The sequence below is a fragment of the Bacteroides eggerthii genome, assembly GCF_025146565.1.
In the GTDB taxonomy this organism is placed as follows: Bacteria; Bacteroidota; Bacteroidia; order Bacteroidales; family Bacteroidaceae; genus Bacteroides; species Bacteroides eggerthii.
In genome coordinates this window covers 1,210,001-1,267,671 of sequence record NZ_CP102258.1, presented here as the reverse complement: position 1 = coordinate 1,267,671, position 57,671 = coordinate 1,210,001, and the positions used below count along the sequence as shown (strand labels likewise).

28 protein-coding genes, 1 tRNA gene and 1 pseudogene (1 of these 30 cut by a window edge) are annotated in these 57,671 nt (G+C 44.8%); 8 read left to right on the top strand and 22 right to left on the bottom strand.

Translation table 11 applies throughout. The annotated features are described in order from the left end of the window. The 10 genes and pseudogenes from NQ546_RS05035 to NQ546_RS04995 form a co-directional block, all read right to left on the bottom strand. Nucleotides 1-2,836: the 5' portion of a SusC/RagA family TonB-linked outer membrane protein gene (locus tag NQ546_RS05035; protein ID WP_004288929.1), read on the bottom strand. 650 nt of this gene lie to the left of the window's left edge; the window shows 2,836 of its 3,486 coding nt (coding positions 1-2,836); the start codon lies at nt 2,834-2,836; its stop codon lies beyond the left edge, outside the window. Nucleotides 2,837-2,867: 31 nt separating this feature from the next. Next, a complete protein-coding gene (locus NQ546_RS05030) occupies nt 2,868-3,767 on the bottom strand; it encodes a sugar phosphate isomerase/epimerase family protein (RefSeq protein WP_004288928.1) in 900 nt (299 codons plus the stop codon). 175 nt (nt 3,768-3,942) lie between these two features. Next, the gene (locus NQ546_RS05025) at nt 3,943-6,621 is read right to left on the bottom strand and encodes an alpha-d-galacturonidase (protein WP_445344285.1); all 2,679 of its coding nucleotides are present in this window, start codon (nt 6,619-6,621) and stop codon (nt 3,943-3,945) included. A gap of 75 nt (nt 6,622-6,696) precedes the next feature. Then, the gene (locus tag NQ546_RS05020) at nt 6,697-10,980 is read right to left on the bottom strand and encodes a beta-d-glucuronidase/beta-L-arabinofuranosidase (protein WP_004288926.1); all 4,284 of its coding nucleotides are present in this window, start codon (nt 10,978-10,980) and stop codon (nt 6,697-6,699) included. A 91-nt stretch (nt 10,981-11,071) separates the two neighbouring features. After that, nucleotides 11,072-13,330, bottom strand: a complete 2,259-nt coding sequence (locus NQ546_RS05015) for a DUF5703 domain-containing protein (RefSeq protein WP_229074255.1) — start codon at nt 13,328-13,330, stop codon at nt 11,072-11,074. A 36-nt stretch (nt 13,331-13,366) separates the two neighbouring features. After that, on the bottom strand, nt 13,367-14,785 hold the full coding sequence (locus NQ546_RS05010) for a sialate O-acetylesterase (RefSeq protein ID WP_004288923.1): 1,419 nt from the start codon (nt 14,783-14,785) through the stop codon (nt 13,367-13,369). 59 nt (nt 14,786-14,844) lie between these two features. Beyond that, nucleotides 14,845-15,438 (bottom strand): glycosylhydrolase-like jelly roll fold domain-containing protein, encoded by a 594-nt coding sequence (locus NQ546_RS17395; protein WP_394366444.1) that lies wholly within the window; start codon nt 15,436-15,438, stop codon nt 14,845-14,847. Nucleotides 15,439-15,560: 122 nt separating this feature from the next. Beyond that, a pseudogene (locus NQ546_RS05005) lies at nt 15,561-18,036 on the bottom strand (glycosyl hydrolase); the annotation flags it as partial. A 145-nt stretch (nt 18,037-18,181) separates the two neighbouring features. Then, nucleotides 18,182-21,019, bottom strand: a complete 2,838-nt coding sequence (locus NQ546_RS05000; RefSeq protein WP_039953184.1) for a glycoside hydrolase family 2 protein — start codon at nt 21,017-21,019, stop codon at nt 18,182-18,184. A gap of 146 nt (nt 21,020-21,165) precedes the next feature. Further along, nucleotides 21,166-24,390, bottom strand: a complete 3,225-nt coding sequence (locus NQ546_RS04995) for a glycoside hydrolase family 2 TIM barrel-domain containing protein (protein ID WP_004288920.1) — start codon at nt 24,388-24,390, stop codon at nt 21,166-21,168. Nucleotides 24,391-24,563: 173 nt separating this feature from the next. Between NQ546_RS04995 and NQ546_RS04990 the strand changes: the two genes are divergently transcribed. Both NQ546_RS04990 and NQ546_RS04985 read left to right on the top strand, forming a co-directional pair. Continuing rightward, nucleotides 24,564-24,824, top strand: coding sequence for a hypothetical protein (locus tag NQ546_RS04990; protein WP_004293444.1), 261 nt, complete (start codon nt 24,564-24,566; stop codon nt 24,822-24,824). 6 nt (nt 24,825-24,830) lie between these two features. Continuing rightward, entirely contained in the window at nt 24,831-26,183 is a 1,353-nt protein-coding gene (locus NQ546_RS04985; RefSeq protein WP_004288917.1) for a glycoside hydrolase family 88/105 protein, read from the top strand. 1,034 nt (nt 26,184-27,217) lie between these two features. Here the strand turns inward: NQ546_RS04985 and NQ546_RS04980 are convergent. From NQ546_RS04980 to NQ546_RS04960, 5 genes are all read right to left on the bottom strand, one after another. Beyond that, the gene (locus NQ546_RS04980) at nt 27,218-27,781 is read right to left on the bottom strand and encodes an RNA polymerase sigma factor (RefSeq protein WP_004288914.1); all 564 of its coding nucleotides are present in this window, start codon (nt 27,779-27,781) and stop codon (nt 27,218-27,220) included. Between the two features lie 210 nt (nt 27,782-27,991). After that, nucleotides 27,992-31,132, bottom strand: coding sequence for a DUF6298 domain-containing protein (locus NQ546_RS04975; protein ID WP_004288913.1), 3,141 nt, complete (start codon nt 31,130-31,132; stop codon nt 27,992-27,994). A 6-nt stretch (nt 31,133-31,138) separates the two neighbouring features. Next, nucleotides 31,139-32,833, bottom strand: a complete 1,695-nt coding sequence (locus NQ546_RS04970; protein ID WP_021939532.1) for a polysaccharide lyase 1 — start codon at nt 32,831-32,833, stop codon at nt 31,139-31,141. A 62-nt stretch (nt 32,834-32,895) separates the two neighbouring features. Continuing rightward, nucleotides 32,896-37,272 (bottom strand): hybrid sensor histidine kinase/response regulator transcription factor, encoded by a 4,377-nt coding sequence (locus tag NQ546_RS04965; RefSeq protein ID WP_004288911.1) that lies wholly within the window; start codon nt 37,270-37,272, stop codon nt 32,896-32,898. 313 nt (nt 37,273-37,585) lie between these two features. After that, nucleotides 37,586-40,216 carry a glycoside hydrolase family 2 protein gene (locus NQ546_RS04960; protein WP_004288910.1) on the bottom strand — a complete coding sequence of 877 codons (2,631 nt, stop codon included), beginning with the start codon at nt 40,214-40,216 and terminating at the stop codon, nt 37,586-37,588. Between the two features lie 206 nt (nt 40,217-40,422). Between NQ546_RS04960 and NQ546_RS04955 the strand changes: the two genes are divergently transcribed. The 6 genes from NQ546_RS04955 to NQ546_RS04930 all read left to right on the top strand — a co-directional run bounded on the left by NQ546_RS04955 (nt 40,423) and on the right by NQ546_RS04930 (nt 51,488). After that, nucleotides 40,423-42,012 carry a glycoside hydrolase family 28 protein gene (locus NQ546_RS04955; protein ID WP_229074235.1) on the top strand — a complete coding sequence of 530 codons (1,590 nt, stop codon included), beginning with the start codon at nt 40,423-40,425 and terminating at the stop codon, nt 42,010-42,012. 22 nt (nt 42,013-42,034) lie between these two features. Then, nucleotides 42,035-44,137, top strand: a complete 2,103-nt coding sequence (locus tag NQ546_RS04950; RefSeq protein ID WP_004288908.1) for an alpha-L-rhamnosidase-related protein — start codon at nt 42,035-42,037, stop codon at nt 44,135-44,137. 132 nt (nt 44,138-44,269) lie between these two features. Further along, a complete protein-coding gene (locus tag NQ546_RS04945) occupies nt 44,270-45,196 on the top strand; it encodes a glycoside hydrolase family 43 protein (RefSeq protein WP_004288907.1) in 927 nt (308 codons plus the stop codon). A gap of 75 nt (nt 45,197-45,271) precedes the next feature. Beyond that, nucleotides 45,272-48,556, top strand: a complete 3,285-nt coding sequence (locus tag NQ546_RS04940; RefSeq protein WP_050764422.1) for an MGH1-like glycoside hydrolase domain-containing protein — start codon at nt 45,272-45,274, stop codon at nt 48,554-48,556. A gap of 41 nt (nt 48,557-48,597) precedes the next feature. Further along, on the top strand, nt 48,598-51,291 hold the full coding sequence (locus tag NQ546_RS04935; protein WP_039953066.1) for an alpha-L-rhamnosidase: 2,694 nt from the start codon (nt 48,598-48,600) through the stop codon (nt 51,289-51,291). A gap of 124 nt (nt 51,292-51,415) precedes the next feature. After that, nucleotides 51,416-51,488 (top strand) — tRNA-Met (locus NQ546_RS04930). A gap of 109 nt (nt 51,489-51,597) precedes the next feature. Here NQ546_RS04930 and NQ546_RS04925 read toward each other — a convergent pair. The 7 genes from NQ546_RS04925 to NQ546_RS04895 form a co-directional block, all read right to left on the bottom strand. After that, nucleotides 51,598-53,043 carry a tetratricopeptide repeat protein gene (locus tag NQ546_RS04925; RefSeq protein ID WP_004288904.1) on the bottom strand — a complete coding sequence of 482 codons (1,446 nt, stop codon included), beginning with the start codon at nt 53,041-53,043 and terminating at the stop codon, nt 51,598-51,600. 5 nt (nt 53,044-53,048) lie between these two features. Beyond that, a complete protein-coding gene (locus NQ546_RS04920) occupies nt 53,049-53,999 on the bottom strand; it encodes a PstS family phosphate ABC transporter substrate-binding protein (protein ID WP_004288903.1) in 951 nt (316 codons plus the stop codon). A 12-nt stretch (nt 54,000-54,011) separates the two neighbouring features. Continuing rightward, nucleotides 54,012-54,827 (bottom strand): energy transducer TonB, encoded by an 816-nt coding sequence (locus NQ546_RS04915; protein WP_004288902.1) that lies wholly within the window; start codon nt 54,825-54,827, stop codon nt 54,012-54,014. A gap of 22 nt (nt 54,828-54,849) precedes the next feature. Then, nucleotides 54,850-55,500 carry an ExbD/TolR family protein gene (locus NQ546_RS04910; protein ID WP_004288901.1) on the bottom strand — a complete coding sequence of 217 codons (651 nt, stop codon included), beginning with the start codon at nt 55,498-55,500 and terminating at the stop codon, nt 54,850-54,852. 14 nt (nt 55,501-55,514) lie between these two features. Beyond that, nucleotides 55,515-56,120, bottom strand: a complete 606-nt coding sequence (locus NQ546_RS04905) for an ExbD/TolR family protein (protein ID WP_004288900.1) — start codon at nt 56,118-56,120, stop codon at nt 55,515-55,517. 55 nt (nt 56,121-56,175) lie between these two features. Then, complete coding sequence (locus NQ546_RS04900; RefSeq protein WP_004288899.1) at nt 56,176-56,988, bottom strand: MotA/TolQ/ExbB proton channel family protein; 813 nt, start codon at nt 56,986-56,988, stop codon at nt 56,176-56,178. A gap of 202 nt (nt 56,989-57,190) precedes the next feature. Then, nucleotides 57,191-57,637: a hypothetical protein gene (locus NQ546_RS04895; protein WP_229074237.1), complete on the bottom strand. Its 447-nt coding sequence runs from the start codon at nt 57,635-57,637 to the stop codon at nt 57,191-57,193. Between the last annotated feature and the right edge of the window lie 34 nt (nt 57,638-57,671).

The window sequence follows — 57,671 nt, the reverse complement described above, 5'->3', positions numbered from 1 at the left end:
CTGCCAACTTAGTCAGATAGTCCCAATACTTATCAATATCCGCCTGGTTGCGGAGAATACCATCGCCCGAACTTGTGTGTTTCCACGTCTTAAAGCCATAGGTACCACCCATGCCATGATAACCAGTCCAGTTCTTTTGGTTGGCTATTTCAGCGGGATAATCGAATGTAGGCTCGTCGCCAAGCACAGTACTGTTCCATGATATACCGTAATCCATTCCTATCTGATACTTAATCGGACCCCATTTAGGCAGAATCGCCTGGTTTATCTGATCTTTCCAGTTTACTGAAAATTCAAGTCCCCATGCATTCTTCTTACCATAGTTGATAGAAGGGAGTTTGGCTCCAATCACAATTGGTTCCTCGTCAGAAGATATCATCATGATAAGGTCTTTTGTCTTGTCATAATAGAAATCGGCTGATACAGACAGACGGTTATTGAGCATATTCATGTCTATACCGAAGTTCTGCTTGATAGTGGTGTCCCACTTAATGTCACGGTTGGCAGTACCATTGATAATGGCACCAGATGCGAACGATCCTCCCAGCGAACCGAAGCCCATACCGCCCGTAGGTTCTATTTTGTAGATTTGGAGCCACTGCCATGCAGCGACATTGTCCTTACCTGTCTTACCAATGCTGTAACGCAATTTGAAGAAGTCGAAAATTTCATCAAGTTTAAGGTTCTTGAAGAATTTTTCTTCTGAAGCAACCCAACCGAACGAACCAGTAGGAAAGAAACCCCAATAATTTTCGGGAGCAAACTTTGTAGAAGCATCCGAACGGAATACGAACTGAGCCAAATAACGATTATCGTACTTATAGCTTGCTCTTCCGATGTATGACAAAGCGCCGCTCTCATAACGACGATAATACGTACCCTGAGCATCAGAGCTCAATGTACCTGCCGTAGCACTTGTGCCTCCGTAAGACATACTCATACCTCTATACAGCTGCGACAAATCGTCACCTTCACTCTCAGCACGTTCCACAACCGCCGTAGCAGCAACATCGTGCTTGCCGAAAACGCGGGCATAATTGATAGCAAAACTCATCTGTTCGCTCTTAGTGGATTTCTTGCCATATTTCACACGTGGCTTCTTGTCCAAGTTATCGCCTTCGGGATCGCCATAATTAATATATCCCCATTCTGTATGATCACCCAAAAGGTGCATGCCCTCTTTATTGGTGTTGCCTGCACGAGCCAAGGCATAATATGCGCCAGCTTCTTCAGAATGTGTATTAGCATACGTAATAGAGTAGGTTCCCTTCAAGCTTAATCCTCTCACGAAAGGTACATCATAATTCAGCGAGAAATTAGCATTGTAGCCGTTCGATGTATTATATTTTCTTGACGTAGACTCCTCTTCAGCAAAATAGTTCCACAAAGGATAACCTGTAACCTGACTGTCCGGTTTGGTATCCAGCAACTTCGGACCGCCCCAAGGCGAAACAAAATGCCTTTTTGTCTCTCCCGTAAGAGGGTCTACGATCTGAGTATCCCAGGGAATAAACTTAGGCATGTGATTGAGTTGGACATAATCTCTAGAAGGGCTTTGGTTACCCCAAGGTCCGGAACCGATATTGACTTGGATATTATTACCCACCTTGTCCGTATTGTAGCCCGACACTGAAGCCGAAAGTTTCAGGCCTGAAGCTACCTTTACATCACCGCCTGCGCGGAATGACCACTTATTGTAGCTCTGAACCTTTCCTAAATTCGATCCTTGATCCTGAAAGTTAACCCCTGCAAAGTAAGTCACCTTGTCCGAACCACCGTTCACAGTCAGAGAGTGACGGTGAGAAACAGCCGGATCCCAAGCTTTGTCTAGCCAGTTATAATTAAGCCCTTTCATGGCTTGCAATTCTTCATCAGAATACTTATAATACGCATTACTATTATCTCCTTTCACCCGGTCTGTCTGATCGAAAAGACGATTGGTAAATACGCCCAATTCATAAGAATTCATCGTTTTAGCATGGCTTACGGCATCAGAGAAGTCGATCTTACCCGAATACGAAATTTTCGGAGTACCCACAGAACCACGTTTAGTCTTGACAAGAATAACCCCCGAAGATGCACGCGAACCATAAACAGCCGCCGAAGCATCCTTCAGCACTGTCATGCTCTCGATTTCAGATGAACTGAGCATATTAAAGGCATCCATAGAAGGCTCGCCCTCTGCATTGACCTGCACTACATCATCGATTACGATAAGAGGTTGGTTAAAATTGGAAGTCTTGTCAAAACTCATCGGCTGACGTATAGTAAATGAACCGGTAGAGCCCGGACGGCCATCTCCCTGGTTTACATCCAAACCTACTATCTGTCCGGCAAGAGCGTCTATCAACGAAGAACCCGGAGAGTCAGGAATCTCATCCATCTTCACATTTGATGCCGCACCAGTAAGGTCCTTCACGCGCTGCGTACCATAACCTACCACGACGACTTCCTCCAGCAACTGAGCATCCTCACGAAGAACAACCTTCAGTGCTCCTCTTGACGGAGCTGTTACCACTTGAGTAACATAACCGATAAAAGAGACTTCAATCTTAGCACCTTTAGGAGCATTAATCGAGAAATTACCGTCAAGATCCGTAATAGCACCGACAGTAGTACCAACAACTTTGACATTCGCACCAATTACCGGAATGCCTTGTTCATCCAACACTGTGCCTTTCACTGTCTCATTCTGCTGGACAATGTCTACCTCCGCTGCATGAACAGCAGCTACGGCAGTACCGGCAGGAATAGAGAATAAGAAAGAAACACAAATAGCCTTCGCTGTATTAAGGCATCTGTTGTGTCTACATAGAAAAGATTTCTTTTGTTTCATCTGATCAGTATTATGTTAATTTTTCATTTGATTATTTAGCATCTTGGAATACTTCTTTTAAGTACCTTATATTCATCCCGAAGTTTTTCTTCACATTACGCACATCCCCAGCATCGCGCGAACGCTCTACCACCAGCCAACCACTCCATCCCATCTTATCAAGCTGTTCCTTTACACGATGCATATCGATATTCTTACTGTGGGGAAGTGTCACGCCGTCAGTTTCCGAGATATGTATCTGACAGATACGCTTCCTGCCCAATGTCTTTAATTCTTTATATAAATCGCGTTTATTGTCCAATGCTTCCTGTACACTGAAGTATATTTGAATACCTTCCGAATTGATCTGTTCAAGAAGCTTGATATCCTCCTTGGCAGACAGACCTGTACGAATACCTATCACTAGTCCTTCGCTATGGGCCATTTCGCCAGCCACATGCAAACGACTCACCAACCGGCGGCGTTGTTCATCATCTGTTTTCCAATCATTGCCGCATCCCCCCAATGGCAGATAAGCAATCTTGGCACCCATCACCTGCATCGTTTTAATACAGTCATCGATTAATACCCGGTAATTACGGTGCTTCAGGAAACTCTGTCCATAAAAGCCCGACATTGCTATCGAGGGTACCTCAATCTGATACTCGGCAGCCGTTTTCTTGAATAATTCCTGAAAATACACTTGATGCAGCTTGTTATCGAAGGTGTCCCGTTTACCCAGACCGCCCATATCCATCTCTACACCGTCAGCACCAATCTCATGCGAAAGTTTAAATTCGCCCAGCTTTTGTCTTTTCAGCATCATCCAGTCGCAAGCCGCAACTTTGTAACGGTGCGAAAGCGTATTCGCCTGTTGTGCCAACACTGGTGAAAGTACCCAGCTTAAAATCAGCACAATCACACAGTATTTTAAATTACCCCTTTTTTTCATAATATTAATCAATTATCATAAACAAAGACGAAGAACTTTTTTGTTTGTACTAAGTACTTGCTTAATTTTTCTCATTAAAACAGAAAAAATCTCTAAAGCAGTCAAAGACATAATGCAAACCTATTGTTTTTAATCCTTAGCCGCATTTCAACATTTTTTCAGGATACTAAAACTTTTATCTATAAAAAAGCCAATCCATAGCCTCATCATCACCGGCTAACCCAGCATTACGGCTCTTTTCAGGAAGCGAAGCGGTCTTCACAAATCCCAGCAACTGTGCAAAGCCCTTGGGAAGAAGTAGTGTATGTCTACCGGGAGCAAACTGATAAGCGTGTACATTGGAAAGCGGCATATCGTTCATCCGAACTGCTGCCGTCAGCTTAGCTTCAGCTTGCTTATAATCATTGGCAGAAGCATCGGTTTCAAGTTTGGGTGCTTTGGCATATTTCGTTTGATCATCGCGGAAATAACCGACCAACAAACTGACAGGCTCTTTCGCTTCAAACTCAATAGCCGTACCTTCAGCACGCTGGCGGGCACTGCTCATCACATAAGCGGTCAGCCCCTCCAATTCAGGAGCCAAAGCCTGCACCTTGACGTCCCGGTCGCTGTAAATAGAAGCTCCTACTTGTAGACGGACGCTCTTTAAAGGAGTGATCAGTGTTACTTGAGCAGGTGTCATGGCAGTAATCTGCTTGTCCTCTTCGATAAACTCACCTGCAGCTTTTGCCTTAAGTGTGGCAATGTTCGCTTTGAAGTTTGTCAGTTCGTTTTCATAATGCACCAGCATTTCCGCCCAAGTCTTGTTCTTCCCGTTATCGCCGCCGATAGGAATACGGCGTTGGGCGGTCTGCATACTATTAGCGTACAAATAAGTATCTTTAGTCAGTTCCACCAACCGGCGGTAATAAACCAAACTCTCTTCCAACAAGGGCACAGCCGCATCAAGCTCTGCCATATCCTTGCCCCATTGATAATTCAGCACATGTTGGGCCGCATGCACTTTTTTATTAAAGAAATAGGCAAACTCACGATAACAGTGCATGTCGTTCTGTAAACGCAAGAATTCCTCTTGATTTTCTTTTACCTTCGGAGCAACACGATCAATAGCGTCGACCGCCTTGTCACCATGTACAGCAACCTGCGCCACAATATCGAGAGGTAACTCGCCTACATGGGGTTGCTTTTTCCACTCTTTCTCCACATATTCAATCAGTTTCTCGCCTTCGGGACCACAGCTTTCATAAAATCCGGGATAAATGGTGTATTTATAAGGATTCACCAACTGGCTCATAAACATGCCCAATAACAAAGTCTGACGATTCCCTTCGGTAATGCCAAAACGACGCAACAGCTTAGGAGCTATCTCGCCACTCTCCTCATACGCCATGCGAATAGCAGCACCATCTCCATCACTTGTTCCATAGAAGCCCGCAAACTGATTGTTCCAATAATTGATTTCATCAGTGCGATCACGACGGCAATTCCAGGCATAACGCCCCCAGGTCTTGTACCATATCCAATCTCGGTAGAGTTGCTTTTCACGTTTCCCATCCGAAAGTTTGTCGGCCGTATAAGGCCAGTCCCAATAAGAAGCCTGCGGATACAGATGCAAAGCATTGGCCCCATGCACATCGTGCATAGCATTGACTGTCTGCTGCACAAAATCGGGAGAGCCCCAGCGCCATGGCTCCAAATTAGCCAGAATATGCACATTGCTGATATGAATACTACCCAAAGAACTAAGATCGGTGTGAATCTTAGCCCATGGACCACGAGGTTGGTAAGTAGTGAGCGACTCACCGTTATACTTATGCATAGTATAGAGGTTCTTATAGAGTGGCAGGGCGGCATCCATCACCATCTTACTGTCAGTGTCATGCGCACGCACCAGCACAGGAGGCTCGTCGGTGCGTCCCAACGCTTTCAATCCATCCTTAACACCGGGAATGATAGTCTTCGTAAACCATTCCACATCATCCTCATACGTATCCATTGCCTCGCCCAAGCATACAAGAAGTCCTACATTAGGATATTTTTCAATGAAGGCAGCAACCGACTTACGGGTGTAGTCACTCACCAAAGGAGTAATGGGACGGTTACGATCTTGGGTCTTCAGCCCATAATGATCCGCAAAAGGCTTACTGAGAAGAATATTATAGAACATCTGAATAACAAAAATACCGCGTTTCTCCGCTTCAGTAGTGAGGAACAGAAACATGTCCTCGTTCTTCTTGAACGTTTCATCATCCACTTCCACTGCAAAAGGATAGTCTTTCAAACGGACCAACGATGCAAAAGGATGTCCGTTCCACAAATAAAGCGAGTTCATCCTGTTCTCCACCAACATGTCCAGATAATCTATCCACTGTGCCTTATCATAAAACCAAGGAAAATTCTCCGGCGTATAAGGATACTCGTATACACCACGTCCGGGCAGATACTCCATCTTCTGTATACCTACACAGCCACCCCGAAGAACCATCTCGGGCGCATCTGTAAAGGTAGCCGGCAAATCGAAACTGCCCTCATTGGCCTCCAGCCTGTCTATGATTTCACGACACCCATAGATAACTCCCGTTCCATCGTTACCCACCACACGAATCAGGTTCCCGTCAGAGGTAATGGTAAAGCCTTCTTTTTTCAAGCCTGTCGTATCAGATGCCTGAAGCAGACTGATGCAGATGCCCTTGTCTTGCCCGATAACCTTCGTGCTTTGCAAGGAATCAGTAACAACAACCGGATCATAGCCAAACCCGGCCAGTGCATCTTTTAATTGCCCTCCGGCATATATCACCCTCGTCGAAGCAGTACGAGGCATCAGAATAGTCACTTCAGTTTTGCTGCAACCCATCTGTAAGAAGATGACGCATACTAAAAGTAAAAGTTTAATTATTCGCATTATATTAATTTAATTAGTTATAGAAACCTATTGTATCTCAACGCCATCAATGGCAAAGCCATCCAGACTGTCGGCACTCAATATCAGCTTATAGTGGCCGGCATTGATAAACGTACCCGTAGTAGTGCTCAACATTCTCCATTTGCCGGGTGTAGGAGCAAACCGGAGCCAATCATCTTTTAAAACCACTCCTTTAGCATCGATGAACTGCAAACGAACCGGCAAAGGTTGTTTATTACTATTCATGAACTTAAAGCGAAGGGCATACACTTGCGCCAACCCTGTATTTATCTCCCAGATTATACAACTCTCCTTCTTGCTCTTTCCGAAGAAAATTCCTGTTTCTTTCTTATACTCACGTTTTTCAAAATTACCTTTCACCAACGCTTCTTCAGCCTGATATTTTACAACGCTACGGGTATTTTTGTCTTCGGGCAGCATTTCTTTCGGCATCTTGACAAGCGTATCGGCACCCATCGCACTCCAAGAGAAAACATCGGAAGCTTTCACCAACGGCAACATCGGACGTTTCTCCACTTCTCCCTTTTTAGCAATGGCAATAGCACATATAATAGCCTGCCCGGATTTAACTTCAGGAAAATCAATGAGCAGCTCGCCATTCACAGCCTCAGCCTCTACCACTCTGCGGAAAGCACCGTCATGCCCGCTTTTTGCCCAAATGTCAAGATCATCAATCAACGTTTTGCCATTTACGGCTACGTCAAAGATACGGAATCCCTCACAATCAGTTTTTTCACCGCCCCCAGTACCATGCCAAGGCTCTGTAAAATAGAGCTCTATACGATAGCGTCCCGGTTCGGATACAGGGAAACGATAGTTAAGATGATGGCGTCCGAAACGAAAACTTTGGAAAAGCGCCCAATCACGTGTACCATGTATAGGATCGAAAGTTGTACGTTGGCTTGCTTGATAGGGAGAGATAGAATCGAACTTTTCAGCCCATGAATGAGAGAACATGCGAGAGTCCTGCATCCATTGCTCTCCATAACTATCGGTATAGGCATCTCCTCCGCAATTTATCCGATATAAGTAGGTATAACCGGAAGCCGGTTTCAACAGATCGGCATTGTTATCGGCAGCGGTAGGCACAATAGCCGATGGACAGTAGAGAGCTTCAAAATGGGGAGCTCGCTCCAGGCCCTTCAGCACCAGCACATCCTCAGCTACAGGCTTACCGTCATAGTAACCGACAGCACGTAGCACATTGTAGCGTATGTCGCGATTCTCCCATGTGAAATGGGTTCCACGACCATGATTCACCTTACGGCCAAGATACACATCATTGGTGGCATCATTATAGAGCAACACACTATCACAATTGCTATAAGCCTCAATCGTTGCACGACGACGCCCGCTTTTTTCAAACCGGTTGTTCCAAGTGTGCGAAACAAGGTAAACCATAGGCTCCTCCTCTGGCAAACGATAATTGGACTTATACATATAATATACATCAAGCGGTTCTTCCCAAGGAGTAACCAACCCCTTGTAATTGAAAGGCCCTACCTTGTCAATACGGCGCAAAGCCTCGTCCGGCTGACGACGCCCCGGATTGTCATGGCTACTGTAAATCCATTGAAACTGCCCGCAAACAGAATCCTTCACACTCTCTGCCTGACGTATCTTAGTTTCCATAAGCAGACACATGCGTTCCTCACTCCAAATGCCTTTAGCGTCAAAAGCTGCAGGCTCGGTGTGCAAATCAATACTGCGCCACGCGCCATATTCACCGTTTAACAACTGGTTGGGACGGGATAACTCATGTCCGTATTTATAAATATCCCCCCCGTAAGTTCCACTCCAGTTCTGAATAACATTCCAATCCGAACCATCACCGCCATTACAGGTAGTTATAGGCCGCATAGTGACTGCCGTAGGATCCATCTCACGAATAATATCACAACACTCCTCGGCAAACTCACGTGGCAAGGTGCTCTCATTCTGTAATCCCCAAAGGGAAAGACTGGGAGAGTTACGGCGCTCCTTCACCCATTGGCGAAGCAGTTTCTTGAAATTCTCGCGAAATTCGGGAGTGTCATACCAGACATGTGCGGAGAATTGTGTCCACCAAACCATACCCTCTCTATCAAAGTACGTTTGATAATCAAGATGATGTGGCTGATGAGCATCGCGAAATGCATTAAATCCGGCAGCTTTCAGCCCCTTCACACGAGCCAGCACCTGTTCTTTACTGAATGCATGGCTCTGCCCAAACTGATGCTCATACTCACATACTCCATTGAGGAAGGTGGGAATACCATTGAGGAAAAAGCGTCCGTCATGACTTCCCACTACAGGACCTTCGGGAGTAAAACGCTTCACCGGCCAGCTAAGGGTACGAATACCAAAAGGCGTGGAAACTTCGTCCGTAGTTCTGCCCGAACGTTTAATCACCGAAGCCAATTTATAAAGATAAGGCTTCTCCGTACTCCAACGGCTCGCATCCTTCACCGGAGATTGCTGGCGAATTATTCTTAACTCACCCGGTTTCAAAGTCAATTTCTGAGTCAAACGGAAAGTCTGTCTCCCATCAGCATCACTCAACTTATTCACAACCTCAATTTCTTGTAAGTGTTTGCTATAATTCTTTATTTCCAAATCAACAAACACGCTATCTGCTTTCTCATTGTTCCAAATGTGTACTCCGAAAGGTTCGATACGCACCTCATCGGTTTCAACCAGCGTCACAGGGCGGAAAATGCCAAGCGGTTGTGACCCTTCGCTGAATCCCCATTCCGAAGAGCAACCGCCGCAGACCCAAGGCATATCGGCAATCAATTCCGGATGTTCGGCTTTTACTTCCAAGCGGTTCTCACCATCAACCAAGACATCTGTCACATCGAGCGTCAATGTGGTACGTCCTACCGGCTGCCGACTAAAAGCCTTACCATTCAGAGCAATGGTAGCATACGTACCTATCCCCTCAAATTGAAGAAAATAACGGCGGCCTTCTTGTTTTCGGACTTCGAACGAACGAGTGTATAGGGCCGTCCCATGCAAATTGCCATGCGTCAGTTGACGGTACCCATAATAGTCATCCCAGTTATGCGGCAAGTTCACCGTAACAGGATGATGAAGTTTCACATACGGCTGATTGGTTTGTGTCGATTCGGTCAGCCAGGTTTTCCACCCTCTGTTCAAATCGGTAAAAATACGACGGCTTTTAATATCGCGAACTGGAAAACGTACGTCCGACTGTCCCATAGGACGGCTTGTAGCTACGGCAATACCACGCTGGTCCGCGTTGTTCACTGCACAATAAAAATGATATACCACACCGTCATGCTTCACAACATAACTTTTATGCGCAAAAAGTTCATCATATTCTTTTGAAGGGATAATCAAATCGGCTCCCTGCCAGTCGGTCCAGTGTACCAAGTCACGACTAACAGCAAAAGTATTGAAAGCCTTATAGGTGCGTTTTGGATCAAAAGCCGAGAAGTAGAACATTACATAGAAGTCACCCATACGCTGAATATGCGCATCACCGGTAATGCCTCCCGCAATTTCATGTGCAAAAACCGGATTGCCTGCATAACGGGTCCATTTCTTCATATTATCGGAAAGGGCAATACCTACACGTTCTGCCTTCTTGCCAGTCTGTGGGTGCACGCCTGCAGCATTGTAGAACATTACGAACTGCTTGCCAAAACGTTTCGACTTATCCCAATACACAGTACTCTTGTATTGCGTGAGTTTTTCCCACCATTGGGCGTCCTTATCATCAATATGCAGAATCGGCTTATCGGACGCCTGCCATTCATGCGCCTCTGTAATAGGTTTATCGGTACTTGCCACGCCCACATACAACGGTTCACGGACCGACTCGTAACCGGTACCCGAACCTCCCAAATAAGTCATCCAATGACGGCCTTTATATTGCTGTAATTGATAGGTACCTCCCCACTCCATATCGGCAAGTGCGGGGAAACCTCCGCGCTGATTACAGTCCCACTTTCCGTCACGATAAGCAAGTACGCGTCCCAAAGTTTTCCAATGCAGCAGATCGGAGCTTTTCGCCAACCAAGTCTCGTAGCCACGACCATCCTGCCCGGTTTTCCCATTGTAAACCACATAGGTCATATACCAGGAATCACCTTCGCGAAACACTGTGGGACAGTCTATTTTATGCCCATTATCCTGGGGGGCAATCACCATACCATACTTATAAGGGGTCTTTACCTCCTCATAAATACGGGCAAGCTCATCTTGCGAGATTTCTGTTTGAACTTGTGCCGAGGCAAAAAATGCTGTTGAGAAGAACAACTGCATCAAAATCAAAAACTTCTTCATTATCACAGGGATTAATTCATCAATAATACGAAACCCGAATATACTACTTCAAGTCATTATATGAGACGATTATTCCCTGCAAATGTACTCGTTATTCCATTACAACCCTTCCTTCAGAAGCATGTAAACGAAAATGAACCTTCCGGTTCTTAGGCCAAGCCGGATAACGTATTATATTACCTTGCGCATCCTCCTGCATCAGCATCTCCTGCAATCCTATCATACCACTTCCTCCCCAATTATGATCGGGCGTCCAGTCGTATCCGGGCCCCCAAAATGCAGGAAAACGATGCGGTCCGTTATATAATTTACGTTGGTTAAGTGCCACCGCCTCATCAGTCAGTCCCAAGCAAGCAGCCCAAATATTATCTTGTTTCCAACCTATATGAGTACGGAACTTCTGTGCATCAACATCATAATAATAAGTATTTTGGGCTATTTCTAAATTTGGACGCCCCAAACCATACACACGCCATGGGAAAACCGGATAAAGCTGCGGAGTCTCCACATTATTCACACGTTCCCACACCAAAGCAGGCGAAATCATTATCTTATTTCCTATGGTATGAAGCGGAATCGAAGGAATACGTTGCTGCATCTCACGAACAAAAGCAAGAGCTTCTGCATTTTCTTTGAAATAAGAACCGGCAGCCTGAAGCACAACATGCAAAGCCGCCACAGTAGAGGAAGCATTGTAAGTCATTTTATAGGTCTCACACGCAGAACCGGGAAAAAGTACCAGCTTTCCGTTGCCGTCAAGTTCCTTGCATCCGCGCTGACGTGCCAAATAGCGATAATGTTCATCGAAGAAACGCAATGAAGAAAGGATCAGAGGCTCATAACTCCGGATATCCATGCCCCGATAACGGTGCGTCTCCAATATCATCAGACAAAACTCAAGTACGGTATCCCATTCATACTCTAACCAGGCGTTGTATTCCAAGCCTTTATCGAAAGCGGGCGGACGCTTAAAGCCATACTCAGCCGGATTGGGCAGCCCAAAGTTTTCAATCTGCTCTGCAAAGCAGGCTCCTTCATGGTTCCAATAAATACGACTGCGTTTCTCCGCTGTTGGGAGGATACGTAAATAGTAATCAAACTGAGGCAACATCATATCAAAGTCACCGTTCTTAAGCATAGGCCAGTAGACAAGCCGCTGATTCTGCGCCGTATGCGTACCGCCTCCCCAACGACGGAAATCAGGTGTAAATGCCATGTCAGGATTCACCCATACAGGGTCAAAAGTAAACAACCCTCCGTTAAACTTGGTAGGCCACTTACTGTATGCATTGCATCCCAGCATATAACGAAAAAGAGTGTAATTGCGCACTGCAACAGCCAACGAATCGGCAGGATCGACCAAACTCAAATCATCGGCATCCAATCCATGAGGATTGGCAAGTTGCCCGGCATCATCCAAATAGATATAACTCCGGTTCCAAAACTCATTCCACCATTTACGCGTCTGCTTCCGGTTTTTTACCAACTCGACTGACTTCTCTGTCTGTACCAGCCCTTCTTCCCATTCTTCAAATGATGACTGCGCAGTGTTCAAAGTCACTTGGAAATGATGATTCCGGCGAGCAACACCCGATGTATAGCACCAGGCGACATAGGGAGTAGATTGATACACCCCATTCCGTTTACCCTTATAAACAAGGTCCCCACCGCTAAGACGGCCTCCAAACGTCAACTGTTCCAACGGGTTGTAAAGGGAATCCATTAAATGAGTAAGTCCCTGTTGACGCATGGTCACTTCAAACATCGTCTCACCCTCATTACGATGAAAGAAGGTCAGTTGATGCATTTCAGCACAGATTGAATCACGACGCGTGACAGTTCCTTTGGGGACTGCCCATTTATAAGAGCATTGTTGTCCTTCAATCTTTTTCTGTACAACCCGATCGGTGACACGCCAATTCTCATAGGCTATTTCAGCACTAACCCTTTTCTCACTTTTCACTTCCACATGTACCACAGGCCGGAATACATCAGCCCAAAGTTGCACTTCCACCCCATTACAGGAAATGGACACATAGCCATCGTTCAACCGGAGTTGCTGCCGGAAGTCCACCGCATCCAAGAAAAGGTCGGGTTGCAGTTTTAACCGGAACCGCCCCTGTTTGAGAAGCGTATTGTTTTCATCGAACGATCCGCTACGCGATAAATAGAAGAGAATATCGCCTTGTTCCACCCATACATTCATCCCCACATCGCCCCCTCCGCAAGGCATTGATTCCGAAACATTCAAACTGGGCGACACCCATGTATAGTTTCCCGGCCGCCACTCTGCACAAACAGAGATAGCCATGAAAAAAAACAAAGAAAGAGATAAAAGGAATCGATTCATCATGAAGCGTGAATTAACATATTTCTATTTATAATATCACCAATTGTCCGAACGGAACGAGGAAACCGGCAGATCCTCACAATAAAGGTCGCCCTTGGCATAATTTTTGAATGCATAACGAACAGCTACCGGAGATTTCACCGCCTCACTCTTTACTTTTATTTTGCTACGTTCTATCCACGCTTTTGCAGGATGAAACACCCGGTCTTCACCGGCCACTTCAAAAAGATCGGAGGCAAACTTCTCTTTACAGTTAATCCACATATCTGCGCGATCAAAGAAAACAGTCACCGTATCATTCTTTACTTCCATTTTTTTATAGCAGGCAGACTGTGCCATGACACCTTCGACTCCATAATCGTTCACTAACGCCAAACGCGCCAGACGTTCGCCCACTACCCTTTTCCGAGCAGGATGAATACCTTTCTCCATCCCTGCATCCATCAATACAGCCATGCCGACATTAGGCACCATAGTTTCGGCTTTCAATTGCTGTTCACGCAAATAAGCAGAATTAATAACCGGCTCACCAGGTGCTGTAATGATGGCATAGTCATAAGGAGCGATCTGGCAATAATAAAAAGGAAAGTCGCCTTGCTTCCACTCTGCACGCCAGCCTTTTATCATGGTAGTAAACATATCGGCATACGTTGAAGCACGATTCCAGTTATCTTCACCTTGATACCAAATCACACCTTTCATGGCTAAACCAATAAGCGGATGAAGCATACCATTGAAAAGTACAGTCGGAGTGCGATTCTTCGACTTTATATCTTCCGGGCTTTGGGGTATTTTAGCTGCGGGGAATGCCTTGAGCCATTCAGGGCGCATCCAAGCCTCACAAGCCGATCCTCCCCAAGCAGCAACAATCAATCCTATAGGAACCTGAAGCTGTTCTTGCAACAAACGGCCAAAATAATATGCAGTAGCGCTAAACTCACGTACGGTCTTAGGCTCTGCGTGATTCCAGCAACCGGTTACATCATCTACAGGAGCAAACTGCGAATTACGCTTCACCGTAAAAAGCCGGATTTGCGAATTACGGCTACGCAATACATCCATATTGGCGTCTTCCACAGGTTGATTCTTAAATCCTTTCATAGGCATCTCCATATTGCTCTGCCCCGAACAAATCCATAATTCACCCATAAGAATATCCTTAATCCAAGTGCGTTCACCGTCATCAAAAGTAATATCATAGGGGCCTCCTGCAGCAGGTGTCTGTACAGTAAGTTTCCACTTTCCTTGCTCATCAGCTCTCGTAGTATAGGTCTGCCCATCCCAGCCGGTAGTCACCTCAACGATTTTACCTTTCGAAGCCTTGCCCCAAAGACTGGCCTGACTCTGTTGTTGCATAACCATACCGTCCGAAAAAAACGCCGGCAAAGACACTTTAGCTTGAAGTGCCACTGCAACAAAAAAAGCACAAGCTATCATGATACATTTCTTATTCATATACTTTTCACTTTATAATTCACAAGACAATCTTTCCATATTGTGAGCTCTTATAACCATCACTTCATTCTTACCAATTCTACCGGGCCAAGTAATCCTGCCGGAAGCAGGTCATCACCGGGCAAACGATACTTGGCATTAGCCCATATGCCGTCAAAAGGAGCGCTACCCTGGTCCATTCCCCGAAGAGCATTTGCCCAAGTATTTACCAGCTCGATTTCAAGACGATTGGCTCCGGCTACCAAAGCGGAAGTGATATCTACCTGATAGGGGGGAGTCCAGGCTATGCCGCATGCTTTCCCATTCACACGGACTGTTGCCACATTGGCTACGCGTCCCAGACTGAGAAGCACGCTCCCATCGAATTCATCCTGAACAACAAAAGAAGAAGTATAACAGGCACGTCCTGAATAGAACTTTACTTTAGCATCACTTTCTTTACTCCAATCAAAAAGTTCATCACGAACCAGTTTCACATCAGTTTTCTCAAAATGAACTGTCCATTCACTGTTCTCAAGCGGAGTGCGACTTTCCTCTTTCCATTCGTGCCGGACTAATCTTTTTGCCATATTCTCTGCTGCCACATTCTCCTCATGCAGAAGCGAATCACCGGCAAAGAGTTCAAGTGCATCCTTGCTTTTGAAGAAAATCACGAAACGTGATCCGTATGCCGGCAATGATAACGACACTTCGGTGCGTCCTTCCCGTTCCGCCCATTGTTCCGGGATATAAGTACGCCCGGTTACCGCATCGTATAATTTGGGGGCCAGTCCTTTCTGACGGAACGAAGCTGTAAAATTCCGGGCTTCATTTTTCTGATTTGCTATAAAGTAGATTTCCATATCATCCGCCGTACGATGCGCATATGCCACCTCAGCCGGTAACTCTACATCGCGTTCCAAGCCCATGACTGCAAAACTTTCGGCTTTATAGGGCAACTCGGGAATTATCACTCCCTGTTCCTTCCACTCTGCTATTTTTTGCTCCACCTCTTTTGACAAAGGAACAGCAGTAGGATCCATAGGACGAGCCGTAGGCAATACCAGCACTTTGTAACGCCCACCGCCAGGCAATACAATATGCCCATCTTCCACCTTTGCCAAACGAAGTAAAGCATCTTTATTGAAAGAATCGTACTGATAACCACGAAGCGGGTTAATCCACTTATCGGGATCTGCCATATTAGCCGAATGAGTGACTCCCACAGGAACTACACGAAGCGGCTGGCCTTCATTAGCCAAACGAACCCGCTCGCTCTCCACACGTTCAGCGCCATAAATACCGGGTAACATACTCACCAGCCTGTCCGGTAAAATGGCACGCCGAGGCATCTCCTCACCGGTAAAAACAGCAATGTCTACAACAGGAGTTCCTTTTTGCAGGAGAGTTTGGCAACGGGTAGCATAATCCACAAACGCACTGCTCTCACGAAACCAAGTCTGATCGCGCTGATAAAAAAGCCCGATACCGTCAAGCGTCATGCCAGGAACACGGTCCAACCAAGGATTATGAGTGAAAACATGGAAGAAAAGTTTATTAATGCCCAAAGCATAATTACGGTCGAGCAATGGTTTAAGCATAGCGGGATCTTCGTCCCAAGTGCCACGGATTTCAGTAAATCCTTCGGCTTGAATCACATTCTTACCGTAAATATGAGCACCACTAACTGCATCAAGTACATCATTAAGTTTATCATGGGTAGGACTGTTTAACCAGAATTCTCCCATAGGAAGATCCACCTTATCATAATGGCATAATCCATCGGCCACCATAGTGGGGCTTACGCACTCGGCCGAAAAGCGGCAATCGTATTCACCGGCACATTGGGCCAACACTGTGTAGAAAACATCAGTCACCAGTTCACCAATAGTAATGCGGACATCACGCAACACCTGTTCGCTTTTTTCAGCACTTTCCATTGGTATTCCCGCCAACAAGGGCAGATAGGGCATCAAATCATACCCGCGACGGCTCTTAAACTCTGCAGCAAACGTTGCGCTCCAGTTTTGCGAACCACACTCCCAACTATCCACATGCATATATTTCAGAACTTCACGAGCCACTTCCGGTGTAGTTTTCTCAAATACTTGGGCAAACCAGTTGTCAAACTGTTTGCGAACAGCTGCAACACTGAACTTATCACATTCCAGTCCTTTACCGCCTCCTGCAGTGGCATTGACATGCCCGGTAGAAGTATGTCCCATGCGAAGAATACGCCACTCTCCTTCGGGCAATTTAGCGGTAAGAGCACCCTCCGTAAGTGTCAGTCGGCGCACCTCATTTAGTTGTACACAGGCCTCATCCGGAATTTCTTGCGAAGTGGAAGCATCAGCCACACGCCATACAAAGCCGGCTTTACCTTCCCACTGATGAATACGAGGAGCCGTATGCAAACGAATCTCCTTTATCTTCAAATTAGGTTTCCATTTAGCCGCATCCAAATCCTCACACCCCGGTTCACTGCCCTCCGGCGTCCATTCAAAACGAAAATACTTAGCCGTAGTGGGCGGCAAGCCATGAGTAGAGTGGCAGTCGGTATTCTGCCAACCATGCCGGGCAGGCTTTAACTGTTTCAGAAAGCGATAGTTCCTACCGTCATCACTCACAAGCACTTTAAGCCTATGCGCTTGATAATTATTACCACTCAAAACAATCTCTACATTACTTACTGTAACCGGTTGTTCATAAGTATAGTCTATCCGGCAAGGATAAGAAGAACGAATAACTCCTTTCTCATCCATATTGACCGCTTTCTTCTTATCTTTCACTTCGGTACCGGGAAGAGTAGCCAAACTTATAACTGGTCTCATCACAACATCTGCCGGTTGCTTACCCAAAGGAATGGCATAAGTAGCTATATCCTCACTATACCCCTCATAACCTTCAAGTTGAGGAAGAGGCAAACGTTCAATATTGCCGCCACGAATGATGGTATCACTCCAGACAATCTTCTGCATGGACTCCTGAGGTGCAATCCATGGTCCACCTGCCAATGCAAAGCCGTCACAGATATGCATCCCCAACCGAAGTCCCAACCGCTTTGCCTCTTTCATGCTATAATCTACCATTTCCCAAAACTCAGGGGTAAGCTGTTGGGCTTGTCCTTCATACTCCGGTCCCTGACCTACGCCTTTAATAGGCATGAGATAGGCACCGCCTAATCCAACTTGCTTCATAGCCTCCAAATCAGCTGTTATTCCTTCAGGAGTTACAGCACCATACATCCAATACCAGAAAGTCCAAGGACGAACATCATCTGCAGTATAACGCACCGATTGCTCCTCCGTAGGCATGTTTTGCCGGGTACCGCATCCAACGAATGTAATACTCAGCAAAACAATTAATACTAAAAGATATTTTATCTTCATATCCAATTGATTATTCAAATCAAGTTAATTATTTGGCCGCTTTACTAAATTGCATAATAAATCCACCACCATACCGGCCATCAGCCCAGAATGCCTGTGATGAAGGACCTACCAAATCGGTGGTATTTACCTTGTTGCGTACAGGAGGGATGACGCGCATCAAAGCGATGCCGGTAGCAGGCAGACGATAAAGCAACTCATCACGACCATCGCGCGGTTGATAAACTCCCATGTACTGTTCGGGATTCTTATTGGCAATGCGAACAGTACCTTCCGAAGTAGACAACTCCATCCACTGTACATCGGCAAAGTAGCCTTTGAATTCAGGATAAAGGAAGCTTTCACCGGGGATAGGGTCATTATAGTCATTAGCCCAGATACCTGTTTGCGGACCATGCAAGCGGTTCTGCCACACTCTGTAAGGCCCCTTCCCCAGCCAACTCTTACGCAGCATTTTCTCTTCAGGATAATCAAACATCACGCCCATAAGGTCGACTACTCCACTGAAATTATAGGAGAAATCGAGTTCAACAGTGCCTTCCGCATCAATCACCCAGATGGCCTTCTCGAATGAACCCAGCTTATAATTGGCTGTAATGTAAAGGCAACTTCCTTCACTCTTTATGTCGAAACCGGTGAAACGGCCTGCATCCTCGAAGGTGGTATATTGAGTCTTCTTTTTCTCGGCATCTTTATCATCGTGATTATAGAACTGATCCATAGACCGGTCGGCACGTTTGGCAGCAATAAAACGAGGGCCATTGCTCAAGCTGAATGTACTTCCTCCTAATTTCACCCCTTTAAGCTGTCCGTCGGCATAACTGAAAGTAAACTCCTTGTCAGCAACCGAAACCTTAAGCTGCTCGGCAGTGCTGGTATAGGTAGGCGCCGCACCTTGCTTGGCCAAAACTGGTAACGCTACATTCACCAGATTATAAGTCCAGGTAAACAGTTCACTACCATACGCATCTATGGCGGTAACATGCAGTAAGTTTGCATTATTTAGAACAGAAGCTATCTTCAAAGTTCCGGCAGTATGAGGTTCTATGTCAGGTCCATTCACCGTAGCACTTTTTATCACTTTGGTCTCCAAACCATCTACCGCCACATATTCATACTTAAATTTGCAATCTTTCAAATTACTAAAGTCGTAACGGTTCTCCAATTGCAACACACCATCAAAATTCCCATCGGGAGTATTCATTATCTGTATAGGACACCACACCTGACGAATGGTGTAGTAACTGCCTTCCTTCTCATGATGAGGCCCCACAATCCCATCTGCTCCATAGTTGCCTACATTATCGATAAAACCGTTCATATCCACACGCTTCACTCCCTCATCGGCCAACATCCAAAGGAAACCACCCGCACAACGGGGATGACGGCGCATCATTTCCCAATAATCGTACAACCCCGCACCATGGCCGCCATCGTAGAGTCCATGCAAGAACTCGGTAGGCATAAAGATTTCGGGCAAGCGCATATAGTTCTGACTTTCTCCATAAGAACGATAATGCATGGTTTCGTAACCTCCGAAATTGCCTTGCGGATGAATAACGGGACGCTTCTGTATGTCATGTTTGTGGAACTCACAATCAAGTTCGGTATTCCACCCCTTTTCATTACCGTTACTCCACCAAATAATGGAAGGATGGTTATGGTCGCGCTTAATCATCTCTCCCACCAGCTTCTGACCAACAACAGTCTCATGCTTGCCATGCCATCCACTCAACTCATCCATTACATAAAGTCCGAGGCTGTCGCATGCTTCAAAGAATTCGGGATCGGCAGGATAGTGGCTCAAACGGACTGCATTCATATTCATACTCTTAATAAGAAGCACATCTTCTATATTCTTGGCTTTAGAAAGGGTACGACCTGTTTCCGGACGGAAACTATGACGGTTCACACCTCTCACCGTCACACGCCGGCCATTGACATAAAGGCCATCATTCGGGCGTGTTTCTACAGTACGGAAACCAAATTTTTGCCGTTCCCTATGCAACACTTTACCAGCTTTATTCATAAGAGTGAAATGAGCAGTATAAAGATTAGGAGTTTCAGCTGTCCACAGAGCCGGGTTCTTCAACTTCATATTAACAGACACCTCGTCTCCACCGGCGCGCACAACATCAGTCTGAGAAATAACTTCGCGTCCTTTTGCGTCACAGATCACCGTTTTCACCTGCGCGCCATCCAAAGCATGGTTAAGCATGCATTGGGCGATAAAAGTCCCGTCGGCTTGTGCATCCAACGCCACACGAGCTATGTTGTCAGCCGGTTTCGCCACCATGAACACAGGACGGAAGATACCGCCAAAGTTCCAATAATCGGCACGACGTTCAGCAAGATTGACTCCCGCATTGGCACTTTCTTTGCTTACAGTCACTTCCAATACATTTTTCTTATCAGAACCGAAAAACACACGATCACTCACATTGTAAACAAAGCGATAAAAAGCACCTTGATGCATTTCACCCGCCTTACGCCCATTGATGGTGGCGTAAGTATCTGTCATTGATCCCTCAAACACAAGTTCCACTTGCATTCCATTCCATTCGGCGGGCAAATTGAATTCGTACCTATACATACCCTTCTCATCAGCCACACCGGCCGGAAAGGCTTTTCCATAAAACTTCATACCATACTGATAGGTACCGAAGCCTTGCAATTCCCAACAGGAAGGCACACCTATTTTACTCCACTTACCGGAATTATTACCACCGGTACAGAAGAAATCCCATTCCACCATGTCATCGCATCCTTTACCTGAAAGATATTGCCGCTGCGTTTCAACAGAAGGTTGCGCCCACAAACTCAAAGCAAGAATAAGGGCAGAGAGAAGAGTTGTTGTCCGTTTCATTATATTAAATAGTATTACTTTTCCCAAGTTGCGCATATATAACTTTTTCATATCATTCATGAGACGAAGTATGTATTTGTTTGTACTCACACTTTTAAGCGATCCATACGAACCTGTCTTCATCCTCAATAGGCTAATTTATCAGGTCAAAGCGGACTGATGCGCACACGCAACCTATGTTCCTTTTTTTTCTCAATGACATATTTCTTGAGCACTCCCGGCCCGCAGCTACTATTCCCTAACCCCAGCACAGCCGCATCAATGCTGACAACTACCTGTTTACGGGGAACCAACTCACAATCATGCGTTGCCCCGGCAAGATCTTCGGCCGTATAAGGCAGTGCCGAGAAAGAAAAAGGAGTGTCGATTGCACTGATACGTATACCATGCCCTCTATGGTCGGTCAAGCGGAGATCCGTCACCTCCTCATGGTTCCCTCCATCCTGAGGACGAGGGTAAGGAGTATACTGTTCTTCCAAAGTACTTTCCCAACGGCCAATGTAAGTAGCTTCCTTACGATCCGGATAACTTTCTATCGGTCCTCTGCCATACCAACTGATATTTCCATACTGTTCGCCAAGCATAAAGTTGAGCCCCAAACGAGGCAGTTCCGGAAGTTCTCCTTCAAAACGATAATTTTGCTCTATATCCACAGTACCGTCAGTATAGGTGAGGTAATCCGTCGTCACCACAATGGCACCTTTCTCATAGCAGTATTTCTCTACTTTATATTGATGGGGGATTCCGTCAGCCCTCATCGTGTCACGCAAAGGAACAATGTTTTCCACAACAGGAGCATTCAAACGATGATTCTTCCAATCCTTAGCCAACCAGTTACCGAAACTTTTATCATTATCAGTAGGTGCACGGAAAGCCTGCATACGCAGACCAGACAACATACCAAGTACATCATGGCGCGGACTTTCACCAATAGCAAGCGGTTTCAACGGACGCCGGTCAGTCATGGCCATCATTGCTTCATTCAGAGCAAAACGAAAAGCCGCCACTTCATGTCCGGCTTTTGCCCAAAGCTCGTCTTTGCGCAATACCAGCCGCACATGCAAACGGACATCAGCTTCCGTATCAATCCTAAAATCAGGCAACGCCACATCGGTTGCCTGCCCAGGAGCTACTTCGGGCAGAATTATTTCACCCTGTCTTGCAGAACGTCCGTTTTTCAATAATGTATAAAGACAGCGGTAATTCTCCAAACCTACATGATGATGCCGGTTAGTCACTGTAAGGCGAGAACCTTTAAGCACTTCCTTCTCCACCTTTCCCCGGATAATTCCAAGAGATATCGGTGAATAAACCTGCTTTACTTCCCAATATTTCGGTGTAGTTTCCCGGCCGCTGCGTACAATGCCATTAAAGCAAAATGCTTTCAGATTGGGCTTGTCGCCAAAGTCACCGCCATAAGCTACCATAGTGCGCCCGTCGGGCAGCTGCTTATAGATGCCTTGATCCACCCAATCCCAAATAAAACCGCCTAACATACGAGGGTGACTATATATCTCATTCCAATATTCCTGAAAATTACCAAGCGCATTGCCCATACTATGAGCATACTCACTTGTCATTACGGGACGATTGTCATTGTCACGCTCGGCAATCTCAAGCAACCGTTCCCAACGGGCATTCTCCGCACGTTCCTTATCTTCACCTTCGGGAATACCGGGATTAAGATAGTCCTGTTTCAACCGGGTATAAAAACGGCTGATCACATCAACAGTCACCGGATCGGGAGCGCCATCCACCCCCTGCGCCCCTTCATAATGAACCGGACGGGTGGGATCGAAGTCGTGCAGCCAAGCGGAAATAGCAGCAAAGTTAGGACCGTACCCACTCTCATTACCCATACTCCACATCACAACTGATGCATAATTTTTATCACGTTCGGCCATGCGTACGGCCCGATCCATGAAAGCGGCATGCCAATCGGGCGTACTCGCCAAAGTACCGCGAAGCCCATGTTCTTCAATATCAGCTTCGTCCATCACATAAAGCCCGATACTGTCGCACAGCTCATACCAACGTGTCACATTAGGATAATGGCTGGTGCGTACAGCATTGATATTGGCTTGTTTCATCAGAAGAATATCTTGCAGCATCGTCTGTTCATCCATCACTCTGGCATTGACCGGATGATGTTCATGACGGTTTACTCCCCGAAAGCGGATAGGAGCGCCGTTGACCAACATCTGCCCGTTTTTAATTTCGACAATCCGAAATCCTACCCGCTGTTCTATCTGTTGCACAACCTCTCCCTTCTCATTCATCAGCGTAAGATGAAGTTTATAAAGATTAGGTGTCTCGGACGTCCAGCGGTGAGGGGACTTAACAATAGCCTGCATGCGCCCCATTCTGCGAGGACCGCGCTGGGGATACCACAAATTCATACGTGAAGCCTTATGCTCCAAATCGAGGACCTCCGGCACATCAACTTCAAGGCCGAATACCTGCCTACCTTCCAGATCGGTCATCTCCACAACATTACCTTGCATATCCTTCAGTTCAGCTTTTGCCCGGTAACCTACGCCAAGTTCCCCTTGCCGTACAACAAACGCAGGATCCACCTGTAATATAAAATCATCATAGCAGCCCGGCTTGGCAGGCAACGTGCGTACAGTATAATCCCGAAAAGCCACTTTATGTGTATGAATCAGCGTAATGTCGCGATGAATTCCACCAAAACGCCAAAAATCCTGGTCTTCAAGGTAAGACCCGTCACTATAACGGTACACCTCTAAGGCTATTTGATTTTGTCCTTTCTGGAGATAACGGGTAACATTAAACTCACTTGCCTCCATGCTGCCCTGGCTATACCCCACCTTCTCACCGTTAATCCATACGTAGAAAGCACTCATCACGCCGTCAAAGCGTAACAACACTTCTCCATCCCCTTCCCAATGGGCCGGCAATGTAAACGTCCTGCGATACTGGCCGACAGGATTACGTTCCTTATAGGTAGTATAATCTTCCTTAGGAGTACCCATCACACGAGGTGGGTCAATACGGAAAGGATAGCCTGCCGACACATAAATGGGAGTACCGTATCCACGATTTTCCCAATTGGAAGGCACTAAGAAATCCTCCCACCCCGAATCATCGAATTCCGTCCGGTAAAAGTCAAAGACACGTTCGTCAGGCACCGGAGTCCAGCGAAATTTCCACTCTCCGTTAAGGGAATAACTACTGTCGCCTACCTTCTGCCGATAAGGGACAAAAGCAGCACGAGCAGGTAACCGATTTATGTGCAGCACATGATGATTCTCCCAGTCATGAGAGAAATTATCAGCTTTCACAACCTGAGATACGGCCGGCGCACTCAATAAAAAAAGAGAAATAAAGAATATGTTCATTTTCATCATACCATTATCCAATAAATATACCTATAAAAAAGACGGATACACAGCACTTCTGTACCCGCCATACAAGCAAGAATGTTATAAGTTGTCAACCTCGCCTATCAACATGAGTACAACAATTATTTTCGACCGTCATTATGTGTAAATTTGCATATTTAGTTAAACAAAGAAAGACAATGGTATTAGGAAGCGTAGCAGATTTGCTGACGGATGACATCTTTTTGGAGAAGATTCTCGGTAATTATCCGCAACCATCTATCGACATAGAGCAATGGTTGCGGAACAATTACGGAGATTCCTTGGAAGAAGCTTTTGCTGCCAAAACTATCTTGGAGGGATTGGACCGGGAAGCACCCTTGATGACCAAGCAAGAACAGCTTGAAGTCAAGGAGGACATAGCTTATTCTCTGAAACTATACGATTTACATGGCAGATAATAATATATGAAACATCACTATTTATGGCCGATACTGCTCCTGATAAGCTGCAGTCCGGCTAAAAAAGAAAAGTGCGAACCGATCTACTCGCAAATGATGGTAGAGACACACGGCTTAGGCGATTTTTACTGCAACAGACACCATCAGGCCAAACTCGACACAACCGGCTGGGATTATGTATCAGGCTTAGTCGCACATTCAGTTCTGAAAGCCTGGAGTGCCTATCCGGAAAAGAAAGCCTATTATGATGCCGTCAAAGCGTTTGCGGACAACAGCCTCAATGAAGACGGCACTTTCATTCACAATAAGAAAGGTAAAGGCGCCCTGCGTCCCAGTAACATTGACGATTTGCCCGCAGGAAATATCTTCTTCGGACTTTATGAAGAAGAAATGCGGCAGGGAGATACTTTGGAAGCGAGCAAATACAAGACTGCCGCCACTCTCATACGCAACCGGCTGAAGTATGATCATAGCCGCATCAAAGCACCGCTTCCGGGTGCCGGCTGCTTTTTCCACAAGGCTGTATACCCCAATCAAGTATGGTTGGACGGGCTTTTCATGGGCTCACCCATCTACGCGCAATGGCAAGCCAAGTTTGGGAAAGAGGACACGAAGGACAACAACGAAAGCTGGAGTGACATAGCACTGCAATTTAAAACAATTCACCAATACTCATACAATGCCGAAAAGCAGCTGAACTATCATGCCTGGACTGCAACTCCCGAAGATGAAAATTCTTTCTGGGCCCAACAGGACGGCAAGTTCAAAGGATGCAGCCCCGAATTTTGGGCAAGAAGTATGGGCTGGTACATAGCCGCCCTGGTAGATGTATTGGAGTTTATGCCGCGCGAACATGCAGACTATCCGGCGATGCACCGAATTCTGAATGAAGTAGCAGCCGGACTGAAGCGTTGGCAGGATCCGAAAAGCGGTGTATGGTATCAACTGCTACAATACGACCACTCAATGGCAGCCGACGGAAAAGGTGATACCATAAGCGGCAAAGTATATAATGTAGGCACGCAACCCAATTACCTGGAATCTTCCGCTTCGGCAATCTTTACTTATGCCTTTTTGAAAGGCATACGCTTGGGTCTGCTTGACAAAGATGAATATCTCCCCGTAGCAGAAAAGGCCTACAACGGAATATTGAAGCAGTTTGTGCGTCAAGAGGGCAACAAAACACATATCATCCAAGTATGCGCTTCAGCTGGCTTAGGTCCTAAAAACAGTCCTTCACGCACAGGTACAATAAACTACTATTTGGCAGGCAAGGATGTCACTATCACTGAGAATGAGGGAAAAGCCATCGGTTCATTTATAATGGCATCAGTGGAATGGGAGTTAATGAAGAGATAAAATTATAGAAAGCTATCGTTTCTTATCTGATAAAGACAATGGAAGGCGTTCCCAGCTATACTTGTTTTCTGGAAATGAAACGAAATCCATTAATTTTACATTGAGAGGACGGATAATTTTCAGCCATATACCGAACCTCATTCGGTCGTATACTGGCTCACCTGCAAAAGTATTGTGGGCTCATTCGATGTTTAAACCTACATCTCCAATAAATAACTGTTCACAATTAATTCATATCAGGAACTAAATGGGCTCGTTTCTTTGCGGTGAAAAGATTCATAACCGCAGGAAGAGAGCCCGAACCTATGTCCTAAATATCATTTTCCCGGCTGTATTATATCGAAAAGATACCGGATAAATGTAGCTGCACTTCAACAAAAGCCTTGTTTTCCAATTGCGGGCTGTAGGGTTTCCACCTGCGGGCTGCACAGCCCGCAATAGGCAACCGCCCGGTTCGCAATTGGAAAACGGAGTTTATCAAGGTACATAGCGGTATTACATCTGCTTGAAAAGTATAAAAGCAACCGGATAAAAGTACATTTATCTTGTATGTTTGGGATGAAAAGCAAAGGAATGAGTGCTTTTATCCCCTAATGCGGGCTAATTTCAGCAAGATACGGAGAGACAGGAGATTGCTGACAAAAGCATCAGATTATAAATAAGTTATGTGGCAGGGAACCTCAAAAGAGGAAGCATTTAAGGTGATGACAAACGTTTGTCGTCACCTTGTCATCACCCATGTCGTTGCTCCTGTATCCTTCTCTGGTAAAGGGATAAAGACATATTGTGTTGAGTGATGACAGAATCTCTGTTTTTCTTCATTGTTTTATGGTTGAAGATATAGCTTTAAGCATCGAATGAAACCACATACTTTTACGGGTGAACCCGTATACTGAATGCCATTCAATCGTATACTGAATTACCCCTCTCCTGAAAGTACTCTGGGCAGGAATAGGCTGCACCGGACTGGCGGTGTAAAAAGAAGACAAATGAGGTTGTAAGAATGAGATAACCGGACGAACAATACAACGAGATCAGACAGCCATTGCCAATTCACGCAAACGATTCAAGCTTCGACACACAAGGTTTCTGACAGACTGGTAATTCATGTCCATAATCACGCAAATATCCTCGTATTTCTTTTCTTCCATATAATATAAGGTAATAGCTTGGCGCTGACGCTTAGAAAGCTGACGCAGCAATGACTCAACCTTCACACTCTGAAAAAACTCAGCTTCATGACGCAAGTAATCCTCCTCTACATCGGCGTCTTCAGCCACACGTTGAAGACTGTCCACCTGGACATCGCTGCCGAATACCAAACGACGCAACTCGTCACATATCCGGTTTTTGAGAGAGATAAAAAGATAAGAACGGAAATTAACTACTTCACTCAGTTCTTCACGCTTAACATAAATCTTAACAAATACGTCATGTATACAATCCTTAAGTAACTCGCGATCCGTTGTCAAACGCAAGCCAAAATTAAAGAGTTGATTGACATACATATCATAAAGTTGCGCGAAAGATTTGTGATCCCCCTGTTGCGTGCGGGCTACCAACAATCGGGTTTGTTCTATAAAATCTGAGTTCGTCATAGCTGTTATTTATAGGTTGATATTCTGGTCTGGTAATTCCCCATTCCAATGATGCAAATATAAACAGCCCTATAACAGAAGAACGGTAATAATTCGTCTATAATAAGAAAATACAGATAACGCAAAGAAATTACATACAAAAAACAATTATTACCATAACAAAGAAAGGGAGCCTGCCTCAGACTCCCCTTCCACTATATAAAACATTGGCTACAACCGGTGCAACCAATAAACGCACTCCTCTTGAGAAGCAGCAGGAACTTCACATTGTCCACTGATTCTCAACCTATTATCAATAACAAGTTCTTCACCACTCTCTACATTCACTTGTTTCAGCATGTATTTACCTGCCGCCACAGGAATGGTAAATTTTGATTTTGAATGGGAATATATGATAATATCCGTATCAGATTTTACCATTTCGTAAACATCGCCCGCCTTTCGTTCCATTGGAACAGTCCGGGCAAACGCTTGCAACAACTCTTCACTCACACCTTTTATTTGCGGACAAGAACCACCGGCCATAGCTACTGCCCATGCCATTGCCGGATAGTTTTGCGCATAATAAGTCACAGCCTTTTCAGGATAGCGAAGCCGATACTCGCTTACGGCGCGATAAGCCTCGGCATAAGTCACCTTTCCCACTCTCATTTTACGGGCATGCTGGCGAGGCGCCAAATTCACTCCACCTTTAGGAGCATATAGCTCTTTTGTATTGTAATGCCAATAACGTATGTCAATAATATCAACAATCTTACTACGCACCGGATCATCCAATATAGCATCTTGCACATCTTTTGTAGCACTCAGTGCCACGAGAGCGTCCTTACCGGTTTCAGCCTCCCATTCCGCAATTACGTCAATCCAAAACTGCACAAAATGAAGCGGACCCGTATATTCGCTACTGACAAGCTGAACTACATTAGGTAAGTCTGCCAACTCATTCAAACACGTACGAATATACTGGCGATGAAGCTGGCGGCGCACAGGATGAGTCACATCATAAAACATGTCTGCTACAAAGATCCGCTTATCACCGGCAAAATTGACAGGTTCTGCAAAACCTGTATTATTGATATTATTGGCACTACGCCAAGGGCTATCTACCCAATGCGCGCCTGCTTCCAATATGTTGTGCTGAAAGTAATTCTCGTGGTAGAGCAACACTCCTTGTTCAGCACCTTTCTCGGCAAACTGTCGCAAACGGCTCCAATACCAACGGTTAGGACGGGTCAGATCATACTTAGTCAATCCATCCCAAGCTTTTCCTTGCCCGCTACGCGCAAAAGGCTGTTCATAGAAAGGAGCCCATGAATCAGCGTTCCGACGCCGGATACGTTCATGATCATCCCGACGGCGGTCGAGCCAAAGACCATAATTGTGATCGAGTACAACCAGATTGTTGCGTTTCATATAATTGACAGTAGAGTCTATACGGTCCGTATAAGCAAAGCCTTCACGCCCGGGGACAAAACGGGTCACATGAGGCTTATAGCTATGAATACGGTTCTCCTTGAGCCACCCATTCCACCATTGCACATCAAGTTTGCCACCTGCAAGAAGAGCGCCGTTCACCGATAAGACTCCCTTATTCAATGCAAACTGAGGAACATCCTGTGTTTTCTCCGGACGATTCTGCTGCGGATGCAGATTCTTAATCTGTTTTATATGAGCAGGCTTCAAAGCATCTATCGTCATTAGTCCTGCAGACGACACAGAAGCTGTATAAGGAGCCTTCTCTATCCAAGAACGCAAAGTAAGCAAAGGAGCATAGGCCTCGCGAGCCAACTGCATAGCCTTTTCGACAGTGGGACTGCTACTGGCATTTACGGCACGCGGCAGAATACGCGCCTGACATTCGAGTTGGTTTGGTTCCATTTCACCCATATCGCCCATTTGCATACGTTCCTGCAACTGCGCATAGAACAGACTGCGAGGGGACACATGATTATTGGATTCGCCCCACTCACCATTACCTTTGAAAGCAGACCAACAACCATAAGCATAATTACGGGCATCGACAGCAGGCGAATAGCACTCAATTTCGGCGGCTGTGCATTGCCAAAACATACTGTTCGAAGCATTCCAGCCCAGTCCATACATGTCTTGTCCATGATTACTGAAAGAGAGCATGTGTCCGTCTATATCTACCACATCAAAAAGCAGTCCGCAAGCCCAAGAGCCCACCGAACCGCTGAACCCTAATGCCTCAGACGCCTCACACTGTACAAATGCATTCGGTCCGGCTGCCAAAGCACCTGCAGAAAAATCATGAATACCTTTCGATGAAAAGCATCGCTGAAAGAGAGTCTGTTGACCGCGCGTATGGAATGTCCAGCGGCGATGTCCCGCTATCTCACTGACAGGTTCCGTAGATACACAATCTTCTACTGTTACCTTTGAGGTCGTTTTCTGCAACACCACCGCACTACCGGCCAAATGACGGAAACTTAAACGGCGCACCCAACAATTAGTAGCATTATCCATATAAACGCCTTCCCAACAATGATCTTCATCCATAGGATAACAAGTGTCGTAGTCAGAATCTATCGTAAGATTCTCCACACCAATGCGTTCAATGCGCCCTTTCCACTCATACCGCAATAAGAGAGGCGCCCCCAGTTGCTTGTCAATTGCCATTGTCAACGGCGCATCGAGCGTGACTTCCATTCCATTTACATCAGCTACGGTACGCATCCAACGAAGATCAATGTCACCGGGTTTCCAGCCAAGATAACCAAGTCCGCCACCGAAATGATCACAATCCAGTAAATCAATCCACGCTTTGGTTGAAGGACGATAAACCATAATCTCTTCACCCTGTTCCACTTTACCGTTCACTGCAATTTTGGTACTATTGCACGCCAGATAGTCATTGGTTATCTGGAGCGTATCGGTAATCAGAAGATCGTTATTCCCCTCTACATAAATAGCGGCGCCACGATCTGTCCCCATTTTTTTGAGTATAGTCCTGTCGCGATGAATCCCGCGAAGGACTACCCCGGAAGTAGTTAGACGCAATGGCTGATGTAAACAGAAAGTACCTTCATCCAAAAGTACCGCTCCTCTGAATCCCTGCGCATCAGGTTTCAGAATAGAAACATAGTCGATTGCCTGCTGAATACGGGCGGAACAGTCACCTTCCTGCCAAGATACAAAAACCCGGTTTTCCACATCGGGAATAGGCTTATTGCTGTTCTCATAACCACACGAAGAATAGTCGGGAATACGATTTCCCTGTTTATCTGCATGGTAGGTTATTTTTCCCTCTTTTACAGAAAGAGGAAACTGCTGCGCCCTCACTGAGAGCGAAGCAGTTAACAATAAGGTTAGAAAAAAAAGTCTGTTCATAACATCTTAAAAAAGTTTCTTTTTACCTTCAAGCGTATCATGATTGTTCTTCAAATCAGTCCAATCAATTTTCTTTGTGGGATCAATGCCGTTAATGTATTTCTCAATATTATTGTAGCCGTCACCATTTATATCCTGTATAGCATCAGAAGCATCATTGGGATTGAGTCCATATTTCTCTTCCCAAGCATCAGGCATTCCATCACCATCGGTATCAAGTACAGGAGTACCCTTGTACTCAGGCAGACCACCAACTTGACGGGGATCCGTAATGATGCCTTTCTTATAGGAATCAACCGGCAAGCGCCGCTTCACTGTCGTTGGCACGAATTCATAATTGGCAGCATCTTTAGCATAAATAGCTTTACCGGTTTTTACGCTTTTCACCATACGGTGATCTACGGCATCACGTTTTGGGAAAGTGGCCCCAACATGGCTCAGCACATAATTATAGGCTTTTTTCGCATCCATTATAGTTACATGAGGCATATCAAACGGCTTGTCCATCTTAATCTTAGCCAGTGTTTCTTCCATCTTATCTTCAGATACCGGAGGCTGTACGCCGCCATCCCAGTTATCTGCTGTCACACGCTTGTTCCCATGGACAATATTGCCATTCACATAAGCTTTTCCATACACATCTTTAAACTCTTTGGCACGTCCCGCTTCCGGCTTCACAATACGATAGCTGATAGGCTTATCAAGCGGAGTTATGGGACCCGGCTTAAAGTTATTATTGATGATATTGAGCAAACTCTTGTTATCACCACCGTCAATAGAACGATTCCACCAGTTATAGGTGATATTATTAACAAAGTTAAAGTCACCATCCATACCGATCGAGCAATTCCGGCTGATATTCGAAGCAAAGAGATTACGACAGAACATGCTGTTATGACCGCCGATCGTTGCACCGAACGCATGATTATAACAATCAAGCGCTTCAGTAAACATAGAGTTCTGAATTGTGATGTTCACAGTAGGCAGTTTAGTGTATCCCCCATCTGCCCTGCGATCGTACACATGACGATAGAGCGACATATTCTCATCCAATCCCCAACTGGCAGAGACATGGTCTATGATAACATTGCCCACGCAATTACCACCTAAGGCATCGTCCCGGAACAGTACATCCTGTTCCCCACGCCGGAAACGCATATGACGGATAATAATATCATGTGTATCAAGCAGGAAAGAAGCCCCTGTCACACAGATACCGTCTCCGGGAGCTGTCTGTCCGGCAATGGTTATATAAGGGGCACGCACATTAATAGGTGACTCCAATTTGATCACACCAGCCACATTAAACACAACAATACGGGCACCACCTGTTTCACAAGCTTCGCGCAATGTGCCCGGCCCGCGATCAGCTAAAGAAGTTACAACAATTACCTTGCCGCCACGTCCGCCGGGCGTATAGGCACCGCCTCCTTCCGCTCCGGGAAAAGCCGGAATCTTAGCTTGCTTCAAGTCGGAAGGTTTACTTGCCCAAGGAACGTAAGGACGCCCTTTAGCTGCCTCTGACATTACAACCGGTAAAGCGCGTTGCCAAGCCTCGTCAGAAAGACGATTTATCTCGGCTTGTATTCTTTCGCCACGCGCTTTTTCAGCAGCAGGAATTGTGGGATATTGAGCCCAGGCAGATGCTGCACTTACTACAAAAACCACCGTACATAAAGTACGTGTTAGTGAATTCTTCATGTCTATTAATATTTTATATCTAAGCTGACAAGAAGACGTTTGAGAGGAATACTTTGTACTCTTTATTTCTTTCCCCGATATGCATTTATATATTCACGCGGAGTCTGGTTGTACTTTTTACGGAAACATTTGCTAAAATAACCGGAATCATTGAATCCCACAGCAAAAGCTATTTCGGAGATAGATAAATCTGTCTTCTTAATAAGTTCGACAGATTTGTTTAACCGTATCTCTTTCACCCAATCCACCGGAGCCAACCCCGTAAGGCTCTTGAGTTTCTTAAAGAAAGCAGAGCGGCTCAAACCGACAGATGCTGCTATGGTGTCGATATTGAAATCACTGTTTTCCATATTGTCCTCAACCACTTGATGAATCTTCTCTATAAAATCCAAATCTTTCTTTTCCAAATAACCTGCATAATTATCCGAAAGCTCGACTTTATCATTCATCTCCCCATTATCACCACACATTTGCTCGCGGAACCGCTTACGTTCACCTAATAGCTGTTCAATACGTACAACCAGATAATCCTTACTGAAAGGCTTCACAATATAAGCATTAGCCCCTTGGGATATAGCTTGTATCTTGCTATCCTCATCTCCCTTTGCAGTAAGCATAATCACCGGTATGTGACTTATTTGAAAATCGCCACGAATACGTTTAAGCATTTCCATACCGTCCATGCAAGGCATCATTTGGTCGGTCACCACGACATCAGGATGATGAAAGTTCACCATCTTGAGTCCCTCCACTCCATCATGTGCCAAATGAATATTAAACCTATCCTCAAGCTGCAACTTCAACATATTACACAAATCAACATTATCATCCACTACAAGCACGCTAGGCAATAAAGAAGCATCACCGTTCTTTTCATCAGCCACCCGTTCATTACAGTCAGGCACTTCCTTTACAACCTGTTCATCCAAATAAAAATCCACCTCATTCTCCTTGTACTGTTCTTTGCCCAATAGCAGCCATACCGTAAATTGTGCACCTTGCTTACCATTGGCGGCAAATATCTCGCCATGATGCAATTCTACAATTTCTTTCGAAAGAGCCAGCCCGATACCGGTACCTTGATAATAAGCTCCTTTTGCATTATCAGCCTGTGAGAAACGACCAAATATTTCGGTCAGTTTATTTTGAGGAATTCCTACTCCAGTGTCTTCCACACGAATAAAACAATGTTTACCATCTTCTGCTAAACCGGAAACAATCCTAATTGAACCCCCGGAGGAAGTAAACTTAAAAGCATTCGAGAGTAAGTTACGTACCACAGTTCCTAATCTCTCCTTATCGCCCCATACCATAAGTTCCTCTACTTCCGGACAAAATTGTAAATTTATCGCCTTTTCTTCTGCCATTATCATAAACTCCTTTTCGAAAAAAGCAAGTAGTTCGGTAAGATTGAAGCATGAAACATGCAGGCGCATCTTTCCATTCTGGATCTTGCGGAAATCAAGAATCTGATTTACCAACTTCAACATGTGCAAAGTATTCTTTTCCATCAACTCCACATACTTTTTCCCTTTGACAGACAGTGCCTCTGTTTTCAGTTCCTGTATGGGACCTTGTATCAGTGTGAGTGGCGTACGCAACTCGTGCGACACATTGGTGAAAAAACGTATTTTCAATTCCGACAAACGCTGGTCAATATACACATTATTTCTCATCCGTATCAGAAATACGGAGAGGCGGATGCCCATATAGAGAACTCCCGCACCCAATAAAACATAGATGACGTAAGCCCACCAAGTGGCCCACCAAGGAGGACGAATGATCACCCGCATTTTACACTCCGAAAAAGAGTCAACGCCATTATCATCCATCGCTTGTACCCTGAATACATAATTGCCCGAAGGAACATTCGTATACGAAGCAAGACGATTAACGCCATTAAAATGCCATTGCTCCTCATAGCCTTCCAGAATATAACGATAACTGATGCTATTACGGTCTACATAACTCAGTGTTACAAATTCGAAAGAAAACATTGACTGATCATGGTTAAGCTTTATTTCATCAACATAAGAAATAGAACGGTCTACAATCGAAGGATTGTCTACCAAGCGAATATCCTGATTTCCTATTTGACAATTAACAATGAATGTTTTACTGGTTCTATCCACTTCCTTCAATTCATCAGGATGAAAAATAATGATTCCTTTTGTTCCCCCCATCCAGATTTCACCGGTCGGAGTACACACGCCTCCTTCCTCTAGTTCAAAGTCAGGAAAGCCATCATAATGGGTATAAGTACGAAAGTTACCGGTTTGCCGATCAAAACAAACGACCCCTAATTTCGTCCCTAACCATAACATACCATGCCTATCTTCTATAATGGAAGTAATTACTTCATTTTTCAAGTTTCCCACAAGTTCATAAGCAACAAATTCCGGTTCATGTTTCTCTTCATCATAACCTACCAACTTATTCAATCCTCCACCAAAGACACTGGCCCATACAGTATCCTTACTGTCTTTATATAGTTGGCATACATCACTATCAGCATAAGCCCTCCGCATTCTGCCACGATAAGCTTCAAATTTAATATCCGACACATTGCTGAAATTGCCATCGAAAGAGATCAGCCCATCCATCGTACCGACCCACATACGTCCCTCCTTATCTTCTACAATATTGCGCACCTCCATAGGGAGCCCATAAGCAGAATAGTTTATGAATCCGTTCCGATCATTAAAAAAAGTAATGCTCCCGCCCTGTTCATGCAACAGGTTAAGACCACCGTCAAGTGTACATACCCAAATACGTTTATGGCTATCTTGATAGGTATAATAGATTTTGTCTCCGCTAAGCGAAGTATTGTCAGAGGGATTATGTTTGAACCGCTGGAAACGATAGCCATATTTCGCTTTGACATCAGGCGTCAACTTTACCAAGCCATCGCCCTTAGTAGCAAACCAAAGATTTCCTTTATCATCCTCCATTACATGATAAACTGCTCCAAAAAGCTCTTCATAGGCAGGATAAGTCTGCACCAAATACCCTTTTGAATCAAACCGGAATACATCCTTCATACGATTTCCGACCCAAATATCTCCATTACGGCTCTGAAAACAAGCACGTACGCCTGCATCATCTTTTCCCGCCGCCTTATTTGTTACAGGCAAGACAAGGGTACGAAACTGCTTTTTAGGGAAATAGACATGATAAACGCCCTTTTCTGTTGACGAAAGCCATACAGTACCCTCATCGTCTATAAAGAAATGAAAAAAAAGTTGATTTGGCGAAACATCCATGATAGACTTTATCTGATTGATAGAACACATTGTCAAATTGTCCCTATCAAAAAAAAGGGCTTCGCCTGCCGGTGAAAGAAACAGAACGCCCTGCTCACCGGCATCTTCAACGATAAAAGACGTTATTTTACCGGATACCGAAAAAGGATATCTGCGCGACTTATTAGTCACAGGATCATAATAAACAACAGCCCGTTCGTTTTCATGAAACCATAGTTTATTATAACTATCAATAAACGAATGGCTAACTAATCGTTCATTAACGTCCACATTAATTTTTTTCGACTTTCGTTTATCAGGAGAATATTCAAAAACTCCCTTATTTGCAACCGACACATATAGCGCCTTTGCCGATGTAGTCAATATATCAGTCACCGCCCCCATATTCTGAGGTATATAATGCCGGGTTACATTACCCTTCTCACTGTCTATACAATAAAAATAGCCGTCACTGGTACCCAACCACATCAGTTTGTCCTGAATGACACTGGATGAAAAGTTACTTCCCGAATTAAGCTTCACTTGATTCAGAAAGAAGTCAGCAGGTTTTCCCTTCAAAGCCTCTCCTTTAGGAAGAACATTTATCTTATAATCTACACCGATCCAACCAATATACGCATTATTTTCAAAAAACAGATTGCTCTTCAACATATAGTTGGAAGAGTCAATATAATCTTTAGCTTCAAAAAGTAACTCAATCTGTACCTTTCCCTGCTCATCTACCCGGGCCAGAAAAAGATTCTTATCTTTGGTAAGTAATAACACATAGTCATCAAAAGCCCGTTGCAGTTTAATAACCTGAACATTTGCCACAAACCTTTTAATATTGCCATAGACTGCCTTAAAACATTCTTTCTTTTTATCAAAAAGATAGAGTTTATGGTCGATAGTCTTTATCCAAATGAAGCCTTTGGCATCATCAATGATATATTGTATCTTCCGAGGAGGCACATCATGATCCAATTGGTAATGGTTATATGTAAGTACCTTTTCTCCATCAAAGCGACATAATCCGTACCAGGTGGCAAACCACATAAAACCATCAGAATCTTTCTCTGTCATGCTAACCATATTATTAAGCAGCCCCTGATTTTTCGAATAGTGTTCCACTATAACATTTTGTGCTACAAGTAAACATGACAAAAGCGACAGAAAAAGAGTTAACAAATATTTCATAATATTAGATCTCCAATGAATGTTAAACAAGGTAATTCTTCTAATACAAAGATAAAGTTCATTTGTCCCTCTTAAAAACGGCTTTGACTTAGGGAAAATCAATTCTCAAAATTTTTATCTTTGCAAAAAACTCAAGAGAACGTAAACTGACTGTAACAACGACCATCTACAAGCTTCTTGCATTTCCAGACGTTAAGTGCAAAAATACAAAAAGAATCCGAAAGTAAAAATCATAAGGTTTACAAAGTTACTTACAAGGCAAAAAGTGCCACATCAGCGACTTGCCATGTGGCACTTTTTAAAGAGTATAAAACTATTTTCCTATACCAAATTCCGTCTGTTGCTTTTCCACTTCATCCAACATTTGTTTCTTTTCCTCTTCAGAGAATCTACGGCTATTAACTGAATCCTGTTCATGATCCGACACAACCCGTTTTAGAACAGTATCCTGTTGCTGTTCTATATGACAGAATGGCAATTGGCAAGGAATGGATTCAAACTCTATTTCGGCTGATGCAGGAGCATGAGTTCCTTCAAATTGTACGCGAGCAGTCACCTTTACTTTACCGGCTTTACAAGTAGAACGCACCAGCAGAGGAGCTGTTCCGAACTCAACCGGACGAGGGTTGGCATGAATGGAAGCATCTCCAATTATTTCACCTTCGCCTTCAATGGAAAATACAATATTCTCCTTTGCCAACCGACGAACATTACCACTATCATCTGTCACTTCTGCTACTACAACAATAAAGTCTGAACCGTCCGCCACCAATTGCTTGCCTTCAGTATCCAACTTCAAACGCAGTTTAGTACTACGACGCGAAGGCATGCGCTTAGTTGTACATACTACTTTTCCGCCAATAATGCCTTCTGCCACCATATTCACCTTCTGCCAATTCTTTTGCTTATAGCTAAGCTCACGCGCTTCCCAAAAGTCCCACACATTCTTGAACACCAGAGGCGCATTGGGCATGTGCCCCTTGGCATGTACCACAGGCAGAACCCAACTCTTTGTACCATCATATACGGAAAGGCGGACAGAGTCGCAATTACTGAATACCACTACATCAGCATCACTGAAAGGTGACATCTCATGTGCGATATATACCATGGGGCCACTTTCAGCAGTCGGATGATTCAAGTGAGCCGGCGACTGACTGCGGAACATTTCATAAGCATATTTCGGTTGACGGAAAGCATCATAAATTCCGCCGAAATAGGGATCAGGATGATAACCACGCTGATGATCAAAAGGATGCCACTGTGCACCACCGATAAACTGTCCGGTAGTTCGATACATTTCATCATAGCTTTTAGCCAAAGAGAGAGCCTGCACTAACTGCGGACGTTCTCCCCAACCGCGGCAAGCACGATTGTTATTGTTGTGAGCATACCAATCATCCACATTCTCACCAAACTCACGAGTAAAAATACACTGTTTGGGACGGCCAGGCTTCTCATCATCACCCGGCCAGCCGTAAACCACGTCATAATGCTCGGCCACACCCGCTGAATGTACATCTGCAGCTGCTACCGGGCGACCTTCATAAGGATATTCATCTTTAGTTATCTTCAACGCTTCAAGAGCAAAATCAAGAGGATAAGACGTTTCATTCAAAATAGGCTCCCACATCAACACTGAAGGATGATTACGGTCGCGACGAATAATCTCACGCGTATTTCTGTGCACCAATTGAGCGAACTTAGGATCTTTGTTCCAGTACTGCCATCCTGGCGTAGCAACAATCACAAAAAGCCCCAATTCATCACAAGCATCCATAAAAGAAGGGTCTTGCGGATAATGGGCCGTACGAATAATAGTACAGCCGGCATCACGCAACCGCTTGGCATCGCGCCATTGTTGCGAATTGGGAAGTGCATTACCCACATAAGCAAAATCCTGATGCCGGTTAGCACCCACTAACTGCCCATAAGGTTTCCCATTTAAGATAAGTCCTTTCTCTGCATCAAAAACAAAAGAACGGATACCGATGCGCGTCACACCGCCATCCAGCAATATACCGCCATCCAATACGCGAGTCTGGACATGATATAGATAGGGCGTTTCCGGTGTCCAAAGTTTAGGCTTGCGCACCGCCAACCGCTGTTCCACTATTCCAACTTCACCGGCTTTCAGAGCAAGTTTACGACGTTTTTTTCCAACAATACGTTGGCCTGCATCAACTAATACAGTTTCTATTGTCACTGTACGATTCCTATTCTCTTTATTCTCCACTTCACTCTTCACTACCACTTCCGCATGTTGTTCACTGATATTTTCAGCATGGACAAATACGCCTCCACCCGCCACACGATTTGCCTCAACAGCATCGGTCAGCGCAGTACGCCCCTTACTAATCAACCATACATCACGATAAATTCCACCATGATAAGAAAAGTCGAGTGTATACTGAGGCTTTCCCGGTGGAAAAGTCTTATCATTACTGTTATCTACCATTACAGCAACCACACAAGTGTCTCCAGCAACAACTCCTTGATCGGTAAGGTTCAAGTTAAATGGAAGATAGCCTCCCTGATGTTCACCTACTTTATCTCCATTCAAATAAAGCACTTGTTTACCCATAGCGGCTTCAAAGTGAATTGACACATCCTTTCCTTCGGAAGCTTCAGGCACAACAAAACGTTTGCGATACCATGCTATCCCCTGATAATTACGACATCCACTGGCTTCAGAAGGCATTAACTGCACTGAATGTGGAATTGATACGACTTCCCACTGCAAATCATCAAAGACAGCAGCTTCAGCTCCTGCCACATCACCTCGATGAAATCGCCATCCTAAATTAAAATTATAAACTGTCCGTCCGCTTCCCCGACTCACTTGTTCGGGGAGAGGAAAGAATCCGGCTACCGAAACCGCAGTCTGCGACGAGACAGAGAGAGAAAGGAAGCCAAACAACAGCATAGAAAATATCTTCTTCATATTACCACATTCATTAATAAATATCTATAAGTTTCATTATTAATGACGATAGAGCCAAACATTTGTAACCGCCTTACATAATTTTCGCTACAAAACACAAGACATTTTCCAAATCCTTCTTAAAGATTACCATTTATAAACATTACAAAAAAAGCACACACACGTCATTTTTTAGAAAGTAACGATCCATTATAAAAAAGAAAAATATGAGGAAATACATTACCGTTTTACTAAGTACCTGTCTTATAACCTTTACCAATGCCAACGCACAAAATAGTACTCCCATTCCAAACTTAAGCGAAGTAGGCTCCCATTGTATGCCCCAGGAGATTGCTCCTATCCAAAATTCCTACTTTAATATCCCCCAGCTCAAACGTCCACAATTCCCCGACCGTACTGTAAATATGGGCGACAAAGGGTTGAGGGCCGATATTCCCATTCACACTCTAGTGAACCGGACTATCGAACAACTAAGCAGTCAGGGAGGCGGTACTGTAATCATACCCGCAGGAAAATGGATTTCGGGACGCATCGAACTGAAAAGCTTTGTAGAACTGCACATTGCACGTGACGCAGAAATCGTATTCGGTGGTTGTGCCGAAGATTATCTCCCCGCTGTCTTCACACGACATGAAGGAGTGGAAATCATGGGGCCCGGCGCTTTCATTTATGCCAATAACCAAGAGAATATAGCCATCACAGGCGAAGGGCGCATCCTCGGTCCTGATATGGACGCCGAAATCCGTAAGCGTCCTAACGGCGCATCAGTAGTAGAAAAAGATATACCTTGGGACATGCCTGTTGAGCAACGTATATATGACGGCATGGATGGAAGAACCTTTTATCGTCCCAAAACAATCTCTCCTATCAATTGCCGTAACGTACTTATAGAGGGAATAACCATGGAACGAAGTACTCTATGGAATGTAGTTCCCATATATTGTGAGAATGTCATTATCCGGGGAATCACTGTAAATTCCACAGAAGTGCCCAGCGGTGATGGGATTGACATAGAATCATGTAAAAACGTACTTATTGAATATTGTACTTTGAATTGTGGAGATGATTGCTTCACACTAAAAGCCGGACGTGCCGACGATGGCTTACGTGTAGGAAAAGCAACCGAAAATGTTGTTATCCGCCATTCATTAGCCCAGCATGGACATGGCGGCATCACTATCGGCAGCGAAACAGCCGGTATGATAAAAAACCTTTATGTTCACGACTGCGTGTTCGACGGCACAAGAACAGGAATACGCTTTAAGACCCGCCGTAATCGTGGGGGAGGCTCCAATCATACCATTTACGAACGTCTTCGCATGATTAATGTAGGCAAAGCTTTTACATGGGATCTTTTAGGCAACGCTTATTACATGGGCGAACTGGCAGCCAGATACCCCGAACGCGCTGTTGACCATTTAACTCCAAACATTTCAAATACAGTCATTAAAGACTTCATTGTAGAATCATCTAAGCAGTTTTTCACAGCCAACGGTATTCCTGAAATACCGTTCAGCAATACTTTGATCGAAAATGGCACCATCCATTGCCAGCAACTCATTAGCGCACTACAAGACGCTAAAAACTTCCAAATGAAAAATCTTATAATTCACAGCCAAGACAATACAATAAAGTTATTAGACTGCAACCGCCTAACTCTACAAGGCATAAACTTCGACATGCCGCAAAACGAACTGATTATTGAGGCAGAAGGAGATAAATGCAAAAAAATAGAAGTGAAAGAATGTAATGTTCCGCACTCAATCAAAAAAACGTATAAGCCGACCAATCAATAAATCAAATAGGAAATTAAACATCATGAAAAATAAGATCATCATTCTTCTAAGCACGCTTACATTTAGCACCACAATCTTTGCTCAAACATGGATTTGGTATCCGGGCGATTATGAAATATGGCTCGGCAACAAGATGAATAACCGGCGTACCGAACGTGGGGCTTTTTTCCCACCATTCTGGAAAACAGACAGTCATTTTGTAGTTGTAGAATTCAGTAAGCAGCTCAATCTTCCACAACCCGAAGAAATTGAAATAGCAGTAGAAGGCACCTTCAACATCAAACTCGATGGCAAGTTACAATTTGGTATGCCCACCCGGTTCAAACTTCCGGCAGGAATACACAGTCTTAATATCAAAGTGTGGAATCAAGCTACGCCACCGACTATTTTTGTAAATGGAAAAACTGTAAAGAGCGATCGTACATGGCGAGTCACTTATGAAGACAAGGAGTGGATTGATGAAAGTGGAAAAGCAAGTGACACCTCAGCCACAGTTTATCTGGATGCCGATTGTTGGAACTTTAACACCAAAGACCAACGTCCGTCTCTTTATCAGCTGCCCCGAAAACCAATGGAAGCAGTAACATCAGAAAGAAAACGAGATGGCATACTTTACGATTTCGGGCGCGAGACATTCGGTTATCTTGTATTGAAACAGCTGAAAGGAAACGGTACGGTGAATGTCTATTATGGCGAAAGTTCTGAAGAAGCATTGGATACCGAGCATTGTGAAACCTTGGACCGAGTTCTGCTTTCTACAGCCGACAGCTACACATTCAGCAACAGTAAAGCTTTTCGCTACATTTACGTTGTTACCGATAAAGGTATCAGTGTGGACCACGTAGAAATGGACTACGAGTATGCGCCAGTAGACTATCGTGGATCGTTCCGCTGCAATGACAAAGAAATGAACCGCATTTGGGAAGTGGGCGCTTATACCATGCACCTTACCACACGCGAGTTTTTTATTGACGGAATCAAACGCGACCGTTGGGTTTGGAGTGGTGATGCCATCCAGAGTTATCTGATGAATTACTACCTTTTCTTCGATAGCCCTACCGTACGGCGTACCATTTATCTGCTTCGTGGCAAAGACCCCGTAACCAGCCACACTAATACGATAATGGACTATACTTTCTTCTGGTTTTTAAGTGTATATGATTATTACCTCTATACCGGTGACCGCCATTTCGTGAGCCAACTTTATCCTCGCATGCAAACCATGATGGACTATGTGTTAGGACGCACCAATAAGAATGGTATGGTTGAAGGTATGACAGGCGATTGGGTATTTGTTGACTGGGCTGACGGCTATCTGGACAAACGCGGTGAGTTGTCCTTTGAACAGGTGTTACTATGCAAGAGTTTAGAGACAATGTCACTTTGTGCCGATTTAGCAGGATGCGCCCAAGATGCAGAAAAGTATAATAATTTAGCAACCGATCTTCGCGAGAAACTGTTACCGGCTTTTTGGAATGAAAAAAAACAGGCATTAGTGCACAATCGCCGTAATGGACAGCAAAGCGAAAGCATCACCCGTTATTCCAATATGTTCTCTGTATTCTTCGGCTATTTAGACCAGTCAAAGCAACAGGCCATCAAGCATAGTGTATTACTAAACGACAGTATCCTTAAGATCACGACTCCCTATATGCGTTTTTACGAACTTGAAGCTCTCTGCTCAATGGGCATGCAAACTGAAGTTCTGAAAGAGATTAAGGCCTATTGGGGAGGAATGCTTCGTGAGGGAGCCACCAGCTTTTGGGAAAAATATAATCCCGAAGAAAGTGGAACACAGCATTTGGCTATGTACGGTCGTCCTTATGGCAAAAGTCTTTGTCATGCGTGGGGTGCAAGCCCTATCTACTTGTTAGGTAAGTATTATTTGGGTGTGAAACCTACAAAGCCAGGTTATGCAGAATACGCCATCTCTCCCTGTTTAGGCGGTTTGGAATGGATGGAAGGCACTGTACCTACCCCACAAGGTGATATCTACGTTTATATGGACCAAAAGAAAATTCGCGTAAAAAGTCCCGGCGGTAAAGGTTATCTGTCTATCCCCTCTTCAAAAGGGATAAAAGTAGTGGAAATCCCGGCAGGTAAAGAAGTTGAGTTCAAGTATTGAAGGGAATTTCGTATGTAATTGAAGAGACAGATCAAAATCATGTAATGAGTACATTCCAAACTCCTTTTCGTCTTCTCTGAAAAATACAATAACAATTACACTCAATACGTATAATCAGAAGAAAAAATAATAATGAAAAAGTTTATTTGTTTGATATGGGCTGTCCTCACCTTGCTTTTCATTTCGTGTAATCAAAATGAAAAGCAGCTCTATGTATTCACTTCATTTCATGAGCCTGCCACCGATGGCCTCCGTTTTCTGTATAGCGAAGACGGCATGCACTGGGATTCACTGCCCGGTACCTGGCTCAAACCCGAAATTGGGAAACAACGCATCATGCGTGATCCTTCCATTGTAGCTACCCCAAATGGTGTTTTTCACTTAGTATGGACCACCAGCTGGCGTGGCGATTTAGGCTTCGGTTATGCACATAGTACCGATTTGGTGAATTGGAGCGAAGAAAAATTCATTCCTGTCATGAAGCATGATACAACTACCGTCAACGTATGGGCCCCGGAACTCTTTTATGATGATTGTAATAACGAATTGATGATTGTTTGGGCTTCGTGTATCCCAGGGAAATTCGAACGCGGTATTGAAGATGAAAATAACAATCATCGTCTATACTATACAAAAACAAAAGACTTCACCACCTTCACACCCACTAAGTTATTGTTTGATCCGGGATTCAGCGTGATTGACGCAGTAATTACCAAGCGGGCGGAAAAAGACTACGTGATGGTGCTGAAAGACAACACCCGTCCCAATCGCAACCTGAAAATTTCGTTCGCCCAACAGCCCGAGGGTCCTTGGTCTCCTGCCAGCCAAGCTTTTACGGAAAGTTTTGTTGAAGGTCCCACAGTCGTTCAGGTTGACACAAACTATCTTATATACTTCGATGTATATCAAAAGAAAATCTATGGAGCCATGCGCACAACAGACTTTGTGAACTTTACAGATATCACCAACGAAATCAGTGTTCCTAAAGACCACAAGCATGGCACTATTTTCAGGGCACCGGAATCTATTATCGAAGCTATGAAGAAAATAGCTTATTAAGTCAAAAAGTAAAACAACACCTCCTATATGTATATGAAAAAGAATAGATACCTCTTGTCTATCGCAATAACGCTGATGACAGGTGTAGCTCCCTTAGCAGCTCAGACACCCCAACTCGTACATTACACAGGTACTGAGTTGTCCAATCCCTATGAACATGACGGACAACTTTCACCTGTGGTAGGCGTGCATAACATTCAGGTAGTACGTGCCAATCGCGAGCATCCCTCGAAGGAAAATGGCAACGGCTGGACATACAATCATCAATCCATGATGGCTTATTGGAACGGACAGTTCTATATGCATTATCTCTCCGATCCAAAAGATGAGCATGTTCCTCCCTCAGTCACATATTTAGTCACCTCTAAAGACGGTTACAACTGGACTGCACCCGAAATTTTATTTCCTTCTTACCGCATCCCCGACGGCTATACCAAAGAAGGCCGTACAGACAGTGCCAAAAACTTAGATGCTATCATGCACCAACGCGTAGGGTTCTATACATCCAAAAGCGGAAAGCTGATTGCCATGGGGAACTATGGCATAGCCCTCGACAAAAAAGACGACCCGAATGATGGGAACGGCATTGGCCGCGTCGTACGTGAAATCAACAAAGACGGTAGCTTCGGGCCAATCTATTTTATCTATTATAACCACAACTTCAATGAGAAAAATACGATTTATCCTTATTTTACCCGTAGTAAAGATAAGGGATTTGTAAAGGCTTGCCACGAAATTCTAAACAATCCACGTTACCGCATGCAATGGGTGGAAGAGGCCGACCGGAATGATCCGTTGATTCCTTTGCACAAAGGATATAAAGCATACTGTGACTATACACTTCCCAACGGTGACATTGTAGCATTGTGGAAACACGCATTGACTTCCGTAAGCAAAGACGGTGGGCTCACCTGGCACCAGCCTGTAGAACGTGCCAAAGGATTTGTAAATAGTAATGCCAAAATCTGGGGACAACGTTTAAGTGACGGTACTTATGCCACAGTCTATAACCCTTCCGAGTTTCGATGGCCGTTAGCCATTTCATTGAGTAAAGACGGACTCAATTATACCACACTCAATTTGGTACATGGCGAAATCACGCGCATGCGCTACGGTGGCAATTATAAATCCCATGGGCCGCAATACGTACGAGGTATCCAAGAAGGTAACGGTATTCCCGAAGATGGTGATCTTTGGTTGAGTTACAGTGTGAACAAAGAAGACATGTGGGTATCACGTATTCAAGTGCCTGTACAGCTGGAAGCTACTGCCCATGCAAAAGATGATTTCAGTCAAGCCGAAACATTGGCAGACCTTACGGATTGGAACCTCTATTCTCCTCTTTGGGCCCCCGTAAGCCTTGAGGGGAAATGGCTTAAAATGAGCGATCGCGATCCCTTTGACTACTGCCGCATAGAGCGCAAGATTCCTGCCAGCAAAGAATTGAAGGTAGCCTTTGACATTAAAGCAGACCAAAACGATAAAGGGTTACTTCAGATAGAGTTTCTCGATGAGAATAGCATAGCTTGTGCACGCATCGATCTTAATCCAGATGGTACCATGCTCAGCAAAGGAGGGGCGCGCTACGGCAAATTACTAAATTACGAAGCCGGTAAAAGCTATCATGTCGAGGTCATACTATCCGTATCCAAACGTATGTCCGAAGTATTTATTGATGGGAAAAAAGCAGGTCAACGCATGTTTTTCGCACCGGTGGCGGCTATTAAGCGTATAGCTTTCCGCACCGGTGAACGCCGTACATTCCCCACCATTGATACTCCTGCCGATTGGGACGGTACATTGGCAGATGCTGGTGAACAAGAGCCATTAGTAGCATACAGCATCTCCAATTTCCAAACTTCATCGACCGACGTAAGCGCTTCCGCAGCTGTGCTCAACTATAACAACTACAAACATTACGTAGACTATTTCAACGGCATGGAAGACGAAAACATAGCTCAGGCTATCCCAAACAGTGAGGCATCGGCCTGGATGGAGAAGAATATTCCTTTATTTGACTGTCCTCAAAAGAACTTTGAAGAAATGTTCTATTATCGCTGGTGGACACTGCGTAAGCACATCAAACAGACACCCGTAGGCTATGGTATGACTGAGTTCTTGGTAAACCGTTCCTATGCAGACAAGTACAACCTTATAGCCTGTGCTATCGGTCATCATATCTATGAAAGCCGCTGGTTACGCGACTCTCAATACCTCGATCAAATTATTCACACTTGGTATCGAGGTAACGAAGGCGGTCCCATGAAAAAGATGGAAAAATTCAGTTCGTGGAATATTGATGCAATGCTGGGACGTTACCTTGTGGACGGGAACATGGATTTTCTGAAAGATATGCTTCCTGACCTCGAAAAGGAATATTCCCGCTGGGAAAAGACTCACCGTCTGCCTAATGGGCTTTATTGGCAAGGTGATGTGCAGGATGGTATGGAAGAATCCATCAGCGGCGGGCGCAGAAAGAAATATGCCCGTCCCACTATCAATAGTTATATGTACGCCAATGCTAAAGCGCTCTCTGACATAGGTATCCTACTCGATAATCCCGAAATGGCGCGTAAGTATGGCATGAAAGCTGATTCACTGAAAACTCTTGTTCAAAATAAACTTTGGAATGAGAAACATCAATTCTTCGAGACTCTTCGTGGCGATACTTGTGCGGCAGTACGCGAAGCAATCGGTTTTATTCCTTGGTATTTTAACCTACCCGATCGTGAAGCCCAGCATTATGCGGAAGCATGGCGCCAAACAATGGATGAAAAAGGATTTGCCGCTCCTTACGGATTGACTACTGCCGAGCGTCGTCATCCCCAATTCCGTTCACATGGTGTAGGACGATGTGAATGGGACGGTGCTATTTGGCCCTTCGCATCTTCCCAAACATTGACTGCTATGGCTAATTTCTTGAATAACTATCCTCAAAACGACATATTAGCCGATTCCACTTATTTCCATCAGATGGAACTTTACGTAGAATCCCAGTATCATCGTGGCCGACCATACATCGGCGAATATTTAGACGAGAAGAATGGAGCCTGGCTAATGGGAGACCGGGAAAGGAGCCGTTATTACAACCATTCTACTTTTAATGATCTGATCATCACCGGTCTGGTAGGACTTCGTCCCCGGTTTGACGATAAAATAGAAGTGAATCCACTAATCCCAGCCGACAAATGGGAATACTTCTGTTTAGACAATGTCAGCTATCATGGTCGCAACATCACCATTATCTGGGATAAATACGGAAGCCGGTATCATCATGGCAATGGACTCACTATTTTAGTTGACGGCAGACCTGCGGGCCATAGTGAAAAACTAGAGCGTTTGGTTTGTAAAATGAACTAACGGCTATATCAATCAAAATATAATATTATGTCCTTCATTCTATGAATATTCGAAGACTATTCTCCATGTTTCTCTTATTTGCCGCCTGCTCCCTGCAAGCGGCAAATATTGATTTAACCCGGATCACTGCAGAAATGCGGAGCGGGCTCGTAGTGACCACCCGAACGCCCCGGTTGGGATGGCAAATGATCTCCTCGGACAATACCGAAGTACAGACTTCCTACGAATTGAAAGTAACAAATCGCATAAGTGGCGAGATGGTTTTCCACACTGGGAAGGTACAGAGCAAACAGAGCCAATTGGTGAAAATCAAAACACTGCCGGTGGGAGATTATAACTGGCGTGTACGTGTTTGGAATAAAAGCGATGAACCTTCGTCATGGAGCGATAAAGGACGTTTCATCATCACAAACGTAAAAGCATCTTTTGGTGAAAGCCGCTGGATTGGCGCCATCACCAAGGCAGATGCCCACACTCCGGAAGGCCGTATATTTCATGGCAGCGAAATGAAAAAAGAAACGGTGAAAGCAGCCTGGGCAGCAGCCGACTCCCTTTCACGTAAGAGCATCTATGTGCGCACCACTTTTACCTCGCAACAAAAGAAAGTAAAACAAGCTGTGGTGAATATTTGCGGTCTTGGTCTTTATGAGCTGTCTATCAATGGCAAGAAAGTAGGCAACAGCGAGTTTACTCCTCTTATCTCCGATTATGACAAATCTGTGTGGTATAATACTTACGATGTAACCACACTGCTTCAAAAAGGCAATAACGCTATCGGAGTGCTGCTGGGTAATGGCTTCTACAATGTACAAGGAGGTCGTTACCGCAAGCTACTCATCAGTTTCGGCCCTCCTACCGTACGCCTGCAACTCACCATTCACTACGAAGATGGGACATCACAGACAGTAGCATCGGACAAAACATGGAAATACGACTTCAGTCCTGTTACATTCAACTGTATTTACGGAGGGGAAGATTACGATGCCCGACAAGAACAAAAAGGGTGGAACATGGCTAAGTTTAATGATACACTTTGGAACCAAGTAGTAGTTCAAGAAGGGCCCAAAGGTGTGTTGCGTCCGCAAATAGCAGCTCCCGTAGCTATTATGGAACACTACTCGCCAATATCCGCCACTCATCTGCCTGACTCCCTGCTGGCCGCTGCGTCCAAATCTACCAAACGTAAGGTAGACGCCTCGGCCATAGTACTGGATATGGGGCAGAACCTTGCCGGATTTCCCGAAATCACAGTTAAAGGAAAGAAAGGGCAGACAGTAACATTATTGGTCGCAGAGGCATTGACACCTGAAGGAGCCTGCAATCAACGCCAAACAGGTCGTCAACATTACTATCAATACACATTGAAAGGCGACGGTGAAGAAACCTGGCATCCACGCTTCTCCTACTATGGATTTCGATACATCCAAATAGAGGGTGCTACGATGCAAGGTGAGAAGAATCCTCAGAAGCTCCCGGTTATCAAAAAAATACGTTCATGTTTTGTATACAACTCAACTCCCAAGGTATCAACTTTTGAATGTTCCAATTCCATCTTTAATGGTGCACACCGTTTGATAGAGAAAGCCGTAAGAAGTAACATGCAAGGAGTATTTACCGACTGCCCACATCGCGAAAAATTGGGATGGCTGGAACAGGACCATCTCAATGGCCCCGGCTTACTGTTCAACTATGATTTAACAGGATTCATCCCGCAGACTCTACAAAACATAGCCGATGCCCAGCATCCCAATGGAGCAGTACCTACCACCGCCCCCGAATATGTCTACTTTCAGGGAAAAGGCATGGACGACTTCGCTGAGTCTCCCGAATGGGGATGCACGCTGGTGGTGCTTCCTTTCATGTATTATGATTTTTATGGTGATGACTCACTCATCCACACCTATTACAAGAACATGTCCCGTTATGTTGATTATTTAGCAACACGCGCCGAAGGACACATTCTCTCTTTCGGGTTAGGTGATTGGTACGACTATGGCAATTTTCGTGCCGGATTCTCACGCAACACACCGGTACCGTTAGTAGCCACAGCACATTATTACATGATAGTAAAATACATGATCAGGGCAGCTCAAATGGTAGGTAACAACTACGATGAAATCTACTTTACCAATTTAGCAACCGAAATCCGCAACGCTTTCAATGAGAAGTTCTATCAAGAAGAGAAAAAAACATATGGTACAGGCAGTCAGTGTTCGCTATCGCTCCCACTCTATTTAGGACTGACACCCGAAGGTGATGAAAAAGCTGTACTCAATAATTTGATAGCCGACATCAAGAAAAACGGAAATCACCTGACAACAGGTGATGTAGGGAACCGCTACCTCTTCCAAACATTAGCCGAGAATGGGTTGGACGAGCTAATGTACACAATGCACAATCATGAAGATGTGCCCGGTTATGGTTTCCAGCAAAAGTTTGGCGCTACAACTCTCACCGAGCAGTGGGATCCTCGCCAAGGTTCATCATGGAATCATTTCATGATGGGTCAAATAGACGAATGGTTTTTCAAAAGTTTAGCGGGTATACGAAGTGCCAAACCGGGAATGAGCGAAGTTATTCTATCCCCCCGTACAGTAGGCGACCTTCAATATGTGAAAGCCTCTACCGAATTACTTTACGGTAGGCTTACAGTGGAATGGAAAAAAGTCGGTGACAAGATAGAAGTAAAGTACGAAGCACCAATCGGTTGCAAAGTTAAGCTATTAAAGGAATAAAAAAATCTGTTTTATTATATTATTTATCAACAGATTACACAAAAGCCTGCATCTTTTATGAAAAATAATTCAGATATTATTTGCAGATTCCAATAAAAGCCGTACCTTTGCACCCACAAAACATCGCGGAGTGGAGCAGTTGGTAGCTCGTTGGGCTCATAACCCAAAGGTCGTCTGTTCGAGTCAGGCCTCCGCAACTAAAGAAGATCGCTAATCCAGCGGTCTTTTTTTATTTCTCAAAAAAAATGGAAGGAGCTAAGAATCACTCTCCACTCCTCCCGACACGACAAACAACTAAAATTATTGCTATTTGATGCCGTCCAATGCCTTTTTAGCAGTGGCATTGGTGGGGTCGATAGCCAGAATTTTATTCCAATACTCTTTTGAAACCGAATAATCACTCTTCAACAGATAGTAATATCCCAGATAACTGTAACATTCAATCAATGCAGAGTTATACCTCGGCTCGTTCTTTGCCAACAGCATGTCCGCTACCTTTTCATAATAAGGCTTTGCCAGGCCCTCGGTTGTCTCCGGGTCCATGGCAGAGTGAGTGCGGGCACGCCACATATCGCCCAAGTAGCTGTCAGGAGCTTGCCGGGCTACCAGCGCAAACACAGAGTCCGCAGCCTGTAATGCCGTCATACGATCGGCTGGCTGAACGGTAAGAGTATCCTGAGATGTGCCCTGACCATAATAGAGACGCCCAAGTTGGAATAGTGCCTCAGGCGTCTTTTTATCTTGACTTAAAGTATCATAATATTTTTGATAGGCAGCAATAGCCTGTGCGTAATCGTTTTTCAACTCATAAGCATCTGCTATTTCACGCCAGACATCAATCTGGCTGCTATCCTTTTCGAGCGCCTTTCCATATTCCACAATGGCGCGGTCATACTTCTTCAAAGCACTCAGCAAAGCACCGTAATACCGGTAATCCAAATAGGAGTAATCGGCATTGTCCGAGGCATTGAAAAAATCATTTGCCGCTTTTTCGGCTTCATCATAACGTTTCAAGTCGGTATAGTTGTACATAGCCAGACGATTAAACGCAGCATGTCGTCCGTTCTTCTGCAACCCTTTCTGGACCACCTCCAGCGATTTTTCAAAATCATGGTTCAGGAACAGGGCAAACGCATATTTCAAGATATCATCCTCCGTAGCAACAGGGGTATCTATGAATTTAGCATAAGTCTCGGCTGCTTTACCGAAACGGTTGGTTGCATAATACACTCCGGCAAGCTCCTTGTCCGCCTCCAAAAAGTCGGGAGCCAACGCCTTCAGTTGTTGCAGTTTGTCAATGGCCTGCGATGGGCTGGCAGATCTATAAGCCCGGGCATATTTCAGATAAGCCTCTTTACAGTCCGGATTAAAATAGATAGCCTGTTCGTAAAATTGGCAGGCACGCCCTACATCTTTCTGAGCAAGGGCAATGTCTCCCTCCAAAACGGACACGCCCGCATCTTTCTTATCCACTTTCTGAGCCATTTTCAGATAACTCTCCGCCTCCGGCAGCTTGCCTACATTCAGATAGGCGCGGGCTATGGAGATGATGAGTGATACGTTCTTCTTGTTTTTTCCTTTCAATAACTCCCCGGCAGTTGCAGATGCCTGTCCGGGATCTGTCTTTATCAGGCTTTTTATTTGCTCTACCCCTGTCTCCCACTCTGGAACAGGCACCTGTGCGGCAAGCGTACCGGCAAGCAGCATCGCTCCCATACATAATAATAATTTACGTTTCATGTTAGCTTCCATTTTAGTTATTCATCTTTGACGTTTACCACACGCACCGGTTGGGTGGCGGGCACTAATCCCGACTTCAAAATGATCCGCTGTCCCCGGTCGGAAGCAAGGAAAGAAGCGAAGCCCCAAGGAAGAGCACTTCTCGGATCATTCAGTAATACATAAATACTACGTGCCAGTGGATAATCACCATAAAACAGATACGCCTGATAAGGCTTGTAGCTGTTTGCCGGCGTGGCCTTATCGGCAGCACTGACGGACATAACCCGTACCTCTCTGCTGAAAGAAAGTCCGGTAGTATCGTTACGGTCACTCAACCAGTTCACTCCGATAACTCCCATTGCGTCCGGTGTACGTGCCACGTAATCAATAACTTCCTTATTCGTCTTTAACGCTTTCACCCGAGTCGAAAGCGGCGCTCCCTTAGCGATAGAGTCCACAGCAAAACGTACGGTGCTGGAATTCTTATTATCGAATACCAGGTGAATATCCCCCAAACGGGATGAGGGATAAATATCTTTCCACTGTCCGGCTTCCCCGGTAAGAATACGGCGAAAATCTTTCACTCCAATCAATGTGTCCGGATTGCCCCGATTCGTTATTAACGCAAGCCCATCCGTCGCAATCTTTATCTCTTGCGGAAAGAACTTCCTACTGTTGAAAGAGCCCATCTCCTCCGGAGTCAGCCTGCGGCTGGTTATCGCCAACCGCAGACTATCCTTGAGCAAAAGGTTGATAGCTTCTACTTCCGTCACATAACGGGGCACAATTCCCGCCAGAGGAAACAATCCCTCGAATACATCTATCTCTTCCTGCACAATCGGCCGGAAACTTTCGTCGGCAGCAATTGCTATGACGCCGGAAGTATAGGTATCCGTCAAGCCGTCTTTAGGCTTATGGCGACAGGCAGATATAAAGGCCAGCATTACTATCAATCCTGAAAGCTGAAGCAGTTTCACCATTTTCATAACACGTGCTATTTATTGTAATCTAAAGACAATAGGAACCGTATACTTCACAGAAACCGCCTTGCCATTTTGTTTGCCCGGTATCCACTTAGGCATTGACATAATTACGCGGATAGCTTCCTTGTCACAGTAAGGATCCAGCGTCTTTACAACTTTAGCATCCCGTACTCTACCGTCACTGCTAACCACAAACTGGCAGATCACCCGTCCCTCCACACCGTTTTCCTGCGCAATCGTCGGGTATTTCAAATGGTCGGCGATATATTTCATCAACTCATTGGTCCCGCCGGGAAACGTCGGCATCTGCTCTACCATGTCGAACACCTTCTCTTCCTCCTCCGGAGCTTGCGTCACCACCTGTTTCAGATCGGCAATATCCTTGCCATTAGCTTCGTCATTGCCTTTCACATCGGCGATGGAGATAGCTACTTTCGTTTCCGTCAGCTCGGTCTGACTTTTAATTTCATCTTCATCCCTCACCTCTTCATCCTTCTTGATGACCGGAGCAGTAAACTTGATAGAACTCTTCAATGCCGGTGGCGGTGGTGCAACAGGCTCCACACGTTTCATCTCTTCCTGCTTTACTTCCGGTTCTTCCAATTGCGACAGGGTGGTCACTTCGGTCATCACCTCTTTCTGCTTTGGAGTCGCCATCTTTATCAGGGTCGGAATGCTGAAACCTATCAAGGCTATCACTATCACCAATATCACAGCTATGTTGTGGCGGCGCGGAGAGTCTTCACGCATCTTATAGGCGCCGTACGCCTTATTCTTGCCGCTGAATATCAGGTCACACCATTCCAAAGAACTTAAATCTACTTTAGCCATATTCTTCTGTTTTTAGGTGTTATTATTCGGCAATATTCTGCGACAGTTCCCCTTTGCTTTCATAGTTCTTTATCAGGAACTGATCGGCATCGGCTATGTCCGTTATCACATACTTGCCTATATTACATATCTGCATTTCATCAAGAGCATCAATCAGGTTTTTATACGAGGCTGCATCGGTAGCCTTGATGATGACTGTCGGCGTGTCCTTCCCACTCTTTATCTCGGAAAGCTGTTTTCTGAAGTCATCTTCTGATATTTTAAGTTCCAGTTTCTGCTGTTTCAGTTTGTTCACCTCATTTACAGCAGTCCTATTACGTTGCAGAAGCATAGCCCTCAGACCATCCGCTTGGTAAGAAGTCTCTTTCAGCGAAGTATAATCCTTATAGTTGGGCTCTCCATCGTAATAGTACAATTTATCACTGTCTCCCAGCAACAGCGTGATTGCCTGCGACGCTTTCACTTTGGTCTGCTGCTCTTCGGTGATATTCTTATCATTGCTCGGCATGCTTATCTCCATCGTCTGAGGTTTGCTCAGTGAAGTACACAGCATGAAGAAAGTGATCAGCAACATATTCATGTCCACCATCGGCGTAAAATCCACCCGGACAGTCATCTTCTTTTGCTTGTTCTTTCCACCTTTCTTATTACCGCTTTCTTGTATTTCAGCCATACTATCTCCTTTCGTTAATCTTCAGCAGTGGTCTTCAAAGAGGTAATCAGGTTATACCTGTTCTCCCTAAGATCCTGAAGCGAGTTCATTACATTCTTGATTACGGAATAAGGAGTATCGGCATCCCCCTTAATGGCGATACGCAAATCAGCATTCGTGGCACGCGCGTTACGCACCCATGCCTTGAACTGGTTGTCGATACTGTCAATAGGTATTCCCTCATTCTTTAATACAGCGTCCTGCTGGTCTTGCGGCAGGTCGAGAAATTTCTTCATGCTCTTCATCGGCACTCCGAAAGTGGATGCCAGCATGAACTTCTTCGTCTCCTCAGGAGTAAAAGTCACTCCGTACTCCTGCCCCATAGCCTCCAGCACATTACGTAAGTCGGACTGCTTGTCCAAACTCATAAACACTTTCCCGTTCGGATCGACCAATATCTGGAGAACGTTCGTTTCCGGTATCTTAATCTCGGATACAGATGCCGGAGTAGTTACCTGTACCGGCTCTTTCTTCACAAACGTAGAAGTCAGCATGAAGAAAGTAAGCAACAATACAGTCACGTCACTCATGGCCGTCATATCGATGAACGTGCTTTTCTTTTTGATTTTCGCTCTACCCATAATTATCTAATTAAAAATTGAGAATTAATAATCGGGATACTCCCCGTAATTCAATTTATTTATGCGTAGCTGCAAAAGTCTGCACGATAGAGAAGCCAACCTCATCAAGGCTGTACGTCAGTTTGTCAATCTTATTGGTATAATAGTTATAGGAGATAACAGCCAAAGCACCGGTCAAAATACCGAAAGCAGTATTAATCAAAGCCTCGGAAATACCTTGTGACAGCGCCATAGAGTCAGCACTACCTCCGGCGGCCAAAGCAGCAAAGGAACGAATCATACCGATGACTGTACCCAGCAACCCCATCAATGTACCCAGCGTAGTGATGGTACCTATAATCGGCAGGTTCTGTTCCATCATCGGCAACTCCAGGGCAGTGGCTTCTTCCAACTCTTTTTGGATAGCAAGCAGTTTCTGGTCTTTAGTCAGTTCCGTCTCTCTCTCCATTTCGGCATATTTCCTCAAAGTAGCATTTACCACATTGGCTACAGAACCACGCTGTGTGTCGCATATCTCCTGCGCCTTCCTCATATCTCCGGCGGCCAAAGCTGCTTTGATATTAGCAACGAACCTCACCAACGAACCCTTACCGAAAGCGGCGCGAATAGCAATATAGCGTTCGATGCTCAAGGCAATAACGGTAAGCAGAAGAGTCTGAATCACCGGAACTATAAACCCACCTTTATATATAGTGCCCAGAAAGTTTCCCGGCAACGGGTGGTTGTTCGGATCATTGTTCATGAAGTTGGATGGATTTCCAAGAACAAAATTAAAGATTAGTACGGCAATGATAAAGCAAATTACAATTACCCAACCGGCGGATCTAATGCCTTTAAAAGAGGCTGCTTTTTTTTGAGTTGTTTCCATGATTAAAAAGTTTAATTGTTGGTATTAAAATTGATTTTGAGAATAAAGCGTAGGGGTATAACTTCCCTCTTACGGACCAATAGGGCGTAAATCATCCTTGCAACCTCATTTCAGCACACATGCACACAACAGGTCACCTACTCCCGCTTCCATTCAAAACAAAAGGAAGAAGGGGGGGGGGAAATTAAAAGGGAATTAGCGGCTAAATCAAAATCCGCCGAAGCGTGTAGATATAATAATCACTGCCCGTAACTGCATAATACGGGTCTTTATCTGAAAAGTATTGTTTGGTCCGACCATGTACAAGCAAATTTTCATGGTTGGACAATATCAGGAATATGTTTCTGAGGAAAATGTTATCTTCAATCACCCTGCGTATACGCTGCTGGTTGGAAGAATAAATTTCAGTAAGAGGCTTAGTGCCCAACTCAACATCTGTTGTCCATGAGAATCTGGTATCTGCAAATTTTGAGCTTTCCTGTTTAATTTTTTTGGATGAGGTAGAAGAACATGAAGACAATGTAGCAGAAACGTTGCAAGTTTCTGCAGACTTTACACAGACCTTGGCAAAGTCAACAGCTTTTCCACTAATACTACAAGTGAGTATCAGTAGCATGCTAATCCAAAATGTCTTTACAGTTGTTTTCATGTCATTTAATAAATCTACATAATAAACACAAACT

Bases quoted from the DNA above. Each gene is read 5' to 3' on its own strand.
- NQ546_RS04950 (WP_004288908.1), top strand. From the start codon at position 42,035: ATGAAAAATAAGATCATCATTCTTCTAAGCACGCTTACATTTAGCACC.
- NQ546_RS05025 (WP_445344285.1), bottom strand. From the start codon at position 6,621: ATGGGTTGCAGCAAAACTGAAGTGACTATTCTGATGCCTCGTACTGCT.
- NQ546_RS04905 (WP_004288900.1), bottom strand. From the start codon at position 56,120: ATGGGTAGAGCGAAAATCAAAAAGAAAAGCACGTTCATCGATATGACG.
- NQ546_RS04925 (WP_004288904.1), bottom strand. From the start codon at position 53,043: ATGGAAGCTAACATGAAACGTAAATTATTATTATGTATGGGAGCGATG.
- NQ546_RS04915 (WP_004288902.1), bottom strand. From the start codon at position 54,827: ATGGCTAAAGTAGATTTAAGTTCTTTGGAATGGTGTGACCTGATATTC.
- NQ546_RS05000 (WP_039953184.1), bottom strand. From the start codon at position 21,019: ATGAAACGGACAACAACTCTTCTCTCTGCCCTTATTCTTGCTTTGAGT.
- NQ546_RS04975 (WP_004288913.1), bottom strand. From the start codon at position 31,132: ATGAACAGACTTTTTTTTCTAACCTTATTGTTAACTGCTTCGCTCTCA.
- NQ546_RS04985 (WP_004288917.1), top strand. From the start codon at position 24,831: ATGAAACATCACTATTTATGGCCGATACTGCTCCTGATAAGCTGCAGT.
- NQ546_RS04900 (WP_004288899.1), bottom strand. From the start codon at position 56,988: ATGGAAACAACTCAAAAAAAAGCAGCCTCTTTTAAAGGCATTAGATCC.
- NQ546_RS05015 (WP_229074255.1), bottom strand. From the start codon at position 13,330: ATGAATCGATTCCTTTTATCTCTTTCTTTGTTTTTTTTCATGGCTATC.
- NQ546_RS05020 (WP_004288926.1), bottom strand. From the start codon at position 10,980: ATGAAGAAGTTTTTGATTTTGATGCAGTTGTTCTTCTCAACAGCATTT.
- NQ546_RS04920 (WP_004288903.1), bottom strand. From the start codon at position 53,999: ATGAAAATGGTGAAACTGCTTCAGCTTTCAGGATTGATAGTAATGCTG.
- NQ546_RS04940 (WP_050764422.1), top strand. From the start codon at position 45,272: ATGACAGGTGTAGCTCCCTTAGCAGCTCAGACACCCCAACTCGTACAT.
- NQ546_RS04910 (WP_004288901.1), bottom strand. From the start codon at position 55,500: ATGGCTGAAATACAAGAAAGCGGTAATAAGAAAGGTGGAAAGAACAAG.
- NQ546_RS05030 (WP_004288928.1), bottom strand. From the start codon at position 3,767: ATGAAAAAAAGGGGTAATTTAAAATACTGTGTGATTGTGCTGATTTTA.
- NQ546_RS04965 (WP_004288911.1), bottom strand. From the start codon at position 37,272: ATGAAATATTTGTTAACTCTTTTTCTGTCGCTTTTGTCATGTTTACTT.
- NQ546_RS04935 (WP_039953066.1), top strand. From the start codon at position 48,598: ATGAATATTCGAAGACTATTCTCCATGTTTCTCTTATTTGCCGCCTGC.
- NQ546_RS04990 (WP_004293444.1), top strand. From the start codon at position 24,564: ATGGTATTAGGAAGCGTAGCAGATTTGCTGACGGATGACATCTTTTTG.
- NQ546_RS04980 (WP_004288914.1), bottom strand. From the start codon at position 27,781: ATGACGAACTCAGATTTTATAGAACAAACCCGATTGTTGGTAGCCCGC.
- NQ546_RS04970 (WP_021939532.1), bottom strand. From the start codon at position 32,833: ATGAAGAATTCACTAACACGTACTTTATGTACGGTGGTTTTTGTAGTA.
- NQ546_RS04955 (WP_229074235.1), top strand. From the start codon at position 40,423: ATGAGGAAATACATTACCGTTTTACTAAGTACCTGTCTTATAACCTTT.
- NQ546_RS04960 (WP_004288910.1), bottom strand. From the start codon at position 40,216: ATGAAGAAGATATTTTCTATGCTGTTGTTTGGCTTCCTTTCTCTCTCT.
- NQ546_RS04895 (WP_229074237.1), bottom strand. From the start codon at position 57,637: ATGAAAACAACTGTAAAGACATTTTGGATTAGCATGCTACTGATACTC.
- NQ546_RS04995 (WP_004288920.1), bottom strand. From the start codon at position 24,390: ATGATGAAAATGAACATATTCTTTATTTCTCTTTTTTTATTGAGTGCG.
- NQ546_RS04945 (WP_004288907.1), top strand. From the start codon at position 44,270: ATGAAAAAGTTTATTTGTTTGATATGGGCTGTCCTCACCTTGCTTTTC.
- NQ546_RS05010 (WP_004288923.1), bottom strand. From the start codon at position 14,785: ATGAATAAGAAATGTATCATGATAGCTTGTGCTTTTTTTGTTGCAGTG.